The organism is Halomonas sp. DQ26W (assembly GCF_003339685.1).
Classification (GTDB): Bacteria; Pseudomonadota; Gammaproteobacteria; order Pseudomonadales; family Halomonadaceae; genus Halomonas.
The window spans coordinates 1-57,671 of the sequence record NZ_QPKI01000003.1; the positions used below are offsets into that span (position 1 = coordinate 1).

Here is a 57,671-nt window from a genome sequence, read left to right on the forward strand (position 1 = left end):
ACGACGTGGCACTGTCGGTGGAGAGGATCGTTGTTGGAGCGCTGGTCTCCATCGCGACTGGCGCCGGCAGGCGCCCGGCGGAGGCTGCCGACGCTGGCTATTACCGCGACCATGGCAACACTGCCGGGAGGCCTGCGGCCTCCAGTCGTGATCTGAAGATACTCCAACAGCGCGTGGCGCCGTTGGTGGAGAGGATCGTTGTTGGAGCGCTGGTCTCCATCGCGACTGGCGCCGCCAGGCGCCCCGGCGGAGGCTGCCGACGCTGGCTATTACCGCGATCATGGCAACACCGCCGGGAGTCCTTCGGCCTCCAGTCGTGATCTGAAGATACTCCAACAGCGGTGTGGTTTGCCTTAATGGAAAAAACAGCTGTTGGAGCGCTGGTTCCCATCGCGACTGGCGCCGTCAGGCGCCTTGGCGGAGGCCACGGCGTTGTCGATGGTCGCTGGCACTGGCAACCCCGCCGGGAGGCCTGCGGCCTCCAGTCGTGATCTGAAGATGCTCCAACAGCGGTGTGGTTTGCCTTAATGGAAAAAACAGCTGTTGGAGCGCTGGTCCCCATCGCGACTGGCGCCTTGGCGGAGGCCACGGCGTTGTCGATGGTCGCTGGCACTGGCAACCCCGCCGGGAGGCCTGCGGCCTCTTCACGCCAGTCTGCGTAGAACCAAAAAAATGACGCTGTCGGAAAGCGACAACTACCCGCCAGGACACAAGCTCCTGCCAGGTTAATGCCATACCTCTCGCCAAACGAACAGCTCAAACCAAGGCATCGAGTCCCCGCGCCAGGTCGGTGCGAATATCGTCGAGAGACTCCAGTCCCACCGCCACGCGAATCAAGCCCTCGGTGATACCGGCAGCGAGTTTCTGGTCGTCGGAGAGGCGGCCATGGGTTGTGGTGGCGGGATGAGTGATGGTGGTCTTGACGTCCCCCAGGTTGCCGGTGATGGAGAGCATGCGCGTGGCATCGATCACCGACCAGGCAACTTCACGCCCGCCCTTCACCTCGAAACCGAGCACCGCGCCGAAGCCCTGCTGTTGACGCGACGCCAGCGCATGCTGCGGATGGTGTTCCAAGCCACTGTAGTAGACCTTCTCCACGGCCGGATGACTCACCAGCCACTGCGCCAGCGTCAGGGCATTCTCGCAGTGTGCCCGCATGCGCAGACTCAGGGTTTCAAGCCCCTTGGTGAATATCCAGGCATTGAACGGGCTGAGACAGGGTCCGCATGTGCGCACAACACCGAAGATCTCCTCCAGCTCCTGGTTGCGCCCAACCACCGCGCCACCCACCGCCCTGCCCTGCCCATCCAGGTACTTGGTGGCCGAGTGGATGACCAAGTCGGCGCCCAGCGCCAGCGGCCGCTGGAGCGCCGGAGTCAGAAAACAGTTATCGATGGCCAACAGCGCGTCATGCCGATGGGCTATCTTGGCAAGGGCTTCGATGTCGACGAGCTCCGAGAGCGGATTGGAGGGCGTCTCGGCGAACAACAGGCGAGTGTTCGGCGTGATGGCTGCTTCCCAGGCCGCAAGGTCCGACAACGCCACATAGTGCGTGGTGATACCCAGCTTGCCGAAATACTTGTCGAAGAGGCTGACCGTCGAACCGAACAGCGAGCGTGAGGCGACTATCTCATCGCCGGCCGACAGCAGCGCCATGACCGTGGCCAGTATGGCTGACATACCGGAGCTGGTGGCTACGCAGCGCTCGCCCCCCTCCATTACCGCCAAGCGGCGTTCGAAGGTATGCACCGTAGGATTGGTGAAGCGCGAGTAGACGTTGCCAGCCTCCTCGCCACCAAACTTCCGTGCGGCTTCTGCCGCGCTACCATAGACGAAGCTCGACGTAGGAAAGATCGGCTCGCTGTGCTCCTGCTCGAAGGTGCGCTGGTGGCCGGCGCGAATCGCTTGGGTCTCCAGAGCCCAGGCTCCTTCCGGTGTCGGGTCGTCGTGCATGTTCGGTCCCTTGTTCTTGGCAGCGATCAGTCGTCGATGTCGTCGTCCTGATTGTGCATTCCCACCAGCGCATGGCCGCCCGTGCTCTGCTGCTGCTTGGCGGCGTCGTTGCGCGATGCCTCGAGCGCCGACAGATAGCCGTCATCGATATCGCCAGTGATGTAGCGACCATCGAAGACCGAACAATCGAAGGTAGCCAGTTCCGGATTCACCTCACGACAGGCTGCCTTGAGGTCCTCCAGATCCTGGTAGAAGATCCTGTCGGCACCAATGAGCTCGCCCACCTCGGTTTCACTGCGACCATGGGCAATCAGTTCGTTGGCGGCCGGCATGTCGATCCCGTAGACATTAGGATAGCGCACGGGGGGGGCCGCCGAGGCGAAGTAGACCTTGTTGGCACCGGCCTCACGTGCCATCTGGATGATCTGCTTGCAGGTGGTACCGCGCACGATAGAGTCATCCACCAGCAGCACATTCTTACCCTTGAACTCGATGTCGATGGCGTTGAGCTTCTGGCGCACCGACTTCTTGCGCTGGGTCTGGCCGGGCATGATGAAGGTCCGGCCGATATAGCGGTTCTTCATGAAACCTTCCCGATACGTCACACCCAGGTGCTGAGCCAGCTCCAGCGCCGAGGTGCGTGACGTATCGGGAATCGGGATAACCACGTCGATGTCGTGTTCCGGCCATTCGCTGCGAATGCGATCGCCGAGCTTGCGGCCCATCTGCATGCGGGTGCCATAGACATAGGCACCGTCGAGAATGGAGTCCGGGCGAGCCAGGTAGACGTGCTCGAAGATGCAAGGCGCAAGGTTGGGACGGTCGGCACAGGATTGCGTATGGATATTGCCCTCCATGTCGACGAAGATCGCCTCGCCGGGCGCTAGGTCGCGATGCAGTTCGAAACCGCCCACGTCGAGAGCCACCGACTCCGAGGCAATCATCACCTCCTGGCCGCTGCCCTCGTCGCGGGTGCCGAATACCACCGGACGAATGCCGTTGGGGTCGCGGAAGGCCACCAGGCCGAAGCCGTTGATGATTGCCACGGCCGCATAACCCCCACGGCAGCGCCGATAGACACGACGCACGGCATCGAAGATGTCGCCCGGTTCCAGGTGGGGACCTTGCTTGCCCAGCTCATGGGCGAAGACATTAAGCAGTACCTCGGAGTCGGAACTGGTGTTGATGTGGCGCAGGTCAGAGGAGAACAACTCCTGTTTGAGCTGATCCGAATTGGTCAGATTGCCGTTGTGCGCCAGCGAAATCCCATAGGGCGAGTTGACGTAGAAGGGCTGGGACTCCGCCTCGCTGGACGAGCCGGCCGTGGGGTAGCGCACGTGGCCGATGCCCACGTTACCCTTCAGCCGTGCCATGTGGCGAGTGTGGAAGACATCGCGTACCAGACCGTTGCTCTTGCGGAGAAGAAAGCGGCCTTCGCTCCATGTCATCATGCCGGCGGCATCCTGTCCGCGATGCTGTAGCACCGTCAGGGCGTCATAGATCGCCTGGTTGACGGTCTGCTTGGCCAGAAGGCCCACGATACCGCACATTCCACCTTACCTCGCTGCCATGGGGCCGGCCTGGAGGCCGGCATATCGTTCAATTGTCGTTCGCGTGTCGTGCGCTGGGTCAGGATGATCGTCAAGAACATAAAGCCGATGGCTCAGAGCGTGGTCTCGTTTGGGACGCTGGGCGCTTCGCGCTCGGTGGCTTCGCGGCTTTGCGGAAACGACAGGTTACGCCACGACTCGGGTGTCTCGGGCACCCGATCCTCCCAGGCTTCCAATTGGCTGACTGCCCAGTCACGCAACTGCTCGAAGGCGGGCCTCAGCTCAGCCTCCTGCCAGGCTTGAAGCTGGGCCAACGGGGTCAGCGTGATCAGGATGGTGGCGATGATCAGTATCGCCGCCCCACGCGCTACACCGAAGCAGGCGCCTGCCACGCGATTGAAAAATCCCATGCCGACCCACTCCACTGCCGCATGGACCATGCGGATGACGATGCCGCAGAGCAAGATGACCCCGAGGATCACCAGCACGAAGGCCAGCACCAGGCGGCCATCGGGATTGTCGATGAACCCTGACAACAGGTCGGCCACAGGCTCGGCCAGCAACCGCGCCGCCAGCAGGGCGATGATCCACGCCGCCAGCCCAAGCCCTTCCCGGATCAGACCGCGCATGAAGCCCGCCAGGGTCGATACCGCCAGTACGCCGAGAAATATCCAGTCAATCCAAGTCAGTAACATGGGTTCACTCTTTACGTCACTCCCTCACCCGTACCAGCAGTCCTTGAAGGTTGGCCTGCTCTTTCAGCTCAGCCATGGCGCGCTCGCCAGACTCGGAGGAGTCGTAGGGTCCGACGTATACCGTGGTCATGTTGTTGTCACGACGTTGGCTATAAGCCGAGAACCCCTGCTCCACCAGTTGGGCCTGGAGCCGCTCGGCGTTGCCCAGTTCGGCGAAGCTGCCCACCTGTACTGCCCACTCGCCGGCCGCAGTCGTGGACGTGGCACTCGGCTCAGCATCAGCCTGTCGGCTGTCGAGCCGCTCGGATGCTGCACGGGCCAGGTCAGCGATGGGGTCTTCGGCAGGCACATCCCGAACCAGCGGTTCGTCAGCCTCGGGCACCTGTTGCGCGAGGTCCGGCTGGAGCACCTCAGTTGGCGGCACCTCAACGACAAGCGCCTCTTCCGGTGCATCAATACCAAGTTCAACGACAGGTTCGATATCGGCGGGCTCAGACAGCGAGCTTGCCTCTCCTGGCGACGAGCCGGGGCCACGGATTTCCCCCAGGCTACTTGGCGGCTGTGGATCAGGGATATCGCGTCGCTCAACCGGCACCGGCTGCTCGATACTCATGATCGGTTGCGGTCGCTCGTCGCGGGGTGCCGGATCGTCGAACAGCATCGGCACGAAAATCACCGCCAGGGCGATCAGGATAATGGCCCCGCTGATACGCTCACGCATTCCGTACTTCATCTTGACCTCCTGCCCAGGCTAAGCCACAGCTATGCCTGCATCCATGCCAGAATGGCGCCTACGGTAAAGAAGGAGCCGCAGACCAGTACTCGGTCTTCAGGGGCGAGCCGGCTGCTCAGCCACTCGGCTCCTGCCTCCGGCGATGTCGCCTGGAAAGCCACCGCCGCGCCACTTGCGTGAACGTGTTCGGCCAGCTCCGACGCAGTGCGCGCACGCTCGCCCACCAGGGTCACTGTCACCCAGGCGTCCGCGACTGCTGCCAAGGCGCCTATCACGCCATCGGCATCCTTGTCGCCCAGCATGCCCAGCAGTATCCAGGTTCGACCCTTGCAGGGCATGGCCTGTAGCCGCCCTGCCAGATAGGCCGCCGCATGCGGGTTGTGCCCGACATCGAGACACCACTGCCCCAGCCACTGCATCCGCCCCGGCAACCTGACGTCGGCCAGTGCCCGCCGACAGGCGGCAGTATCCAGGGCCACATCGGCCAGAGTCAGGGCCTTGAGCGCCGTTGCTGCATTGTCCAGCGGTAGGCCAGGGTCAGGCAAGTCATCGAGAGAATCGCTGCCGGCAACGGATTCGCCACCCTGCCAGCGCCAGCCGGATGGACCCGCTTCCTGCCAATCAAAGGCTTCACCGATGGCCACAATAGTAGTCCCACGCTCAACTGCCGTCGTACGCACGCTGTCCGGGAGGTCGCGGCTGCCCAAAACCGCTGGCCTGCCCATGCGAAAGATACCCGCTTTTTCACGGCCGATACCATCGAGGTCGTCGCCCAGGTACGCTGCGTGGTCACGGGCGATGGTAGTGATTACCGCCACGTCGGCATCGATGATATTCACCGCGTCCAGCCGTCCGCCGAGGCCGACCTCCAGGATTGCCATATCCGGCTGCAACCCTTTTATAGTCCAGAGAGCCGCTAGCGTACCTACCTCAAAGTAACTCAGGCTGACAGGGCTGCCGTCAAGGCGTGCCGCCTCGACCACCTCGAACCCCGCAATCAGCATATCGTCGCTGGCCTCAACCCCATCCAGGCGAAGCCGCTCGTTGTAGCGGAGAAGATGTGGCGACGTATAGCTCGCGGTGGAAAGACCATGCGCTCGGGCCAGCGCCTCGAGCATGGCAACCGTGGAGCCTTTGCCGTTGGTTCCCGCGACGGTAATGACACGCCGAGCCAGGGTGGCGTCGAGTAGACACATGCGACGGCCGACCTCGGACACTCTGTCGAGGCCGAGGTCGATACCCATGGGATGCGCTGCTTCCAGCCGAGCCAACCAGGCATCGAGACGGTGGGATGTATCGGGTCGCGTCACGGCCGGGTCAACGCGCCGGCTCGGAGCGGTCGTCTTCACTGTCAGGCTCGCCCGGTTCCAAAGACTCATCCGCAGAGTCAGTCGGCTCGGAGGCAAGGGACTGTTCAACATCAGCCTCTTCGCCCTGCTCGGCCATATCGACCAGATCCGGCTCGCCCAGCAGCTCCTCGTCGAGACCGATTGCAGGCTGGTGGGTCAGCTTGCGCAGCACTCCACCCAGCCGGTTGCGCATATCGCCCCGCGACACGATCATGTCCACGGTACCGTGCTCAAGCAAGAATTCGCTGCGCTGGAAGCCCTCGGGTAACTTCTCGCGAACGGTCTGCTCGATGACCCGCGGGCCGGCAAAACCGATCAGCGCATTGGGCTCAGCTACGTTAAGGTCGCCAAGCATGGCCAGCGACGCGGAAACACCACCGAACACCGGGTCTGTCAGCACCGAAATGTAGGGCACGCCCGCCTCGCGCAACCGCTCCAGCGCCGCCGATGTCTTGGCCATCTGCATCAGCGAGAACAGCGCCTCTTGCATACGCGCACCACCCGAGGCTGAGAAGCAGATCAGTGGTATGCGCTCCTCCAGGGCCAGGGTGGCGGCACGCACGAACTTCTCGCCCACCACGGCCCCCATGGAACCACCCATGAAGGTGAACTCGAAGGCCACTATGACCACCGGCAGGCCGTCGAGACTGCCACGCACGGCAATCAGCGCATCCTTCTCGCCGGTTTCCTTCTGGGCAGCACTGAGGCGATCCTTGTACTTCTTCGAGTCGCGAAACTTGAGGCGATCCATGGGCTCGAGATCCGCCGATATCTCCTCGCGCCCCTCCTTGTCGAGGAACCAGTCGATGCGCTTGCGCGCAGTCAGCCGCATGTGATGGTCACACTTGGGGCAGACGTTGTGGTGCTTCTCCAGCTCAGGCAGGTAGAGCACCGCTTCGCATTTGGGACACTTGCGCCACAGGCCATCGGGCACGCTGGCCCGGCGATCCTTGCGTTGTATACGCCCCATGGAAGGGACGATCTTGTCAAGCCAGCTCATGAAAGGCTTCCGTATGCTGTCACGCCCGGCGTGGCCGGGCGTCGTGTATCGAATCGGTTGGCGACGTCAGCGACCGCTCAGGGCATCCAGGGCCGTGCGCATTTCACTCAGTACCGCCTTGAGTTCACCGGCTATAAGGCCAGGATTCTCGGCATTGGCAGCGATACGGCTGACCAATGCACTGCCGACAATCACGCCATCGGCCACCTTGCCGACCTCGGCTGCCGAGGCACCGTCGCGGATACCAAAGCCCACGCAGAGCGGAAGGTCAGTCAGTTCGCGCAGCGGTGCCAGATGGCTGGCCACATCCTCTGCATTGAGCGTTGCGGCACCGGTCACACCCTTGAGGGCCACATAGTAGAGGTAGCCTTCGCCATGGCCGCATATTGTAGCGGCCCGCTCATGGGAAGTGGTAGGGGCAACGAGAAAGATCGAGGCCAGCCCACGCGCCTTGAGGATAGGCCCGAGCACATCGGCTTCCTCGGGGGGCATATCGACGGTGAGCACCCCATCGACACCTGCGGCGGCGGCCTGGTCGGCGAAGGCGTCCAGGCCGATCCGCTCAACTGGATTCAGGTAGCCCATCAGGACCACCGGGGTATCGGTGTCGGTCTGGCGAAACTCGTGGACCATCTCGAACAGATGGGTCAGGCGTACGCCGTGCTTCAGCGCCCGCTCGCAGGCCTTCTGGATCACCGGGCCGTCGGCCATGGGGTCGGAGAATGGCACACCCAACTCGATGATATCGGCGCCCGCTTCCACCATCGCGTGCATGAAACCAACGGTATGCTCGGGCGCCGGGTCACCAGCGGTGATGAAGGGAATCAGCGCCCGACGGCCATCGGCCTTGAGCGCGGCGAAGCGTTGGTCGATACGGTTCATTTGAGCCCCTTAGAATTCGATGCCGTCGAGTTTGGCAACCGTCATGATGTCCTTGTCGCCGCGCCCGGAAAGGTTGACGACGATGTTCTGGTCGGGACGCATGGTCGGCGCCAGCACCTTGGCATAGGCCAGGGCGTGGGCGGACTCCAGTGCCGGCATGATGCCCTCGACCCGGGTCAGTTCACGAAACGCCTCGAGAACCGCATCGTCGTTGGCCGCCACGTAATTGACACGCCCGACATCCTTCCACAGCGCGTGCTCGGGGCCGACGCCGGGATAGTCCAGGCCCGCCGAGATCGAGTGGGTATCGGAAACTTGACCGCCTTCGTCCGACATCAGGTAGGTACGGTTGCCGTGCAACACGCCGCGGGGTGCATTGGAGGCGAGCGGCGCTGCGTGACGACCGGTCTCGACACCGTCACCGCCGGCCTCGACGCCGTACATGACCACGTCATCGTCTTCGACGAAGGGGTAGAACAGGCCCATGGCGTTGGAGCCGCCGCCGACACAGGCAACCAGCGCGTCGGGGAGTCGGCCAAATTCCTCCAGCGACTGGCGTCGTGCCTCGCGACCGACCACGGCATTGAAATCACGCACCAACATGGGATAGGGGTGCGGGCCGGCCACGGTGCCGATGATGTAGAAGGTGTCATCGACGTTGGTGACCCAGTCTCGCAGCGCCTCGTTCATCGCATCCTTCAGCGTGCGGGTTCCGGATTCCACCGGAATCACGTTGGCGCCCAGCAGGTGCATGCGATAGACATTGAGTTTCTGGCGCTGGACGTCCTCGGCGCCCATATAGACATCGCATTTCAGCCCGAGACGTGCCGCCACCGTGGCCGTGGCCACACCGTGCTGCCCGGCACCAGTCTCGGCGATCACCCGTGGCTTGCCGCTCTTCTTGGCCAGGAGCGCCTGGCCAATGGTGTTGTTCACCTTGTGGGCGCCGGTATGGTTGAGATCTTCCCGCTTGAGCCAGACCTGTGCCCCGCCCAGCTGCTTCGACCATCGCTCGGCGTGATAGAGCGGAGACGGACGGCCCACGTAATGGGCCAGGTCATAGTCGAATTCGGCCTGGAATTGGGGATCGTCGCGAAGGCTAAGGTAGGCCTTCTCCAGATCGTCCAGGGCGAAGCTCAGGGTCTCCGAGACGAACCGGCCGCCATACGCGCCAAAGTGGCCACGGGCATCCGGCAGTCGGGTCAGGTCACTGAACTTGCTCACGAAAGACACCTCATAGGGTCGCCAGTAGGAACAGGAGAAAATCAAGGAGATACGGTCGACGCACCACGGCTTAGCGAAACCGCTATCGGCACCCGCTATCGGCACCCTGCACCGCCGCCGCAAAGGCCAAAAGCCGTTCGGGGTCCTTGCAACCGCGAGCCACCTCAACGCCGCCGGAAACGTCTACCGCAAAGGGACGCACACGGACGATGGCTTGGGACACATTGGCCGGCGTCAAACCTCCCGCGAGAATAACAGGTTTTGCCAGGCTTGAGGGGATTCGCGACCAGTCGAAGGTCTCGCCGGTGCCGCCCGGCACCCCGGGACGATAGGCATCCAGCAGTAGCGCCTGGGCACCGGAATAGGCCTCTGCCGCAGCGTGCAGGTCGAGATCGCCGCGCATGCGCAGCGCCTTGATCCAGGGGCGCTCGAATCCAGTGCAATAATCCGCGGTTTCGTCACCGTGGAACTGCAGCAGGTCCAGATGCCGGCTGACGCTGGCGACCTGTTCAACCGATTGGTCGACGAAAAGTCCGACACGAGTGACGAAGGCGGGCACACGGGCGGCGAGCGACGCAAGGCGCTCCTCGTCGACATGCCGACGGCTGCCCGGCCAGAGCACGAAGCCAAGTGCGTCGGCACCGGCAGCCACGGCGGCATCCACGTCTTGCTCGCGGGTCAAGCCGCAGAACTTGATCCGGGTACGAAGAGGCGGCGGATGCGATTCGCTCATGACTCTTTCTCCCCGGCCAGCCTCTCCTCGGACAGCTTACCCTTCTGCAGCCCTGGTGCAGGGTGCGACTCAGCCAGCGGACGCTCTCGTCGGAATTCGACCATGGGGCAGTCGGGCAATTCGCGCTCGCCGGTCCATTCACCCAAGAACGCCAGCAAGTTGGGCCCGAGCGGCTCCCGTGGCAGCCCCCAGGCCTCGTCGTAGAGCGAATCGACGAAGTGCAGGCCACAGGCCGGGGCAGTGACATCGGAGAGGGTGCGGTCCTTGAGTGCCATCAATTCCGCCAGGTAGGTGTCGCCTCGTTGGCCACGACCAACGCCCACCAGCGCACCGACGATATTGCGTATCATGTGATGAAGGAAGGCGTTGCCCTGGACATCCACGACCACCAGGGGCCCATGCCGGTGCACCTCGATGAAGTGCAGCTTGCGCCACGGTGTCTTGGACTGACAGCCCGCCGCCCGGAAGCTGGAGAAATCATGCTCACCAATCAACACCTGAGCCGCACGATGCATCGCCTCGGCGTCCAGCGGGTCGCGACACCAGGTGACGTTGCTTCTCTCGAGTACCGGCCGACTCGGTTGGTTGAGGATGATATAGCGGTACCGCCTTGCCAGTGCCTTGAAGCGCGCATGAAAGTCGTCAGGCACCTCATGCACCCAACGCACCGCGATGTCTCGCGGCAGGTTGGCGTTCACGCCGAATACCCACGCTTTCTGCGAACGCGGTACCGAGGGATCGAAGTGAACGATCTGACGAGTAGCATGTACACCGGAATCGGTGCGCCCACTGGCGTGCACCGTAATCGGTTGGCTGGCGACCTTCGTCAGCGCCCGCTCCAGTTCGGCTTGTACCGAAGGGGAGTGCTTGAGGCGCTGCCAACCACAGTAGGCACTGCCGTCGTATTCCACCCCCAGGGCCAGGCGGCCGCTTAGGGGGTGGCGTTCATCGAGTCGTCGAAACAGGGTCATTCGGCCATCAGAGTCGGTAGTGGGTGAGCAGTTCCTGCGCCTGTGCCTGGAGCCTGGGATCAGCGCTGTCCCGCAGGCGCTGCAGCAAGGCATGCGCTTGTTCTGTCGCACCGGTTTCAAGCAATCGGCGCGCCTCGTCAAGGTCATCGACCCCGGCCACGGAGGCGTCAGGAGCCTCATTATCCCGGCCCAGAGGTGGAAAGGCCACCTCCTCAACTTCCCACTGCTCTTCTGGCGCCGGGCGCGCCTCGTTCTGGCGAGCAGCATCCTGCGGTGGAACGTCCTGCTCGCCGTCGGTTGCCACTTCAGCCAGCGTCTCGTTGCTCGATGCGGTGGTGGGAAAATCGATGCAGGGCTGCATCGGTGTTTCTTCGCGCCGGCCCGGTTCAGGATCGAGGGTGGGCGGCTGATAGTCGATCATATCGCTCGCCTGATCCGAGGCCCTGAGCGAGGGAAATTCCGGCAAGGGCTCGCCATTCTCCACCTCCTTATCCACCTCCTCATCCGCTCCCTCCTCCACTGCCTTCACTGCTCCCTTCTCCGTTCTCTGGTCCTCTTCGACCTCCAATGACGACAGCGATTCGGCGAAGTGGGACTGCTCAGGCATGGCGTGGAGTTGGGTATTTTCGTCGTGCGGACCGATCCGCGCTGAGCCGACTTGGCGACTGGTCTTGCCGTTGTCGTCTTCTACTTCATTGCTTCGACCGAATTTATTGCGTTTCTCGACCTCACTGCCATCGTCGATCTCGCGGCCATTTTCGCCATCACGGTTTGGAAGATCGAGCAGGGCGTCGAACTCCTGCGGCGGCAACTCCCTGGCGCCAGCAAACTCAGCCCGCGCCCGGTCACTGTGAATGTCGCTGTCGGACGCCGCCGCACGATGGGCAGCCATGATTCGGCTGGCTTCTGCCACCATGGATGGATCGCCCCCTTCGGCGAGCCGTTCTGCCTCCCGCTCGGCTGATGACCAGTCACCCTGCTCCACGTGGACAGCCAGCAGTTTTAGTCGCAGATCGTCCCGCCCGGGCTCACGAGCGAGTCCGGCCAAGAGGCTCTCCCTGGCCTGGTCGTAGCGGCCGTAGGCCATGAAGATATCCGCCTCACTGATCGCTTCAGCTTGCGGCATCGGCGCAGGCTGCTCGACAGTCGGCTCGGCGCTGGCGACAGACATGCCCGCGACGACCGGCGGCGTCACCTGGGAAGTTGGCGGCACAGCTACGGGTGCAGCCGGCGCCCCGTAGGTGACGTTGGGCATGGTGGCGAAGCCCTTGTTCGACTCCGATTCCCGGTAGCGACGACGGCGTATCAGCAACCAAAGGCCCAGCAGGGCCGCCAGCCCTGCCCCACCCAATATCAGCTGGTGGTCCAGGCCGTCCTGATAGACCGCCTCCCACCAGGCCGATTCCGACTCGAGCGCCTCACCGCCCGGTGGCAGCAGGCCACCAGCACCTGGGCCACCCACACCACGCCCGTCGGCAAGCAGGGCGGCCAACTGGTCGCGCATGGCAACGACCTCACTGCGCAGGCCACCCAGCTCACTCTGTAGTGCATCACGCTCAGCCTGAACCGCCTCGAGCGCACTCTGACTCTCCCGCCAGCGGCGCTCCAGGCTTGCCAGGCGCTGCGCTTCGCTCTGAGGAGCGAGCGCCCCGGCATCAAGGGATACCAGTACCTCGGGATCAAGCCGCGGGTCAGTCGATGCCTGGCCAGCCTCACTCGGTGTGCCTGCTGTCGTCTCCCCTCCACCTGCCCCGCCCTCAGCAGACGCCGGTCCCGCAGCGGCTTCGGCGGCCAGTTCGGCATCGCTGAGCAATGTGAGGCGGGGCTCTGCGGTCTCCTCAACGCCACCCACCAATTCATTGCCAGCCTCTTCGGCTCCGGATACCGGCTCTGACTCGCCGGCGGTGTCGACATGCTCGGTGGTCTCGGCTGGCACGGCTTCGACACTGGCAACCTCGGACGCACCGAAGGGGACAGGAGCAGGAGCGCCGCTGCCACGACTGGCCCAAGCCTGGTTCATGGCCTGCACCACGGCGCTTGCCTGCTGAGAAGAGCGGCCGGTAATCGCGTCGCGGGAAGGCACGACCAGGGTATGTCCTGCACGCATGGCGTTGATGTTGCCGGAGGGAAATATATCCGGATTAGCCTCTACCAGTGCCACCATCATCTGATCCATGCTGATACTGCTGTCGGGCCGCAACCGGCCAGCGACGACCCAAAGGGTATCGCCGCTGCGCACCCAGGCCGGATCGCCGGATGGCTCGTCTCGCGGTGGTGCGACGGCGCGCTGTGATGGCGCTTCCCGCACGAGCTCAGCGGCGGAAGGCTCAGCAGAGACGGCAGATCGTGCTGGCGCCCCCCCGACCAGTACTGGCAACTGGTCGTAATCGGGCGGGTCCAGCAACAGAGTGACCTCACGAAGCTGCCTTCCCCCAGGCCACTCGAAGCTGAGCATCAAGTCCAGCCAGGGCTCGCGCACTGCCCGCTCACTGAACAGGTCCACCACCAGTTGCCCCTCACGCACCTGAACCGCGGTACGCACGCTGGCGGCCAACGGCGAGCGGATCAGCCCGGCGGATTCGAACTCGCGGGGTTCGGCCACCGATACCCTCAACAAGTCTGTCTCGAGCCCCACGGTATCGGTCAATGGGATCGTGGCACGCAACGGCGCATTGAGCGAAGAGTGGACCGCCACCTCCCCGACCCCCAGTGCCAGCGCCTGAGGGCTTGTGGCCGACAGCGATAGCAGCATGGCAATTGTCAGCTTGCGTCTCATAGGTTCCCTTGCGTAGCCGTCGTCACCGACGTGCAGCAGTACGTTTGATTTTTTTCTAAGGCCAATAATCAAGCCAATAAGAAATTTGTATCACATTCTTATCAGCCTGTGTCTTTCCGGACGCATAGTTGCCCACCTTTCAACCCGCAAACCCTTACCTGGCCTCGAGCTTACATCAGGCAATATAAAAACGGGGCACTCCCAAGGAAGTGCCCCGCCATCGCTGGTTCAAGCGGTGGATCACTGCTCTCGCAGGATCTTCAACATACGCTTGAGCGGTTCGGCCGCCCCCCACAGGAGCTGGTCGCCGGCAGAGAAGGCGGATAGGTACTCGCCCCCCATGTTCAGCTTGCGCAAGCGACCCACCGGGACGCTCAAGGTGCCGGTAACGACTGAAGGAGTCAGACCCGCAATGGTGGCCTCCTTGTCGTTGGGGATCACCTTGACCCACTCGTTATGTTTGGCAATGCGCTCCTCTATCTCATCTATCGGCAGATCTTTCTTCAACTTGATAGTGAAAGCCTGGCTGTGCGAACGCATGGCACCGATGCGCACACAGATGCCGTCGATGGGCACCGGGTTGTCCTGCAGCCCGAGAATCTTGTTGGTCTCGACGCTGCCCTTCCACTCCTCTCGGCTCTGGCCATTGTCGAGCTTGGTGTCGATCCAGGGCAGCAGACTGCCGGCCAGCGGTGCGGTAAAATTCTCGACAGGAAAATCACCGCTGCGCATGGCTGCCGTGACCTTGCGGTCGATATCGAGGATCGCACTGCCCGGATCGTCCAATTGGCTGGCCACGCTATCTCGCAGGGCGCCCATCTGGTTGAGCAGTTCGCGCATGTGCTTGGCCCCGGAGCCGGAAGCAGCCTGGTAGGTCATGGAAGTCATCCACTCGATCAGGTCGGCCTCGAATAATCCGCCCAGGCCCATCAACATCAGGCTGACGGTGCAGTTGCCGCCGACAAAGGTCTTGGCGCCGCTCGCCAGCTGTTCGTCGATGACGCGCCGATTGACCGGGTCGAGCACGATGGTGGCTTCGTCCTTCATGCGCAGGGTGCTGGCGGCATCGATCCAGTAGCCCTTCCAACCGCCGCCGCGCAGGTCACCATAGACCTCCTCGGTATAATCGCCGCCCTGGCAGGTGATCACGACATCCAGTGCCTTGAGCTCATCAATGTCGGTGGCATCCTTGAGCGGAGGAACGTCGACGCCGATGTCCGGGCCGGGCTTACCGACCTGGGAAGTGGTGAAGAAGATCGGCTCGATGCCGTCAAAATCTCCATCTTCCTGCATGCGCTGCATGAGTACCGAGCCCACCATGCCGCGCCAACCGACGAAACCGACTTTCAACATGTGAAGTCCTCCAGAAATCGAATGGGCCATATAGTATATACGATGCAGCCCCGCTTCACAGGTGGGCCGGAAACCTCCGGGGCTAACCCGTCGCCAGGTCTACGGGGAGGCGCTGTAAACCCTTCCCTGGGCGCTACATTTGCCATCCCTGGCAAATGACCTCCCCTTCAACCTGTCCCCGGCGCCCCTTGCCTGCAATAACAGGTTAAGTGTGTGATCAAAGCGCCTCAAAGGCCGCCAGCACGGCGTCACCCATTTCGCGAGTGGAAACGTTGCGCGTTCCTTCGGAAGCAATATCCGCGGTTCGCAGGCCATCATCCAGCACCTTACCTACGGCATCTTCGATACGCCGGGCCAGCGCCGGCTCGTCCAGCGAGTAGCGCAGCATCATTGCCACCGAGAGTATGGTCGCTAGCGGATTCGCCACGTTCTGGCCAGCGATATCCGGTGCGCTGCCGTGGCAAGGCTCGTACATGCCCTGGCCAGTCTCGTTGAGCGAGGCCGAGGGCAGCATGCCGATGGAGCCGGTCAGCATGGCCGCGGCATCGGAAAGAATGTCGCCGAACATGTTGCCGGTGACCATCACGTCGAACTGCTTGGGCGCGCGCACCAACTGCATGGCGGCGTTATCAACGTACATGTGCGAGAGCTCGACGTCCAGGTACTCCGGCGCCAGACGCTCCATGACCTCGCGCCACAGTATGGTGACCTCGAGCACGTTGGCCTTGTCCACACTGCAGAGTTTCTTGCCGCGCTTCTGTGCCATCTCGAAGGCGACGCGCCCGATGCGCTCAATCTCGCTTTCGGAATAGACGTAGGTGTTGAAGCCGACCCGCTCGCCATCGCGCACCTCGATGCCACGTGGCTGGCCAAAGTAGATGCCGCCGGTGAGCTCGCGCACGATCATGATGTCGAGGCCGGCGACCAGCTCGGGCTTGAGGCTGGAGGCGGCGGCCAGCTGCGGGTAGGTGATGGCCGGGCGCAGGTTGCCGAACAGGCCAAGGTTCTTGCGAAGGCCCAGCAGCCCCTTCTCGGGCCGCTTGGCCAGGTCCTCCAGCTTGTCCCACTTGGGGCCACCCACGGCACCAAGCAGGATGGCATCGGCGGCCTTGGCCTTGTCCAGCGTAACGGCGGGCAGGGGGTCCCCGTGTTCGTCGTAGGCGCTGCCACCGACCAGGCCTTCTTCCACCTCGACGTCGAGGCCGCGGGCCTGGCAGGCGGCCAGGATGCGGCTGGCCTGGGCGGTAATTTCGGGGCCGATGCCGTCACCCGGCAGTACCAGAATCTTGCGTGTCATTCTTTCGTTTCCTTAAGTAGCTACTACCAGTCGCCAAGCGGGCCGCCGGGGGCAGGCCGAAGAGGAGGTCTTTTGCCATGGATGGCAAAAGTAGCGCCCAAGGATGGGTTCACAGCGCCTCCTCGCAGGCCTGCCGCCGGATCAGCCCCGCGGGGCGCCGGGGGCAGGCCGAAGAGGAGGTCTTTTGCCATGGATGGCAAAAGTAGCGCCCAAGGATGGGTTCACAGCGCCTCCTCGTAGGCCGCCCGCGGCGATTACGGCCCCACGGGCATGCGATCTGATGGACGTTGCGGACCTTCAGGCCTGGACAGAATCGCGGAACAGCCAGGGCCGTGCCTGCCGATGCTTCTCCTCGAAGGCGCGGATGGCATCCTCGTCCTTGAGAGTCAGGCCGATATCATCGAGCCCCTCGAGCAGGCAGTGCTTGCGGAAGCCATCGACCTCGAACTCGAGAATCTCACCGGAGGGCGTGATCACCCGCTGGTTCTCGAGATCCACGTCGAGCCGGTAGCCTTCGCTGGCTTCCAGCTCGGCGAAGAGGCGGTCGATCGTCTCCTCCGGCAGGGTGACCAGCAGCAAGCCATTCTTGAAGGCATTGTTGTAGAAGATGTCGGCGAAGCTCGGCGCGATCACCACGCGAAAGCCGAAGTCCTCCAGTGCCCAGGGGGCATGCTCGCGGGAGCTGCCGCAGCCGAAATTGCGCCGCGTCAGCAGAACGCTTGCCCCTTGGTAACGTGCCTGATTGAGCACGAAATCGGGGTTGAGCGAGCGCGCCGCGATATCCTGACCCGGGTAGCCCTCATCGAGATAGCGCAACTCGTCGAACAGGTTGACGCCGAAGCCGGTGCGCTTGATGGATTTCAAGAACTGCTTGGGGATGATCAGGTCGGTATCAACATTGGCCCGGTCCAGCGGTGCGACAAGGCCTTCGGTGCGTTCGAACTTGTTCATGGTTCAGGCCTCCTCTGCTACGGGCTGGACGTCCAATCGACGCACATCGACAAAGTGTCCGGCAATGGCGGCGGCGGCGGCCATGGCCGGGCTGACCAGGTGGGTGCGCCCGCCGTAGCCCTGGCGCCCCTCGAAGTTACGATTGGAGGTGGAGGCACAATGCTCACCGGCGCCGAGCTTGTCGGCATTCATCGCCAGGCACATGGAGCAGCCCGGCTCGCGCCACTCGAAGCCCGCCTCGATGAAGACCCGGTCGAGTCCTTCGGCCTCAGCCTGACGCTTCACCAGGCCCGAGCCCGGCACCACCATGGCCAGTTGAATGGACTCGGCCACCTTCTTGCCCCTGGCCACCTTGGCGGCCTCGCGCAGGTCCTCGATGCGCGAATTGGTGCATGAGCCGATAAAGACCTTGTCGAGCCGGATGTCGGTGATCTTCTGCTTCGGCGCAAGGCCCATGTACTCCAGCGCGCGGGCATAGCCACGCTGCACGGTTTCGTCCGGGGCATCGGACGGGTCGGGCACTTCACCGGAAATGCCAGTGACCATTTCGGGGCTGGTGCCCCAGCTGACCTGTGGCTCGATTTCAGTGGCATCGAGCTCAACGACCTTGTCGAAGGCGGCATCGGTATCGGAAACCAGGTTGCGCCAGTCGGCAACGGCTGCATCCCACAGCTCGCCGGTGGGGGCGAAAGGACGGTTACCGAGATAATCGATGGTGGTATCGTCCACCGCGATCAGGCCGACCCGGGCGCCGGCCTCGATGGCCATGTTGCACACGGTCATGCGCCCTTCCATGGAAAGCTCGCGAATCGCGCTGCCGGTGAATTCGATGGCGTAGCCTGTGCCGCCGGCGGTACCGATCCTGCCGATCACCGCCAATACGATGTCCTTGGCGGTGACACCCGTGCCGAGCTTGCCCTCGACACGTACCTGCATGTTCTTCATTTTCTGCGCCAGCAGGCACTGGGTGGCAAGTACATGCTCCACCTCGGAGGTGCCGATGCCATGCGCAAGGGCCGCAAAGGCGCCGTGGGTGGCGGTATGAGAGTCGCCACAGACCACGGTCATCCCCGGCAGGGTAGCGCCCTGCTCCGGCCCCACCACGTGGACGATGCCCTGGCGCGGGTCGTTGATCTTGAACTCCTCGATGCCGAACTCGACGCAGTTGTCATCGAGCGTCTGCACCTGGATCAGCGACACCGGATCCTTGATGCCAGCGTTGCCCTCGGCACGCTCCTTGAGCGTCGTCGGCACGTTGTGGTCAGGCGTTGCCAGGTTGGCGTCGAGCCGCCACGGCTTGCGCCCGGCCAGGCGCAGCCCCTCGAAGGCCTGCGGCGAAGTCACTTCGTGGAGCAACTGCCGGTCGATATAGATCAGTGCGGTGCCGTCGTCGCGCTCCTTCACCAGGTGCTGCGACCACAGCTTGTCGTAGAGTGTCTGGCCTGCCATATCGTTCTCCCGGGCTCTGGGGCCCTTTGCCTGTCCGGTCTGAAATCGTCGCTTGCACGCGGCTTGCCCGGCGACAGGCCTTCGCGGAGGCGCTGTGAACCCATCCCTGGGCGCTACATTCGCCATCCATGGCGAATGACCTCCGCTACGACCTGCCCCCGGCGCCGCTTGGCGCTTGGCGCTTGGCGCTTGGCGCTTCATTTGTGTCAATCAGTCTTGCGCGACTCGACCATAAAAGCAATTCATGTTATTTATTCATTGGATTCCATATTGGAATACCAGTTGGAAGACATCACTTCGACAAGGGAAGCCCGTGGATACCCAGAGCCTTCAGGCCTTTCTCGCCGTGGCCGACAGCGGCAGTTTCTCCCGGGCTGGCGAGCAACTGCACCTGACCCAGCCAGCAGTCTCCAAGCGCATCGCCACGCTGGAAGACCAGATCGACGCACGTCTATTCGACCGTATCGGCCGACGCGTCACGTTGACCGAAGCCGGACGGATCCTGCTGCCGCGTGCCCGGCAGATACTGGTGATGGTGGACGACAGCCGACGGGCGCTGGTCAACCTTGGCGGCAGCGTAGCCGGCAGCCTGACATTCGCCACCAGCCACCATATCGGCCTTCACCGCTTGCCGCCGCTGCTCAAGGCCTATACCTGCAATCATCCGGAAGTCCGCCTGGATTTGCAGTTTCTCGACTCCGAACAAGCCTACCAGGGGGTGCTCGACGGCGAACTGGAACTCGCCGTGGTGACGCTCGCGCCACACCCGGACCCGCAACTCGAAGTGGTGCCGGTGTGGCACGACCGGCTCTGCTTCGCCTGTGCCCATGACCACCCCCTGGCAGAACGGCGCAGACTGACGCTGCATGAGCTCTGCGCCTTCGACGCCGTGCTGCCGGGCCCCATGACCTTCACCCGCACGCTTATCGAGACACGCTTCGCCTCGGCCGGCCTCTCCCTGCCAGTTGCGCTCTCCACCAACTATCTGGAAACGTTGAAGATGATGACCGGCATCGGCCTGGGTTGGAGCCTGCTGCCGGAGAACCTGGTGGCCGGCGACCTGCATGAACTGGTGGTGGATCACCCGCCCATCCATCGCTCCCTGGGCTATCTGATGCACAAGAGCCGAACCCTCTCCAATGCGGCCAGGGCCATGCTTGGCCTGCTGGAAGCGGCTCGCGACGAGGCTAGCCGGGACTGATCCAGGAGTATCTTGTTAGACTGCTTATCAAACTGTTGACCAACCTTTCGAGACGGAGCCTATCGTTGACGTGACCTCGCCTTCATCGACAGCACCTTCATCTACAGCACCTTCATCACGCCACACCCTGGCCGGGGCGCTGATCCTGCTCGGTCTGCTGCTGCAGATCCTGGGCTTCGTCGGTTTGCTGCCGTTTTCACACCTGGTCGGCTACGTGTTCTGGCTGGCAACGGCACTGCTGTGGCGCGACACGCCCCGCCGAACGCGCTGGCAGGCCGGGGCCCTCACCGCCATAGGACTGGGGCTTTTGGTGCTGACCCGGCTGCGCTTCGATGCCACCGTTGCCTGGCCCGCCATCCTGGATGGCAACACCTATGTGGTAGCCATGCTGGTGGGGGTCAGCTTCATCGGGCTGATCGGCAATCGCAGCGGTTCGAAACGGCCGCTGGGCCGACCTGTCACCGGGAGGCGTGGCACCGGCGGAACCTGGCTGGGTGTCCATCTGCTCGGCACTATCCTGAATCTGTCGACCGTGTTCATGATCGGCGATCGACTCGCTCGACGCGGCCCCTTGACTACGCCGCAGCTGCTGGCACTCAACCGTGGGCTTTCCAGCGCCGCGCTGTGGTCACCCTTCTTCGCCTCCATGGGGGTAGTGATGACACTGGCACCGGGAATGGAGTACTCACATATTCTCGCGGTGGGGTTGCCACTGGCACTGCTCAGTGGCGCACTGACCACCTTGGAGCTATCGCGGCGCTTCGATCTCGCTGAGGTGGCGGGGTTCTCGCTCTCGCCCCGAAGCCTGCTGATGCCACTGGTCATGGCAGCCCTGGTGATGCTGTTTCACTACCGACTGACACCACAACTTGGCATTGTCAGCATCATCACCTTCCTGCTGCCCGCAGCGGCGCTGGCCAGCAACCTGCCCGCTGGCCCACGCTGGACACTCTATCGCGTTCGTCAGCATACCCTGGTGCGACTGCCCGCCATGCGCGGTGAAATTGCGCTGTTCCTGTCGGCCGGACTGCTGACACATGGCCTCTCCACCGCCATAGCCGCTGCGACCGGCAGCGAATGGACCCTGTTCGTCCACTTCGGCGCAGAGCAAGCGATCTTGAGTTTCCTGGCCATTGTTGCCAGCGCCATTGTCGGGCTGCATCCCATCATCGGTGTCTCGGTACTAGCCTCAATGCTCGACCTGGGCACAGACCGCCAGACCCTTTTCGCCTTCACGGCCCTGGCCTCCTGGGCGGTCGGCACCTCGGTAGGGCCGCTGTCTGGGATCAACCTCTCGTTGCAGGGGCGCTACGGTGTCAGCGGCTACCGCATGATGAAACACAACCTGCTCTATGCGCTGATCATGAGCAGTCTGGTGGTGGCCGCCCTTCTGCTACTGGATCGAATTTGGTAGACCACCCCGGCGCCCCTCGCACTCCAGGACACGATCACTCGGAAACGCGATAGAAATAGCGATGCCCGCACTGATGGCAAGGTTCGATGCGCGTCACGCCTTCCAGCTCTACTATAGCGTCGCAGTGAACACAGGCCATGCGCCCCGGGGCAGCCACCTCGCCCTCGCAATAATCGGCACGGGCGGCTTCCAGGTCATCCCTGAGTCGCTCATTGTCGACGATGCTGCGGTCAGCGATGGAGAGCAGAGACTCCACTACACGGCGCGACAACTGGTCGAGGTCGATCCCCAGCCAGGTGGCAACACTGCGGCCGCCGGCATTCAGGTAACGACGCATGTCGATCAGGTCACGCTCGACCCAGGCGCGCAGCAGACCAAGCTCATCCTTGGTGAACTCTTCGAGCTCGGCTTCGAACTCCACCGCCTCGTCGAGCTCATGCTGCAAGTTTTCCCAGGTCAGGTCACGGGCACCCTCCTGCATCCGGGCCAGCAAGCGCTCATAGCCTTCACGCAGGCGATGTTCACGATGGGGATCGGGGCGTTCGCTCATGTTCTTCTCCTCGAAGCGGCTCTCAGGCGGGGCCGGGCATGGCCGACCCTGCCCTACTGGGGTATCCTTGGTTACCATTTAGACGATATCTCGCCGTCAGTTCAACGTTTTATCGCCACGATGCGGTCAACGCCTGACGCCGGACAAGACTCTGCCGACCCGCACCGTGCCCGTCACAGTGCCCGACATTCAAGGTAAGCGCGAAAACCGATGGACGCACAGTACAAGCCCCAAGAGACCGAACGCGACGCCCAGCAGTACTGGGACGAAAATCACTGCTTCAAGGCGGTGGAAGATGCCAGCCGCGAGAAGTTCTACTGCCTGTCGATGTTCCCCTACCCCAGCGGCAAGCTGCACATGGGGCACGTGCGCAACTACACCATCGGTGACGTGGTTTCCCGCTATCAGCGCATGCAGGGCAGGAACGTCATGCAGCCCATGGGCTGGGACGCCTTCGGCATGCCGGCCGAGAATGCGGCGATCCAGAACCGGGTGCCGCCGGCCAAGTGGACCTACGACAACATCGACTACATGCGTAATCAGTTGAAGGCGCTGGGCTTCGCCTACGACTGGAGTCGGGAGTTCGCCACCTGCGATACCGACTATTACCGCTGGGAGCAGTGGTTCTTCACCAAGCTGGTGGAGAAAGGGCTGGTCTACAAGAAGATGTCGACGGTCAACTGGGACCCGGTGGACCAGACGGTGCTGGCCAACGAGCAGGTCATCGAGGGGCGCGGCTGGCGCTCCGGCGCCCTGGTCGAGCGCAAGGAGATACCCCTGTGGTTCCTCAAGATCACCGACTATGCCGAGGAGCTGCTTGCCGACCTCGACAAGATCGAGTGGCCCGAACAGGTCAAGACCATGCAGCGCAACTGGATCGGCAAGTCGCGAGGCGTGGAGCTCTCTTTTGATATCAAACGCGCCGACGGCGCAAGCGTCGAGCCGGTCAGTGTCTATACCACCCGTCCCGATACCCTGATGGGCGTGACCTACATGGCCGTGGCCGCCGGCCATCCGCTGGCCAAGACTGCCGCCGAAGGCAATGCCGAACTGGCCGCCTTCCGCGAGGAGTGCGCCCGTGGCGGCACCTCCGAAGCGGCGCTGGCAACCATGGAGAAGAAGGGCATGCCCACCGGGCATGTGGCGGTACACCCGCTCTCCGGACGTGAAGTTCCGGTCTACGTGGCCAACTTCGTGCTGATGGAATACGGCACCGGCGCGGTCATGGCGGTGCCCGGCCATGACCAGCGCGACTGGGAGTTTGCCACCAAGTACGACCTGCCAATCGAAGCGGTGATCGCTGACGACAACGGCCAGGCGCCGGACCTCTCCGAGGGCGCCTGGGAAGAGTACGGCATGGTGATCAACTCCGGCGAGTTCAACGGTCTCGACTTCACCCATGCCTTCGATGCCATCTCCGCCAGGCTCGAATCGCTCGGCCGCGGCGAGGTGAAGACCAATTTTCGCCTTCGCGACTGGGGCGTCGCCCGCCAGCGCTACTGGGGTGCGCCGATACCGGTCAAATATGGCCCCGAAGGCCAGACCGTGCCGCTCACCGACGAGGAACTGCCGGTGTCGTTGCCGATGAATGTCACCGTCGATGCTAGCGGCTCGCCGCTCAAGAAAATGCCCGAATTCTCGGACCTGGGCGAGGGCTGGACCCGTGAAACCGATACCTTCGATACCTTCATGGAATCGTCTTGGTATTTCGCACGCTTCTGCTGTGCCGACAACCATGACGCCATGCTCGATGAGCGTGCCGACCACTGGCTGCCGGTAGACCTCTATATCGGTGGCATCGAGCACGCCATCCTGCACCTGCTCTATGCGCGCTTCTTCACCAAGCTGATGCGCGACCTGGGCCTGGTCAAGGTCGACGAGCCCTTTCAGCGCCTGCTTACCCAGGGCATGGTGATCGCCGAGACGTTTTACCGCCCGACGCCGAACGGTGGCAAGGAGTGGTTCAACCCTGCCGACGTCGAGGTCAAGCGCGACGACAAGGGCCGCCCGGTCAGTGCATTATTGATCGGAGACGGCCAGCCGGTGGAAATGGGCGGCATCGAGAAGATGTCCAAGTCGAAGAACAACGGGGTCGATCCCCAGTCGATGATCGACCGTTTCGGTGCCGATACCGTGCGCCTGTTCATGATGTTCGCCGCCCCTCCCGAACAGTCGCTGGAGTGGTCCGACTCCGGCGTAGAGGGCGCAAGCCGCTTCCTCAAGCGCCTCTGGCGCATTGTTTTTGAACATCTTGAGGCCGAACACCTCGAGGCCGGGGAGCCGGGCACGCTGGATAGCGCATCGCTCAACGATGCCCAGCGTGAGCTTCGGCGCAAGACTCACGAGACGATCAAGAAGGCGAGCGACGACATCGGGCGGCGTACTACCTTCAATACCGCCATCGCCGCGGTCATGGAGCTGACCAATGCCCTTTCGAAATTCGACGACAACTCACCTCTGGGGCTGGCAGTGGCACGCGAGGCGATCGAGGCCAGTGTACTGCTGCTTTCCCCGATCACACCGCACGCCTGCCATGCCTTGTGGCACCACCTCGGCCACGACGAACCCGCCATCGACGCTCGCTGGCCTCGGCTGGATGAAGCTGCCCTGACGCGCGATACCCTGGAACTGGTGGTGCAGGTCAACGGCAAGCTGCGCGCACGTATCGATTCGCCGGCCGATGCCGACAAGGCCGCAATCGAAGCCCAGGCGCTCTCCGCCGAGAACGTGCAGCGCCACATCGAGGGCAAGGCGGTCCGCAAGGTGATCGTGGTGCCCGGCAAGCTGGTCAATATCGTAGTTGCATAAAGGAGCAGACCAATGCAGCGACGCACCTTTCTCGGGCTGTTGCTGACCGGTATCGCCAGCCTCGGCCTCTCAGGCTGCGGCTATCGCCTGCGCGGCCTGGATACGCCCGGCCTGGCCCTCGGCGAGTTCGCCATCGCCGGTAGCGACAGCGATTTTGCTCGGATGGTACGGGAAAGACTGGAGAGCAACGGCACCCGTGTCCATGCCCAGGCGCCTCTGGTTTTGAACCTGGGGTCCGAGGAATTCCGCGAACACCCCCTTGGTGTTCAGGATACGGGGCCACGTGAACTGGAAATGTCGCTTCGGGTACCCTTCTCGGTTCAGCGACGCTCCGATGCTGCCTATCGGCTGGCTCAGCAGTCACTCGAGGTCGTCACCCGCTTCACGGTCAACGATGACAACCTCTTGGCTCAGGAGGATCTCCGCGCGGAAGCACGCCAGGAACTGCGTCGCGAAGCGACCCGCCGGCTTCTGGACCGGCTGCGTTCACTGGAATGACGGATAGACGATGAAGGTCTTTGCCGACAAGCTTGCCGATGCGCTGGCCAAGAAACTGCCTCCGGTGGTTATCGTCGCCGGTGACGAGCCGCTGCAGCACATGGAAGCCTGCGATGCCGTGCGCAGTGCGGCTCGTGAACGCGGTATCGAAGAGCGAGACATTCTGCATGTGGAAGCCAACTTCGCCTGGGGCCGGCTGCGCGAAACCGCCGCCTGCATGTCGCTGTTCGCCTCCAGCAAGCTGATAGAACTGAGATTGGGCTCCAGCAGCCTGGGTCAGGAGGGTGCCAAGGCACTGAAGGAGTACGCCGGAGATCTCCAGGGCAATGATGACGTGCTGCTGGTTTCCATGGGCAAGCTTGACTATCGCCAACAGAAGAGTGCCTGGTTCCAGGCGCTCGACAAGGTCGGTCTGTTCGTGCCGGTATGGCCGGTCGACCCCTCTCGTCTCGGCTACTGGTTGCGCGACCGAGCCGAGCGTCACCAGTTGACACTCGACCTCGATGCCGCGCGTATGCTGGGTGAGCGCACAGAGGGTAATCTTCTGGCTGCCGATCAGGAGCTGCAGAAGCTCTCCCTGCTGCTGCCCAGAGGGACTCGTGTCGGCCCGACCGAGATCGCCGGTGGCGTTGAAAACAGCGCCCGCTATGATGTCTTCACCCTGATGGATGCCTGTCTGAAGGGAGAGCGCGAGCGGGTGTCACGAATCCTGCGTGGACTGCGGGGGGAAGGCGTCGAGTCGCCGATCGTGCTCTGGGCGCTGACGCGTGAGCTGCGCACCCTGCTCTCACTCCATCAGCACCTGGACCAGGGCCAGAGCTTCGAGCATGCCTGCAAGGCACAGAAACCCGCCATCTTCGACAAGCGTCGACCGGCCTACCAGCAAGCCATCGCTCGCCTGCCGATGAAACGACTACACAAGCTACTGCTCCTGGCTCAGCGCCTGGACCTGGCGATCAAGGGCGCCAGCCCGCTGCCACTGTGGGACGGCCTGCATGACCTTGCACTGACCCTGGCCGGCGGCCGTGGTGTACTGGCTGAGTTGCCGATTTCCTACCGGATTGGCTAGGTTCTTAAGCCACGGGTGGCCAATCGTCAGCCTCTTTCAACGCTCCCATACCCCCTTTACCTTCGCGACTTGAAATGAAAAGGCGCAACAGCATGAAATATCACGCCATTCCTGCTTATACTGAGAAGACATCGTTGGAGTGCAAGACGCACCAGCTCGCCGGGATGGCGACATGGATCATTCAAGAGCCGGAAGTCCAAGCCAAAAAAGAAGGAAGATCGCGATGAACAAACTCTACCGTTTCCTCAGTCCGCTGCTGATCCTCGCCCTGCTGCTGGGAAGTGTCTCCGTAGCGGCTGCGCCCGTGCCTACCAATGAGCTGGTTTCCACCCAGGCAGCCTTGAGCGCCGAACGTCCCGACGCCGATCGCGAGCGAATCAACGAGATCCTGTCCCGCGCCGACGTTCAGGAACAGCTCATCGCCCAGGGCGTGGACCTCGCTGAAGTGGAAGCCCGCGTGGCGGCGCTCTCCAATGAAGAAGCCCGGCAGATGGCCGAGCAACTCGAGCAGCTGCCCGCTGGCGCCAGTGTCGTGGGGGCACTGCTGTTCGTCTTTGTCGTGTTGCTGGTCACCGATATCCTCGGCCTGACCAACGTCTTCCCCTTTACGCGTTGACACAGGAGGCCTAATGACAACCCGCCGATTTCGGCCGCTTCTGAACGCCCGCTTTGCGGGCGTTCTGCTGTCGGCCATCTCGATGATGCTGGCCGGATGTGCTACGACGCCTCAACTGGCCGGTAGCACGGAAGCATCTTTGCCGATGCGGGCCATGATCGAAGGCGTGCCCTTCCATGCCCAGCGAGAGTACCAGTGCGGTCCGGCTTCGCTGGCCATGATGCTCAACAGCCAAGATGTCGAGGTGGCGGTGGACACCCTGATACCACAGGTCTTCATCCCGGAACGGGAAGGCAGTGTTCAGCCGGAAATGTTGGCGACCACCCGTCGTCATGGCCTCATCCCCTTCGTATTGAACGATACTTTCGATGCCCTACTCACCGAGATCGCGGCAGGTCACCCCGTGGCGGTGATGCAGAATCTATCACTTCCGGCCTGGCCAATGTGGCATTACGCAGTGGCCATCGGCTACGATCGAGAGGCCGAAGAGATGATCCTGCATAGTGGCGAGGAGGCAGAGCGCATCGAGTCCTTCCGACGCTTCGACGCCACCTGGGCTCGTAGCGACCGCTGGGCTTTCGTCGCTCTGCCACCGGGGCAAATGCCCGAGGCGATCGGCGCATACCGAGCACTCGATGCGATCGCTTCCTACGAGCAGGTTCAGGGTCCCCAGGCCACGCTACCCGCCTGGGAAACCTTTGCCGTTCACTTTCCGACAACGGCCATGGGCCACTTCGCCCTGGGCAATGCACGCCATGTGCTTGGCGATCGGGAAGGCGCCATCGAGGCCTTCCGCGAGGCCGTGCGGCATGATGGTGAGCTCGCCGTGGCCTGGCTGAACCTGGGGCTGTCGCTGCAGAACCGAGGCAACCACGAGGAAGCCGAGCAGGCATTAAAGAGAGCGGCGGAGCTACCCGGGCAGTGGCAGGCACAGGCCCTAGATGCATTGAAAAGGCATTGAAAAGGCATTGAAGAATGAGCTACGAGATTGTCCTCAAGCGTATTTATAGCCCTGCCGAGAGGGAGGATGGGGCGCGGGTGCTGGTTGATCGCCTGTGGCCTCGCGGCAAGCGCCGGGAGAGCCTTGCCCTGACGGAGTGGTATCGGGACGCGTCTCCCTCCACGCTGCTCAGGCGCCAGTATCATCAGGGCGAGATCAGCGAGGCCGTCTTCGCTGCACGATATCGCGGCGAACTGCGTGATGACCCGGATTGCCTCATACCGTTGATGCGCCATGCCCGGCGCGGACGCTTGACACTGCTCTCGGCCGCCCGGCACCTCGATAATTCCCATCTGCCACTACTGCAACTGGCCCTTATAGAGGCTTTGCAACAGGAAGATACGGAAGATGCCACTCCCGCTTCTCCCCCCTGCTATGCCCATTTAGGGCATGACGACTCTTCACCACAAGGCTGATGTTCATCAGGTAAGAAGCCCACGCTTAGCCGCAAGACGAGCTTAGATAAACCATAACGGCTTGCTATTGCCCATGAAAATGGCTCTGACTAGAGTGAAGATGCCTCCCGAAGTAACAGGAGGTAACTCGAAAGGAGAGCTACTTCATGGATAACAGTAATGAACAGAAACGTGGTTGGGTCACCCCCGAACTGACCCGTATGAGCATCGAAGAAACTCTCGGCGGCATGAAGCCCAACCCATCTGAGGTCCGTTCCGGCAACCCTAATGCCGCGGGCGATCCCAAGTACGGCATGAGCTGAGTTACAGTACTTCCTAGCCATCTGCTGTAATACTTCAAGTACAATAAAAGCAATTAAACGAAATCTCTCGGCGGATCGATAAATCTCGCCGGGAGTTTTTTATTGGAGGTGTTCGTTTTCCCGCTTTTCTTCTGGGCCGCAACCCTCGTCATTCGTTTCCCGATAATAGTGAGCCTGCTGACTGAATAAGCGCCAGTAATGGCCTCGTTGGAACATTAGGGCGTCATGATCGCCCACCTCACTGATTTTCCCGTCCTCCATGACATAGATAACATCCGCCATGCGTACCGTGGAGAGTCGATGGCTGATAATCAATGCAGCTCGATGTTCGATTCGCTCACGAAAATTCTCGAACAGCGTGAACTCGGCGCCAGGGTCCAAAGCACTGGTTGGTTCATCGAGTATGATGATGCTGGAACGACGCATGAATGCACGAGCCAGGGCGACCTTCTGCCACTGTCCAATGCTTAGCTCCTGGCCTTCATCGAATATGCGCGTCAAAGGCGTGTCGTAGCCTGCGGGCAACGCCTCAATCAAGGGGGCAGCCCCAGATAGCGAAGCCGCCTCCTCGACACGAGGCGAACCTTCGGGCTCGTGGATATCCCCATAGCGAATGTTGTCGCGTGCCGTCGCGGCATAATGGGAATAATCCTGGAAAATCACACTGAATAAACAGCGGTAATCGTCCAAGCCAAACTCGCGAATATCCACGCCATCCAAGGTGATGCGACCTCGTGACGGATCGTAAAGCCGACACAGGAGCTTGATCAATGATGTCTTGCCAGAACCATTAGCTCCTACCAAGGCGACCACCTGACCAGGTCGTATTGCCAGGCTCACGTCGCTCAGCACCTCGCCCTCGCAGCCAGGATAGTGAAAGCTCACCCTTTCGAAGCGAACTCCCTCTTGCAAGGGTTCTGGTAGTACCCTGGGCGAGACCGGGTCCAACAGCACGGGCTCCAGATCCAGAAAATCGAACAGCAGCCCCAGGTAGAGGTGATCCTCATACAGCTTTGCCAACTGCTGAACGAGTTCCTGGCCCATGGCCTGCACTCGCTGGAAAATAAGCAGAAACAGCACTAGGTCGCCGACACTGTTGTAACCCTCCGACGTGCGCCAGGCCAGCAAGCCCATGGCACTGAAGAATGCCAGGGTTGCCATCCAGCTTACCAGCAGCTCGATACGGGTTCTGCGGGCAGTAATGGCAAGACGCTCGCGACGCAGTTCAGCACGGAGACGGGCATATTGATGCCGGAAGAAATCGCCGAGCTGGTTGAGACGCAGTTCCTTGGCATTGATTTCGGACGTCATCAGCCAGTCGAGATATCCCGAACGTCGCTCCATCTGGGTCCGCTTTCGCTGCCATACAAACAGCTCGCGATTGAAGCGAAGTCGCGCCACCAATGCCGGCAGGATGGCGACCAGAAGCAGGGGCAGCAGCAAGGGGCTCAGGGTGACGATCAACCCGCTGACGGCAGCAAGCAACAGAATGTTCTTGGCAAGCATCATCAGGTTGCTAATCACCTGTACAGGCCGCTGGTTGCCCGCCGCACGCGCCCGCTCCAGCGTGTCGTGATAGCGAGGACTCTCATAAAACGCGAGATCCACCCTCACTGCGGCGGCATGTATTTCCCGATCAATGTGTTCGGCTACGTACAGCCCCTGGGCTTCCCTCGCCAGGGCAGACAGGGACCTGGCCGTCAAGTACGCAAGGCTGACTATCCCTGTCAACGCCACATAGCCCAGCACGATGGTTGCCGACCCCTCCATTGCGGCGGGCCCCAACCTCTGGGTGACCACATCGACCAATTGCTTCAGCAGGTAGAGCACGGCCAGGCCGCAGCCGACTTCAAGCAGCATCAAGCCACTTCCCCACAGGGTCCAGCGGCGGCTGCTTAGCCAAAGAATCGGCAGGATTCGGCGCAAGGACAGCAGCGGAGAAAACAGGCGAGTCAGACCAATCATGGAGACGCGGCCTCCCTATGGCTCATTGCCGCCACCGACCCGTTGTGATACGTGAATAGGTCTTCTGGAAGGGAGTGGTCAGATGATAGATCCACTGCCAACGCGGCGGCAGCGGGTGATGTCGGTAGTCGGCGTAATCGGGGAGAAAGAACTTCACCACGTTATGCAAGCGACGGCCACGTAGCCTGTGCCGCAGGCTGGCCTGCCAACCGTAGGCAAGGTCGGGTGAGGCTAGGGTCCTGCTAAGGGCGAATTCGGTATCACGCCCACCCTGCAGTGCCAGCAGGCTATCCCTGACCAGGTCGTGCCCATTGGCGGATAGCTCATCCTGCCACGGCTCGGGCGACTTCAAGGCACGATGCAGCTCCAGGCAGGCTGCCAAGGTAGCGCTCAGCCCGCGCCTTTCGGCGCACTGCTCCACGGCAGCCAGATCGAAATCAGGGTGTCGCTGCAACGCATCAAGATCCACCAGCCAGTGAAGGTGTGACCAATGGTGACGGCAATGGTGCAGGCAGAGATAGACAAACAGTTCAGCGATCGGCATTACGGCAAGATCCATACCATCCAGACGAAACACCTCCTTCCCATCGATGAGTTGCCATGTGTTATAGAAGTTTCCCGATCTATCGATCTGACGATGCACTTCCACCGGAATTCCCAGCGGGCTGATGAGCGAGATAACTTGGTGGGTTCGGCAGGCGAAAGCGAGCCCGGCTCGCTCACGGCTCAGCCCCTTTGGCATCCAGGATACATAGCCCTCGGCCAGCATGGCATCGAGCAGATCGAAGACATGCTCAGCAGGTACCAGCAAATCGATGTCCCGGCAGAAACGCACAGCCGGGTCATCGTAATAGCGACCCGCGAGACTCGGCCCCTTGAAGAACAGGTGCGGAACACTGCTCGGATTCAAGAAGTGCTCCACCAGCCGGCGCTGTTCGGCAGCAATCAACAAATTGTGCCGAATCACATCTAGACTCCCCCGCCGCATCACTTCCCACTGCGCTTCAGGTACCTCTCCTTGCGTCGCGAGGGATCGCAGATGGCGGTGGGCCAGGGGCAGGATAAAACGCCGCCGCGCTTCATCGGCAAGAAGCGCCCAGTCCGGAATCCGTTCGATCAGGTCGCGCACTTGCTGTGCCTGGCTCTCGGATAGCTCGAGGCGAGAGAGCAGCAGTAGCAGTTTGAGTTCCAGCGTCAGAGACATATGCCGTTGGGCCAGGGACATGTAGCGTTCTTCCATGATTGAGAATGACCCCGTTAATCGAACCTGGCAGGCTGCCAGAACTCTACTAATGTAATTTCATGTTAGCAGCGCCACCGGAAAGCAACCATATTGAATCAAATGCCAAGGCAAGGCTGCACACTGAAGTGCAAATCGCCGGATCGGAGGATCTTAGCCATGCATCGGTTTCGACGTCTCACGCCTGATCGACGACGCCTTGTACTGGAAGCGGCCAGATGGCTCTTACTTTCCTGGATGTTTGTGAGGGGCTTGCCGTTTCGGTACTGGTGCTCGTTGCTTGGGGAGCCTGCCCCCGGTGAAATCGATATCGAATCTCTGCACTCGGACTCGTGGGCGGTACGCGAGATCTGCTGGGCCGTCGCGGCCGTGAACCGAGCCATGGGAAACCGCTTTACCTGTCTTATGCTTGCCATGGCAGCACAGCGTATGCTGACCCGGAGAGGTATATCGAGCAGCCTGGTCCTCGGCACTCTCACCAAACGAAACGAGGTCGGCAAGCTGATCATCAAGGCCCACGCCTGGCTGAGAGTCGACGGCGAACTGGTGATGGGCAAGCATGATAGTCGCTTTGCTGCCATATCGAGTTACCTACGCCGGCCAACTCCGAGCGTACGAGACAAGACGTCATGAGCGCTATCGCCGGACGCCTTAATCTCTGCGGTACCTCCGTGTCGCCCCATGCCCTCGCCCAGGCCTGTAGCGCACTGGCCGATTACGGGCCGGAAGGTAGCGACATCTGGGTCGAAGGCCACCTCGGCCTCGGTTATCGGCATCTTGTGGTAACCCCCGAGTCCCGCTACGAAGCCCAACCCTTGCGGAGTGGCTGGCTCGCGCTGGTAGCAGACGCCATCCTCGACAATCGCGACGAGCTGTGTGAGATGCTGAACATTCCTGCACATCAGCGACCTTCGCTTCCCGACAGTGAACTGCTACTCGGCGCCTACCGCCGCTGGGGAACGGAGTGCGTCACTCGCTTGCGCGGTGATTTCGCTTTCGCCCTCTGGGATGGGCATGCTCAATGCCTCTTCGCCGCTCGCGACCCGGTGGGTGCACGCCCCTTTTTCTACGCCCAGCGCGGCCAATGCCTGTCGTTTGCCAGCGATGTCCGAGGCCTGCAGGCCCTGTCAGACGAACCCTTTGCACTGGATGAGTCACGGATCGCCAACTATCTCATCTGGCCACTCAACCCGGTGGAAACAAGCTTCTTCACGGGCATCAGCCCATTGGCGCCGGGGCATAGCCTAATAGCCACTCCCGACGGCCTGAACGTCCAACGCTGGTGGGATCCACGCAATGTGCCTGACGTGCGCTTTACTCGGCGGGAAGATTATGCCGAGCGTTGTCGCGAACTGCTTGAGTGTGCAGTGAATGATCGCCTGAGAACCGATCATCCCGTGGGTACGCACATCAGCGGCGGCCTTGACTCCACCGGGGTGACGATCCTGGCCAACCGCCTGCTCAGGAGGCAAGGTCGCGCTCTGGACATGAGCTACACCTGGGCGCCGCCGATCGATGCCCGCTACCCCTTGAGCGATAGCCAGTGGGATGAGCGGCGTACCATTCTCGAGGTGTGTCATCGCGAAGAGATCACCTGCCACCATGGTATCGCCGATGGCTCGGACTACGCGGAGTACTGTTCACGGGATCTGGCGGTGGAAGGCCAATGCGACCTGTTCGAGGAGTTGCCGGTCATGGCGGCTGCAGCCAGCCGCGGCACGCGAGTGATGCTATCCGGCTGGGGGGGAGATGAAGCGGTTACCTTCACGACGCGCGGAGTGGCCGCCTACCTGTTGCGAAGCGGCCGGTGGACAGCCCTTTTTGATATGACACGACGACAGGCCGGCGGGCTGCGCCGCTGGCGGCGCTGGAGCCGGTTTCTGTGGCAGGAGGGGTGCCTACCGCTAATGCCGGATTCGATCTACGCCCGCTTCTCTCCCTTTCTGAATACCAAGAAGCTCCCCCAGGCCGCGAGTTCATCCTTTTTGTCGCAATACTCTTCCGTCGAAGCCGGCCACGGCGCCATCTGGCGGGTCTACGCCGATCCGCGACGAATTCAGCATGCATTGCTCGACAATGGCCACCTCGCCGCTCGCATGAGCACCTGGTCGAACTGGGCGGCGCCGCACCGGCTGATCTATCGCTACCCGCTAACAGACCGCCGAATCCTGGAATTCGCCCTGGGCCTGCCGCGCGAACTGCTGTGGCAGGAGGGCACCAGCCGCTGGGTCTATCGACAGGCAATGCACGACCTGCTGCCGGCTCGCCTCGGCAAGTACGACGAAGCCAACGAACGCAAGCGCCTCGATCAGTTGGTGGAATGCCGCCAACTGCTGGCCAGACAGGCCAGGCAAGGTACCTTCGTTGCATCTTGCCCATGGCTCGACATGAACTTACTCAACGAGCGCCTGATGGCCGCGCCCGATAATGACCCCGGCCGAGCCATACAGGAATTTGTCCCCCTGGAAGCGGCGCTGCGAACCTGGCACCTGTGGCAGCGTTACGGCGCGATGGAAGGGCACGCTGCTGGCGCCTCCTGAGATCGTTAGTACCCGCCTCTCAACACCAAGGAGTGACCATCATGAATACCCAGTCTAGAATCGTGCGCAGCCAGGAACCCCTCGCCTCTCGGATAGATGACGATCTGGTGCTTTTCAGCGCCCGCAACGGGATGTATTACGGTACCCAGAGTATCGGACAGACAATCTGGGGTCTGCTTGAGTCGGAAATACAGTTCAGCGAACTCTGCGACCGCCTCCAGGCATCCTACGAGGTTGAGAGGGACACCTGCGAACGGGAAGTTGAGGCGTTTCTTCTCCAACTCGAACAGGATGGCCTGATTAACGTTCGTTGACCGCCGCCACGGCAGGGGATGCGGAGCGCGATGCTTCGATCTCCTGCATCAAAGGGCCCAGGCCCACATCCATTCGCTCGAGTGACCAGGGTCGGCGGAAGCGATAGACCTGAATCTGAGACGCCAACGCCGACACTGTCGTCAGCAGTCGTGCCGGTGGATTGAACAACTGGCCGAGTTCTGCACGATAGAGCGCCCGCAGCAGGACCCGAAAGGCCTCAACCCCACTCAATGGTACCAGGCTGGGAGCCTCGTCTGGCTCGGCGCGCTCAAGTTCCACCAGCACCTTGAGCGGCTTAGGTTCAGCTCGAAAACCAGCTTGCGCATTAAGGTGATACTTGTCGGCTCGCGTCAGGTCACGCATCAGCCCGCTCGTGTCGATGGCCATGGCCGCCAGGGCATCCTGCCACAGCTTGAGGCGAGGCGGCCCGGGATGCAGCACCGGCTCCGACGCATCCGGTTCGATTACTGCAACGTCGTCACTCACCAAGGGCCAACCATGTTGCTTGTGAAGCCACGCTGCCATGGTGGACTTACCCGCCCCCGATTCGCCAGTGAAGGCCCAGACCCCCGCCGGGGTATGCACGGCACTAACATGTAAAGGAAGGCACTGGCGCTGGTGCAGTAAAATCCCCAGTGCAGCCCCGAGAAGATAGAGGCGTACGTCACCCGTGGCTACCTGATGTCCCGGATCTCTTGGCACCCGCCGGTCCACCATGATGCGACGCCCCTGCTCGATGCGATAGCGCCCGATCCCCTGCACAAGAATCTGGCAGCGCTCGCCGCTAAGTTCCAGGCAAGGCCACGTCTCCGACTCTTCCTCGAGCGGGCCGAGCTGGCCTGGTGTGAGAATCTCGATATCAGGTTCGACGCAGGTTTGAGCCGGTGTCAGTTCCGGTAGCTCCAGCTCCGACACCAAGCTCAGGCCGTAACTTAGATAATGGTATTTCGCACTACCGCAGGATTCACGTCCGCGGCGTTCCTGCCCATACGGGGGATTCAAAGCATTCGCCGGTAAGTCACAGTGAGTCATGGCCGAATACACTCCGCTAGGTGGCGCTGCACTCGCAGCGCATTGACATGAGTGTAGACGCTTTTCACTGATGCACGGGCCGAACACGTCGACGCCGCCATTAGGCCCCATCGGTTGGTCATGTCACCTAGGGAGAGAAGTGTCAGAAGACCCGATTCAACCCATTCTGTGCCGCCACCCGATAGGCCTCGGCCATGGTCGGGTAATTGAAGGTGGTGTTGACGAAATACTTCAACGTATTGGCTTCGCCCTTCTGCTGCATGATTGCCTGGCCGATATGAACGATTTCCGAGGCCTGGTCGCCGAAGCAGTGGATGCCATAGATCTCCAGGGTGTCCTGGTGAAAGAGGATCTTGAGCATTCCCACGGTATCACCGGTGATCTGGGCACGGGCAGTATCCTTGAAGAAGGCCTGCGCCACTTCATAGGGCACTTTGTCCTCGGTCAGTTCACGCTCGGTACGGCCGAAAGAACTGATCTCGGGAATGGTGTAGATCCCCGTGGGCACTTCGCTGACGTAACGGTAGTCACGGTCGAGCAGTTCGTCACAGGCGTTGAGGCCCTGATCGTAGGCGGCACTAGCAAGGCTTGGCCAACCAATCACGTCGCCGGCGGCGTAGATGTGCGGGATCACGGTGCGGTAATGGTCGTCAACCTGCAACTGTCCGCGGCCATTGGCCTCCAGACCTATATTCTCGAGCCCCAACTCATCGGTATTGCCGGTACGACCGTTGGCCCAGAGGAAAGCGTCGGCGCGCAACCGCTTGCCCGACTTGAGGTGCACCTCGACGCCCGACTCATCGCCTTCTACACGCTCGTGCTCCTCGTTATGGCGTATCAGAACACCATGCTTGCGCAGATGGTAGGAGAGCGCATCGGAGATTTCGTCGTCGAGGAAAGAGAGCAGGCTGTCACGGTTATTGATCAGGTCAACCTTGACGCCCAGACCGGAGAAGATCGAGGCATATTCACAGCCGATGACACCAGCGCCAAAAATGATCAGCGTGCGCGGGGTATGCGACAGGCTCAGGATGGTGTCGGAATCGTAGATTCGCGGGTGACGGAAATTGATATCCGCCGGCCGGTAGGGGCGTGAGCCAGTGGCGACAATCACCTTCTGGGCGACAAGCTCTTCCAGGGCTTCCTGGCGATCACGAATCAGTACCGTATGCTCATCCTTGAAGCGTGCCACACCGCTGTACAGGTCGATACGATTGCGGGCATAGAAGCGGGTGCGCATCTCGACCTGCTGGTCGATGGTGACACGCGAGCGCTCCATCACGCGGGGAAAGGAGAACCAGCGTGGCTCACCGATATCGCGAAACATGCGATTGGTATTAAAGGCCATGATCTGCTTGACCTGGTGGCGCAACGCCTTGGAGGGAATCGTACCCCAGTGCGTACAGTTGCCGCCTACCGCCGGTTGCTTCTCCACAACCGCAACCCGCTTGCCATGCTTGGCGGCATTGATCGCCGCACTCTCCCCGGCGGGGCCAGTCCCGATCACCACAACATCATAGTTATGAACAGCCATGGGCTCTCGCTTCTCCTTTTCCCTTGATCGTTGGTTGAGGATGGCTATCAGCGCCGAGTTGCGTCGTATCCCAGGTCGGCACCCCGACTCTCGTCACTACGCCGCCGCTGGCTCGTATTGCGCTTGCGGTTCTCCTCCTCGCAAACCTCATCCTTGCCACCGCAGATATCGCAACCCTCCTTGAGGCCCAGATTGTTGAGGCCCCCGCAGGAGCCGGCGATGGGCTTGCGCCCCATGATTACGCCAATCGCCATGGCGGCCATGACGAGTAGCATGAAGCCTAGAACGAGAAAAAAGATGTTCATGTAGCGCTCCTCCATTAGGACTCGATCCACAGCTCCATCGCCGTGGTATACAGTATTTCGATGCCTTGTGGTGTCTTGACAACAATTCGGGCGGCACTATCCATATCCAGGGCCTGGCTTGGCGCAATACCCTGTCTGTCAGCCGCTATCAGCAACAGCGCCTGGCGCGACGCCTCGCTGGCGGTGGCCGCCACCACACTGATACCAAGAGTCCTGGGCAGGGCGGGTATTGCCACGGGACTCGGCCTGACCAGCCGGTGCACCAGTGCCGCATCGGTCAGGCTGATACGACGTCCGACGCCCTGTTCGGGAAGCCCCGCATGCTCCAGGGATAACCACCAGGCGTCACCGGGCGGCAGGCCACGGGTGCGAATCACACCACCAACCTCGACCATCATGTGTTCTATCTGACCTTCGACCAGCCATTCCGTGAGGCGATCGACGGCAAGTGCGTGCATGAGACGCTCCAGTTCGTCGCCAAGCGAGGCAGGGGGCGCTGTCAGTATCCGCGGGGTGACGGAAAAAGCGGCGACCAGCGTACCCAGGAGGGCTGCTCGCTGCTGCTGGAGTTGTGCCAGTTCACCTTGTATGCCGATCGATATACGTTCGCTATCATCAGCATCGAGATCGGCATACAGGGTGATATGGTAACCCGTACCCAGGGCAGTACCCTGGTAAAGCTGTTCCTGAAGCTGGCTGCGACAGGCGCTTAACAGTGCCATGGGCAGCATCACCAGCAGGAACATGAACAGGGCTGGCCCACCTTGGGCCAGCCCTGCAAGTCGCCGTGAGGCGAGTGATATCATCCGCCAAAGTCGTCCAGCAGGATGTTCTCGGGCTCCACCCCCAGATCAAGCAGCAGCTTGATCACAGAGGCATTCATCATGGGCGGCCCGCACATGTAGTACTCGCAGTCCTCGGGCGCCGGATGGTCCTTGAGGTAGTTCTCGTAGAGGACGTTGTGAATGAAGCCGGTGGGGCCTTCCCAGTTGTCCTCGGGCAACGCATCGGAGAGCGCCAGGTGCCAATTGAAGTTGGGGAACTCCTCGGCCAGCTGGTCGTACTCTTCGTTGTAGAACGTTTCACGCCATGAGCGCGCGCCGTACCAGAACGAGATCTTGCGGTCTGTTTTCAGACGCTTGAGCTGGTCGAAGATGTGGCTACGCATGGGTGCCATGCCGGCACCACCGCCGATGAAGATCATTTCCGCGTCGGTGTCCTTGGCGAAGAACTCACCGAAGGGCCCCATCACCGTGACCTTGTCACCCGGCTTCAGGCTGAAGACATAGGTCGACATCAGTCCGGGCGGATGATTGGTATTGGGCGGCGGTGTGGCGATACGGATGTTGAACTTGAGCATCCCCACTTCTTCGGGATAGTTCGCCATGGAGTAGGCGCGGATGACCTCCTCGTCGTTTTTGTGGGAGAGCTTGAACAGGTCAAACTTCTCCCAGTCGCCACGGTAATCCTCCTCGATATCGAAATCGGAAAACTTGATGTTGTAGGGCGGCGCCACCAGCTGAACGTAGCCGCCGGCACGAAAATCCACGTTCTCGCCTTCGGGCAGCTTGAGGTTGAGTTCCTTGATGAAGGTGGCGACGTTGGGATTGGAGATGACCTCGCACTCCCACTTCTTGACGCCGAAGACCTCCTCGGGAACCTCCACCTTCATGTCCTGCTTCACCGGCACCTGACAGGAGAGACGCCAGCCCTCCTTCTTCTCACGCATGGTGAAGTGGGACTCTTCGGTGGGCAGGATGGCGCCGCCACCCTCCTCTACACGACACTTGCACTGGGCGCAGGAACCGCCGCCGCCGCAGGCGGACGACAGGAAAATGCCGTTGGCAGCCAGAGTATTCAACAGTTTTCCACCCGCTTGGGTGGTCAAGGTGTGTTCGGGATCGCCGTTGACCTCGATGGTCACGTCCCCGCTGCTGACGAGCTTGCTGCGAGCCGCCAGGATCACCAGGGTCAGACCGATGACGATCAAGGTGAACATGAACACACCGAGCAAGATGACATTTGTTGCAACCATGTCGGTTTCCTATTTGCTGTGAGTAACCGGATTCCTGGCGGTGCCTTGCACCGCCGGAAACAAGCCCTGGCTCAGAGCTGAATGCCCGAGAAGGACATGAAGCCCAGCGACATCAGACCCACGGTGATGAAGGTGATGCCCAGGCCCTGCAGGCCAGCAGGCACGTCGCTGTACTTGAGCTTCTCGCGCAGGCCGGCAAGCGCGGTGATCGCCAACGCCCAGCCGACTCCGGAACCGAAGCCGTAGACCACGGACTCGCCGAAGTTGTAGTTACGCTCAACCATGAACAGCACGCCACCGAGGATGGCGCAGTTTACGGTGATCAACGGCAGGAAGACGCCCAGGGCGTTGTAGAGCACCGGCACGTACTTGTCGAGGAACATCTCGAGGATCTGCACCAGGGCAGCGATGACGCCGATATAGGAGAGCAGACCCAGGAACGACAGATCGACGTTTTCGGTGCCGCTGATCCCGGTCCAGGTCAGCGCCCCTTCCGCCAGCAGGCCATTGTAGATGATGTTATTGACCGGCACGGAGATGGTCAGCACCACGATGACCGCGACACCCAGACCAAACGCCGCAGAGACCTTCTTGGAAACCGCCAGGAAGGTACACATGCCCAGGAAGAACGCCAGGGCCAGGTTCTCGACGAAGACAGAGGCGACGAACAGGCTAATATAGTGATCCATGTTACACAGCCTCCTTCGGCTCGGTGTTGTGCTTCATCTTGAACTCGTTCTCCTCGACCTGCTCGGGATGCGTCTCGCGAATGATCCAGATCAGCAGGCCGATGATGAAGAACGCCGAGGGCGGCAGCAGCAGCAGGCCGTTGGGCACGTACCAGCCGCCATCCTGTACCGGCTGCAGAACGGTGAAGCCGAACACGCTGCCGGAACCGAACAGCTCACGCACGAAGCCGACGAACATCAGCACCAGACCATAGCCGAGGCCGTTGCCGATGCCGTCCAGGAAAGAGAGCTTCGGGCTGTTCTGCATGGCGAAGCCTTCGGCACGGCCCATGATGATGCAGTTGGTGATGATCAACCCCACAAACACCGAGAGCTGCTTGGACATCTCGTAAGCAAACGCCTTGAGCACCTGGTCGACCACTATGACCAGCGAGGCGATGATGGTCATCTGCACGATGATACGGATCGCCGAGGGAATATGATGGCGGATCAGCGACACGAACAGGTTAGAGAAGGCACAGACGAAAATCACCGCCAGGGTCATGACCAGCGACACGCTCATGCTGGTCGTTACCGCCAGTGCGGAGCAGATACCGAGCACCTGCAGGGCGATGGGGTTGTTCTTCGTCAAAGGCGTCGTAAGGATGCTTTTGGGACTGGCTTCAGCCATGATCAGGCTCCTTCCGCTTCGAATTCGACATCGGCTTCCTGAGCGTCTTCCGGATCGATACCACTGCGGAACTTCGCCAGGTACTCACCGAAACCTTCCGGGCTCAGCCAGAACTGCACCATATTGGTGACGCCGTTGGCCGTCAGGGTGGCACCAGCCAGGCCATCGACCTGATGCTCACCGGTGCCGCTGCCACGCGCCACGCGAATGGCCGGCTGTACACTCTCTTCGTCGGCATAGATTTCCTTGCCCTCCCACTGAGCCTGCCAGCGCGGATTGTTGACCTCGGCGCCAAGCCCCGGTGTCTCACTGTGCTCGTAGTAGGTAATGCCGACAATGGTGTTGCCGTCGCCCTCGATGGACATGTAGCCCCGCATCAGACCCCACAGACCCTGGCCACGGATCGGCACGATGATCTGTTCGGGATCGTCGGGATCACCGACCAGATAGACGGTGGCAAAGTTCTCGACGCGGGACAGGCCGGCGATGTCGCGCTCCCCGGAGAGGGTACGGCCGGTGGCCGGATCCCGCGACGCCTTGAAGTGATCGAAGGTCTCCGGATCGAACTGGTCGGTGTACTCGCCGGTACGCATGTCGACTACCCGCGGGTTGATCTCGGCGAAGGTGGCCTCCACGTCGATGCCACGCTCATAGAGGTTGGCGACGCGCAGGATATTGGTCTTGCGGTCGAGTTCCACGTTGAGCTGCTGCATGGGTCGTAGTGCCACCGCGGCGGTGGAGACGATGACCGAACACACGATGCAGAGTGCGAACGCCACCCCCAAGATCTTCTTGATGGAGTTATTGCTCTGTGCCATCAGGCAGTCTCCTCGGCCGGAACACCGGTGCGCTGCAGGCGGCGCTTGATGTTGGCCTGAACAAAGAAGTGATCGATCAACGGCGCGAACAGGTTGGCAAACAGGATCGCCAACATGATGCCCTCGGGAAACGCCGGATTGACCACACGGATCAACACGGTCATGACACCGATGAGTGCGCCGAAGATCAGCCTTCCCTGGTTGGTCATGGAGGCGGACACCGGGTCGGTGGCCATGAAGACCATGCCGAAGGCGAAGCCACCGACCACCAGGTGCCAATACCAGGGCATGGCAAACATCGGGTTGGTGTCGGAACCGATCAGGTTGAACAGCGCGCTGGTCGCCACCATGCCGAGGAACACCCCGAGCATGATTCGCCACGAAGCGATCTTGGTCCATAGCAGCACGGCAGCACCCAGCAGGATCGCCAGCGTGGAGGTCTCACCGATCGAACCGGGCATGAAGCCGAGGAAGGCGTCCCACCAGGTAAATTCGCTGGTCAGTGCGGCCATGCCCTCCTGAAAGGCCAGGGAAAGGGCCGTCGCCCCGGTGTAGCCGTCGGCTGCTACCCAGACCGCGTCACCCGAGATCTGCGCCGGGTAGGCGAAGTAGAGGAAGGCACGGCCGGTCAGTGCCGGGTTGAGGAAGTTCTTGCCGGTACCGCCAAAGATTTCCTTGCCGATCACGATACCGAAGGTGATACCCAGGGCAACCTGCCACAGCGGGATGTCCACCGGCAGGATCAGCGCGTAGAGCACCGAGGAGACGAAGAAGCCTTCGTTGACCTCGTGGCCACGCTTGACGGCGAAGACCACCTCCCAGAACCCCCCGACCACGAAGGTCACGAGATAGATCGGCAGGAAGTAGGTCGCTCCGAGCACGATATTGGACCAGAAGCTGCCCGGATCGTGGCCGGCGGTCAGCGTCAGCATGATGGCCTCGCGCCAGCCCGCCATGGAAGCGTAGTCTTCGGCAATCGCCATGTTGGACTGCCAGCCGGCATTCCACATGCCGAAGAGCATCGCCGGGAAGGTGCAGGCCCAGACCGTGATCATGATGCGCTTGAGGTCGACCCCGTCTCGCACGTGGGCGGTGGTCTTGGCCACGCTTGGCGGCGCATAGAAGATGGTGTCGACCGCTTCAAACAGCGGATACATCTTCTCGTACTTGCCACCCTTGTGGAAGTGCGGTTCGAGATTGTCGAGTGTCTGTCGGATACCCATCATCAGGCCTCTTTCTCGATCAAGGTGAGGTTGTCACGCAGGATGGGACCGTATTCGTACTTGCCGGGGCACGCATAGGTGCACAGCGCCAGGTCCTCTTCATCCAGCTCCAGGCATCCGAGCTGCATGGCCACCTCGATGTCGCCGACGATCAAGGAGCGCAGCAGCTGGGTGGGCATGATATCCAGTGGCATCAGTTCCTCGTACATGCCGACCGGCACCATGGCGCGCTCGGAGCCATTCGTCGAAGTGGTGGGAGCGTAGTTGCGCAGCCCCATAAACTTCGACAGATAGATGCCCATGACCGAGTGCCGGTTGGTACCCGGCGACAGCCATCCCATGAACTGTCGCTTGTTACCCTCTTCCAGCATGCTGAACTGGTTGTGGAAGCGACCCAGGTAGCGTAGCGCCCCTTCACAGGAAAAGCCGGAGAATACCGAACCGGAAATCACCCGCGTCTCATCGGGTTCGATGACTTCACCGGCCAGCAGCTCTTGGGTACTCGCCCCAATACGGGTCCGCAGCAACCGCGGGTTCTCGGCCCGGGGGCCGCCCACGGCGACGACGCGGCTCACGTCGAGCTTGCCCTCGGCGAACAGCTTGCCGAAGGCGATCACATCCTGATAGCCGATGTGCCATACGCGCTTGTGCAGGGCGACGGGCGACAGGAAATGGATGTGGGTCCCTACCAGCCCGGCAGGATGCGGCCCGGAGAAGGTCTCGACCTGCACGCCGGAGACATCGGCCCCGGGGATCTGTGCCCCGGGGGCGGTACAGAGGTAGACCTTGCCCTCGGTCAGGCGCGCCAGCACCTTGAGACCGTCTTCGAATGCTTCCGGCTGTTCGTTGATGATCCCGGCAGGGTCAGGACACAGCGGGTGGGTATCGACGGCGGTGACGAAGATATCGGACGGCACGCTGTCGATGGCCGGGCTGCGCGAGTAGGGGCGGGTCCGCAGAGCGGTCCACATCCCCGACTCGACCAGCTGGTCGACCACAGCCTGGCGCTCCAGGCTATCGAGCTTGTCGCGACCATGAGCGGTGAATGACAGCGCCTCCTCGGTCTCGTCGACCTTGATGACAACGGAGAGCAGCTTACGCTTCTCGCCGCGGTTGATGGCAATGACTTCCCCGGCACCCGGTGCCGTGAAGCGCACGCCCTCGTTTTTCTTGTCGGTGAAGAGCAGCTGGCCCAGTTTCACCTTGTCCCCTTCCTGGACCTCCATGGTCGGCTTCATGCCAACGTAGTCGGTACCCAGGATTGCCACGTGGCGCACAGGCCGCGCATCGTCGATACGCGACTCGGGCGCCCCCATGATGGGGAGATCCAGGCCTTTCTTGACTTCGATCATAGTCTCGCCCAGTTGATGGATCGGATATACGAAGAAAAGGGGTTCGAATGGATTCGAATTCTTATTGGCGTCAGTACGTTACCAGTCAAGTCCGAGGCATGCTCGGACTACCCCAAAAAATCCACGGTATTATAAAGATAAGCGTGCGCAAAGACCACACGACCTATGGTTGCAAACCGCCAGATGAGGTCCGCCATAGGATACTGACTGAGAGCCCAGAAGACGTTGAAAGACGCTGACAGCGAGCCGCCGCGCGCCCTTGAGGACAATGGGTCGGCACACTGAGGGTGCCGACGCAGATGAAGCAAGAATGACCTGGATCATGGCATTCCCGACCCCGGGGGTCGGGAATGGGCGGTGCGTCACCATCACCGGCTCACTCAGCCCAGGGCGCGGGGCAACTTGAGAAAATGCACATTGGACATGTGCTGTAGGATACGCACCACCTGGCAGCTGTAGCCGAACTCGTTGTCGTACCAGACGTAGAGCACCGCCTGCCTGCCATTGGCGATGGTCGCCTTGGCATCGACGATACCGGCATGCCGGTTGCCGACGAAGTCGGACGACACCACCTCCGGCGAATCGACGAAGTCGATCTGCTTCTGGAACGGCGAATCCAGCGACATACGGCGCAGGAAGTCGTTGAGGGCCTCGGCGTCGGTGTCCTTCTCCAGGCGCAGGTTGAGGATCGCCATGGAGACGTTGGGCGTCGGCACGCGGATGGCGTTGCCGGTCAGCTTGCCGGCGAACTCCGGCAGCGCCTTGGCCACCGCGCTGGCGGCACCGGTCTCGGTCAGCACCATGTTCAGCGGCGCGCTGCGGCCCCGACGGTCGCCCTTGTGGTAGTTGTCGATCAGGTTCTGGTCGTTGGTGTAGGCATGCACCGTCTCCACGTGGCCGTGCTCGACGCCGAACTCATCGTTGAGCACCTTGAGCACCGGCACGATGGCGTTGGTGGTACAGGAAGCCGCCGAGAGAATACGGTCCTCCTCGCTGAAATCGCCGTGGTTGATGCCATACACGATGTTCTTGATATCACCCTTGCCCGGTGCGGTGAGCAGCGCCTTCGCCACGCCCTTGCACTGCAGGTGCTGGCCGAGGCCGGCCTCGTCACGCCAGATCCCGGTGTTGTCCACCACCACGGCGTTGTCGATGCCATAGACGGTGTAGTCGACATCGGTGGGAGAGTCGGCGTAGATCACTTGAATCACGTTGCCGTTGGCGGTGATGGTGCGTGCTTCGTAGTCGACGCTGATGGTGCCGTTGAATGGGCCATGCACGGAGTCGCGACGCAGCAGGCTGGCGCGCTTCTCGAGGTCCTTGGCGATGTCACCGCGGCCGCGCACGACGATGGCACGCAGGCGCAGCAGGTTGCCACCACCGGCCTTGTCCACCAGCACCCGGGCCAGGATGCGGCCGATGCGGCCGAAACCGTAGAGCACCACGTCCTTTGGCTCGCCGTTGTTGCCGTTGGCATCGCGGCGATCGACGATCTCGGCGAGCTCTTCACGCAGGAAGGCCACGGCGTCGCCGCCGCCCTGCTTCTTGAAGGCCACGCCCAGCTTGCCGATGTCGACGTGGGCCGGCCCCAGGTTGAGCTCGGCCATGGCCTGCACCAGCGGGAACGTATCCTGAACGGAGAGCTCCGTCCCCTCAACCTTTCTGACGAAGCGATGGTCCTTCAGGATGCGGATCACCGAGCGGTTGAACAGCGACCGTCCATAGAGGGTGGTGACCACATTGTTGTGACGGTATAGGCTGCCGATCAGAGGGATCATCTGCTCGGCAAGGGCCTGGTTATCGTGCCAATCCTGAAAAACGGTGTCGAGGGGTTGCTGACTCACGTGAAGCCTCTCTGATGATCTGGAATTCATACGCATTATCAGGCCAGCCATCGGGCGGAGCAATCGCAGGATGGTCGCAGGTGCTGTAGGGGGATTACAGAAATGGCGGGTTGACTACAAGGAATTCCTCGGGCTGGTATGATTCCTCCTTGATTGCGACGCCGAGGCCGCGCTCGAGCTCGAGCTCGACAACTGCACCCAGCCTGACCCATCGGCCTGACGAGAGAGCCTAACGATAGTGCCTGACGATAACCCCATGTCCCATTTCTCACTGCTCGATCCGCCACGCCCCCAGGGTCTTCGTAACACCCTCTTCTGGCATACGCCTCCCGGTAGTGGCACCGCCCTGGCCCTGGCGTATCTTGCCGAAGATGCCCCCTTGCTGGTGGTAACGGCCGATACCGCCGGAGCCCAGCGCCTCGAGAACGACCTGCGCTTCTTCTCGACCACGCCGATACTGCCATTCCCCGACTGGGAAACCCTGCCCTACGACAGCTTTTCACCCCACCAGGACATCGTCTCGGCACGGCTGCGCACCCTGCGCCGTCTCCAGGACGGCATGCACGGTATCGTGCTGGTGGCAATCAACACCTTGATGCAGCGCCTGCCGCCGGTGGAGTACATCGCCGGGCGCGTACTGACGCTGGAAGTGGGCATGCGCCTGGACCGCGAGAACTTCCGTGAAAGCCTATCCCGGGCCGGCTACCGGGCGGTCGAGACCGTCTACGAACCCGGGGAGTACGCCCTGCGTGGCGCCCTGATCGACCTCTACCCCATGGGCAGCGAGTCTCCCCTGCGCATCGACCTATTCGATGATGAGATCGATACCCTGAGGCACTTTGACCCTGACACCCAGCGCAGCCGTGAAAAGGTCGATAGAGTGGAGCTACTGCCGGCGCATGAGTACTCGCTGGCCCGCTCGTCCATCACCTGTTTCCGCGAAGGGTTCGAGACCCTGTTCGACGTAGACCCGCGCCAGTGTCCGCTCTATGTCGATGCGCTCAAGGGCATCCCTTCACCTGGCCTTGAGCAGTACCTGCCGCTATTCTTCGAGGAAACCGCGACCCTGTTCGAACACCTGGCCGAAGGCACCCGGGTGGCGCTGCTTCCGGGAGCGTTCGACGCCGCGGAACATCACTGGGCGGCCATCCAGAGCCGCTATGGGAGCCTGGGCGTTGACCCGACACGCCCCCTGCTGCCACCCCATCGCGCCTTCGTTCCTGTCGCTGAGGTATTTGCGGCCATCAAGCGCCATCCGCGGGTAGAATTGATCGACGACCCGGACCATCGCCACGCCCTGCAGCCAGAGGCCAAGGCGCCACCATCGGTACCCATCAATGCACGGGCGAAGCAGCCGCTGGCCGCCCTCGAGGGTTTTCTGGCCCGGCATCCGAACACCCGCACCCTGTTCGTCGCCGAATCCCGAGGTCGTCGCGAAGCCCTGGAAGAGACCCTGGCCCCACTTCATCTCCAACTGCCCCACGTGGCCAACTTCCGTCGATTTCTTGCCGACGACAGTCGACTGGCGATTACCGAGGGCGAGATCGACGCCGGCCTATGGCTGGAACACCCCGACCTCGCCGTGATCAGCGAGACAGAGCTTCTCGGCGACGTGGTCCGACAGAGCCGCCGTCGGGAAAAGGCCACGGATGCCAATGAGCTGGCAGTGCGCCATCTCGCCGAGTTGCGTCCCGGCGCACCCGTCGTCCACCAGACCCACGGTGTCGGCCGCTATCGTGGCCTGGAAACCCTTGAAGCCGGCGGCCAGGCAGCCGAGTTCGTCTCGTTGGAATACGCCGAGGGCGCCAAGCTGTATGTGCCTGTGGACAGCCTGCATCTGATATCACGCTATGCCGGAGCCGACGATGAACTGGCCCCCCTGCATCGGCTCGGCTCCGACCATTGGGACAGGGCGCGGCGAAAGGCTGCCGAAAAGATCCGTGACACGGCCGCCGAGCTGCTGGATGTCTATGCTCGCCGCGAGGCCCGCGAAGGGTTTGCCTGCGCCCCCCCGGACGAGGAATACAGCCGCTTCGCCGCCAGCTTCCCCTTCGAGGAGACCCCGGACCAGCGTGCTGCCATCGACGCGGTCATCGGCGACATGACGGCACCTCGCCCAATGGATCGCGTGGTCTGCGGCGACGTCGGCTTCGGCAAGACCGAAGTTGCCATGCGTGCCGCCTTCCTCGCCGTACAGTCGGACCGACAGGTAGTGGTACTGGTGCCCACCACCCTGCTCGCCCGCCAGCACTATGAGAACTTCCGCGATCGCTTCGCCGATACCGCCGTACAGATCGAGCTGATCTCTCGCTTCACCGCCGGCAAGGGCCAGGCCGAGTCTCTGAAGCGTATCGAGTCTGGCAAGGCCGATATCGTCATCGGCACCCACAAGTTGCTGTCGAAGTCGATGAAGCTACCCAACATGGGACTGCTGGTCATCGACGAGGAGCACCGCTTTGGCGTCACGCAGAAAGAGCGTCTGAAGAACCTGCGCGCCGAGGTCGACATCCTGACGCTAACCGCCACCCCCATCCCGCGCACCCTGAACATGGCCATGAGTGGTATCCGCGATCTCTCGATCATCGCCACACCACCCGCCCGCCGGCTGTCGGTGAAGACCTTCGTCCAGCAGCGCGACGAATCGGTGATCAAGGAGGCGATCCTGCGCGAGATACTGCGTGGCGGACAGGTCTACTTCCTGCACAACGAGGTCAAGTCCATCGAGATCGCCGCCGAAAAGGTGCGCGAGCTGGTGCCCGAGGCCCGGGTGGCCGTGGCGCACGGACAGCTGCCCGAGCGCGCGCTCGAGCGGGTGATGTCCGATTTCTACCACAAGCGATTCAACGTACTGGTCTGCTCCACGATCATCGAGACCGGCATCGACGTTCCCAGCGCCAACACCATCGTCATCGAGCGTGCCGACCGCTTCGGCCTGGCCCAGCTGCACCAGTTGCGTGGCCGGGTCGGACGCAGCCACCACCAGGCCTATGCCTATCTGCTCGCCCCGCCACCGCGAACCATGACTCGTGATGCAGCCAAGCGCCTGGAGGCGATCGCCGGCGCCGAGGACCTCGGAGCCGGATTCACCCTGGCCAGCCACGACATGGAGATCCGCGGCGCCGGGGAGCTGCTTGGCGAGGAGCAGAGTGGCCAGATGGAAGCGATCGGCTATGGGCTGTACATGCAAATGCTCGACCGCGCCGTGGCCGCCATTCGCGCCGGCAAGACGCCCAATATCGACGCCCCTCTGGACGAAGGCGTGGAAGTGAGCCTCAACCTTCCGGCACTAATCCCCAATGACTATCTGCCCGATGTCCAGCAGCGGCTGGTCATGTACAAGCGCATCGCCAGTGCAGAGACCGAGGCGGACCTCAAGGAGCTGCAGGTAGAGATGATCGACCGTTTCGGCCTGCTTCCGGCGCCGGTGAAAACCCTGGTGCGTCAGACCAAGCTGCGCCAGCGGGCCGAGCGCCTGGGTATCGTGCGACTCGAGGCCGGTGCCGCGAAAGGACGACTGATCTTTGGCTCACAGCCCCTGGTCGACCCAATGGTTTTGGTGCAGCTGATCCAGAAGTCCCCGGAGTGTTATCGGCTCGACGGTGCTGACACGCTGCGCTTCGAGCTGGAAATGGAAACGGAGGAGGCTCGCTTTCGCGTCCTCGAACAACTGCTAGAGGTACTCAACCGCAAGGCGGATGCCGCCTGAGGCAGCGCGCCAGCCCAGGTTTGGTTTATGGGGTGCTCCCTGTGACCGCCCTGAGGGCTATAATGGCGATACGTGTTGTCAACATCGCAACAATAGACACGCACCGGCATCACTGGCACCCAGCCAGGACGCCTGAACCGTCGCCCTGCAGTGTACCGGCCATTTGATACCCGGCTGTAGCCGACTCTCCGACGAGATCATGACGTTGATGACTATCCCGACACTGGCCAGATGTACATTGCGCTGTGCCGCGCTCTTCGCCTTAGCTGCCATGCTTGCGGCTCCGGCGCTTTCCGATGAGCTTGATGACCAAAACACGCTGCCCCGTGGCCACTTCCTGTTGCCCGAGGAAGGCAACATGATCGGTGAGGCCTACACCGTTACCGTCGAGGAAGGCCAGACCCTGATCGATATCGGGCGCCAGCACAATGTGGGCTATGACGAGATACGCATGGCGAATCCGGATGTCAGCATCTGGGCGCCCTTTGCCGGCACCGAGGTGGTGATTCCTTCCCAACACATCCTGCCCGACGCACCGCGCGAAGGAATCATCATCAACCTCTCCGAACTACGGCTCTATTACTACTCCCGTGACGGTGTGGTCGAGACCTATCCCATCAGCGTAGGCCGTGACGGCTTTGCAACGCCGGTAGGTGTGACGAGAACCACCGTCAAAGTCAAGGATCCGCACTGGTCACCACCTCGCTCGATGCGCGAGGAAGCCGCCGCTAGGGGTGAGCCGCCACCGGCAGTCGTGCCACCCGGACCCGACAACCCGTTGGGCCGACACGCCATCCTGTTGGGATTGCCTAGCTACCTGATCCATGGCACCAACATGCCCGATGGGGTCGGCATGCGTGCCAGCCGAGGCTGTATCCGGATGTTCCCGGAGGATATCGAGTCGCTCTACGATCGAGTGCCCAGCGGTACCAAAGTGAACATCATCGACCAGCCCTTCAAGGCCGCCTGGTCTTCCGATGGCATTCTTTACGCCCAGTCATTCCCGCAGCTCGAGGAAAATCTGGGCAACTTCGAGCCGATTCTCAACGCCATCGAGGTGGTCGCCAATACCTTTGGTGACCAGAACCCCCCGGTGGACTATGCCCAATTGCGTCGCGTCGTCGAGAACCCGAACGGCCAGATGGTGTCGCTGTTGAAGGTCGCCGAAGAAGAGCCGACCCCGGGTGGCCCCCACCTGGATGGCCAGGAAGAAGGCCTGTTCTCCGAGTTGGAGCTCACCCAGCGGGAAGGGCTCTTTTCCGAGCTGGAAATCGGCCAGCGATAACCCATCCGGCCGCTTACATGACAATGAGAAAACCCCGCCGAAGCGGGGTTTTCTCGTACTACAGAACCGCCATCACCCTAGCGGGCGATGCCAGTACTCCGACAGAATTACTTCTGCATGGAGCGCTGGAACATACGGTTCATTTCTTCACGGTTCTGCTCAGACATCTGCAGAGCCGCCTGGGCGTCACGCTGTGCCTGGTTGGCAGTGTTCTGAGCCTGGGTCGCGATGCTGCGAGCTTCGGCAGCATCAGCCTGGGCGGATTCAGCAGTCTGGCGAACTTCATCCAGAGCAGCGTTGGTAGCACAACCGGCCAGAATGGCCATGGATGCAGCAGCGGCGGTGAGCTTCAGGGTGGTCTTCAGGGTCATGGTGTTCTCCTTGAGTCTTCCTTGGTACTGCACGGTTAGTACAGCGGTGTTAATGTAGCCTGAGATCAGGCAATCCTGCAAATTGCAGGATTCTTGCAGCGACTGCTGCCAAGCACAGGTGTCAAACGCTGTTTTATAATAACTTACACCGCTTGTCCATAGCTCGAAACGTCCCTTACGTATCTTGAGCCTAGCGGATCACAACGCGAGTGCCAATTTCGATTAGCTCGGAAAGCCTTTCGATCTGGTCGTTCGTGACCGCCACACACCCCTGGGTCCAGTGGTAACTGGCATGCACATCAGGGTCTGCCCCACCGAGGCCATGGATGCCGATAAACCCACCCAGCACGGTCTGCTGCGGAGGATAGCCATGGCGACGATAGTACGCGAAATAGTCTTCGTAATCGCGTTCGGTGTAAAGCCCTGATTCGAGAGCCATGCGCGCATGGGCTGGCGTCGGGTAGTCAAGCCCAACGAAGATGTGCCAATCGCTCTCGTTATTGAAGCGATTGACGCGAAACTCACCCATTGGCGTCACATTGCCACCACGTAACCGCTCAGGACTGGCGCCAGACCTGCCCAGCGAGACCGGAGAGAAGCGCTCGACGAGAGTATTGCCTCGATAGACACTGAGCGCGGCCTGCTCGTCTTCGACCAGCACCCAGAGCTCGCCGTCGTGACGAGGAATCTGTGCACGCACCAGAAGGGTTTCGATCAGGTTGGCTCGGGCGCTATTGGCCATCAGCAAAGCGAAAGGCGCTGACAGGGCAAGCAGGCCGAAGCGGCGTCGAGATACTGAGGTCATCGGCACCTCACAGGAGAAGAAGAAAGCAGGATATTGGGTATTATGGCGTTGTTATAGCCTATCCATTGAATGGCCGTCAGTCGAAATAGAACTGCAAGAAAACGTAGCCGCACCGTTGAACCTCACTTCCGCTTCCGGCGTGAAGGCTGAGCATCGCGATGCGCTGATGACAAACAGCCCCTCACCACAAAAAATCGGTTCATCACACAGCTTTCTTGTGCACCAACTAATTGTGGAAGCACCGACTACAGGATCTTGTAGACCCTCGCCCCCAGGAAAGCTCTCATGACTTTCAGAGGGGCGGCGCCGTGTCGTGAATACTCCTACAGCGATTCATGACCGCCCCCTATCTGGATTCCCAGTAGAGACTTTCCCGTGCAACCGCGGCCAGCGTCGGCAGGCTGACATGCAGCTCAGCCGGGCAAGCCTTGGCTCCTCAGGTAATCGTCATAGCTTCCCGTGAAATCGACGATGCCAGTGTCGCACATGTCGAGGATACGGGTGGCCAGCGAGGAGACGAACTCGCGGTCGTGGCTGACGAAGATCAGCGTGCCGGGGTAGTGCTCCAGGGCCAGGTTGAGTGCCTCGATGGACTCCATGTCCAGGTGGTTGGTGGGCTCATCCATCAACAGCACGTTGGGTCGGGTCAGCGTGAGCTTGCCGAACAGCATGCGGCCCTGCTCGCCACCGGAGATAACCTTCACCGACTTGTCAATGTCGTCACTCGAGAACAGCATTCGACCCAGCGCTCCCCGGATCACCTGTTCGCCGCCATCGCTCCATTGGGCCATCCACTCAAAAAGCGTCGCATCGTTGGAAAAATCATCGGTATGATCCTGCGCAAAAATGCCCAGCTCCGCACTGTCGGTCCAGCGCACCGCGCCGGCCTGCGGGTGCAACTCACCGGCCAGGGTACGCAGCAGCGTGGTCTTGCCGATACCGTTGGGGCCGATGATGGCGATACGCTCCCCGGCCTCCACGGTCATGGAGAGCCCTTCGAAGAGCAAGGGCTCTCCGGCGTAGCCCTGGCTTAGTGCCTCCACATTGACCGCGTTGCGATGAATCTTCTTGCCCTGCTCGAAGCGGATGAAGGGGCTCACACGACTGGAGGGCTTGATATCCTCGAGTTTGATCTTTTCGATCTGCCGCGCCCGGGAGGTGGCCTGCTTGGCTTTGGAGGCATTGGCCGAAAAGCGGCTGACGAAAGTCTGGAGTTCAGCGATCTGCGCCTTCTTCTTGGCGTTGTCGGCGTACTGCCGCTCGCGGACCGCCGTGGCAACGGTCATGTAGTCGTCATAATTGCCGGGGAACAGCTTGATCTCACCATAGTCCAGGTCCGCCATGTGCGTGCAGACGCTATTCAGGAAGTGCCGATCGTGGGAAATGATGATCATGGTGCTGCTGCGAGCCGTAAGGACACTTTCTAGCCAACGAATGGTATTGATATCCAGGTGGTTGGTGGGCTCGTCGAGCAGCAGCACATCGGGGTCTGAGAAGAGCGCCTGAGCCAGCAATACGCGTAACTTCCAACCCGGCGCCACCTCGCTCATGGGGCCGAAATGCTGGGCCATGGGTATACCGAGCCCCATCAACAGCTCACCGGCCCGAGATTCTGCGGTATAGCCGTCGAGTTCGGCGAAACGCACTTCCAGGTCGGCCACAGCCATGCCATCCTCTTCACTCATCTCCGGCAATGAGTAGATCCGCTCTCGCTCTGCTGCCACCTCCCACAGTTCGCGATTGCCCATGATGACGGCATCGATGACTCGCTCGGCCTCGAAGGCGAACTGGTCCTGGCGCAACTTGCCGAGACGGGAGCCCGAGTCGATCATTACCTGACCTGACGAGGGCTCCAGGTCGCCACCGAGTATTTTCATGAAGGTGGACTTGCCGCAGCCATTGGCCCCGATCAAGCCATAACGGTGACCGTTGCCGAATTTGATGGAAACGTTCTCGAACAGGGGCTTGGCCCCGAACTGCATGGTAATATTGGCTGTGGAGATCACTTAGGAAGATCCAATCGTAGGGAAACGCAGAACAAATCACCGAGCGAGATGAAGCGCGCGGAGCACAGGAACCGCAGCATATGGGGTAGATGTGAGGATTCCGACCGGGCTGGCGCACCAGCACCGCGCAATGCAGCGATTCGCTCGTCTAGGCATTTGGGTAGTGTTTCCGTAGTGCAAAAGACTGCAATTGTACCGCTTATGGCCGCCTATCACATGGCGATTGTCACCCACCTACCAAACTATCGCCCCGTCGGGCGCAATCCGGCGGGGCGACAGCTAGGGCCGAGTGGATTGACTTGGGGTCGGATCAATCCTGACGCTCTACGGTAAAGATGCTCTGTAGCTTTTGCTTCTTGCCGTAGATATGGACGGTGGTCTCGTCGAAGGGGAAGCGGTCCAGGTACTCACTATGGTTATTGAAACGCGGCTTGTGGGCGTTGATCAGGGCCGCCGCCAGGCGCTCGCGATTGGCGTGCCCGGCAAGACCAACGGCATACCAGACCTCCTCGCCCGGCTTCAGGAAGGCCTCCAATCTGTCGAGATCCTCGTGGTGTTCCAGACCGTAGCGGGCACTCCGATGCTCTCCCACATGGAGCAGTTCCTGCACTTCCATCTCGTCGGTTTCGGGGTCTCTGGCAGCACGAAATACGCAATAGATCCCGGATTCGTCCGGCGCGTCATGCAGTTGGCCTCGAGTCCAGTAGCCCAGCATCTTGGGGGATAAAAGCTGTTCCGACATAAGGTCTTCCTCCTGGTTGCTCAGTAATCCTCGAGTCGCTGCATGTCACGGACGATACGGCGCACCTCCGCTTCATGCCCAGCAGCAAGGGCATCGAAGAACGCTCTCTCGTCGCTGCCCCCGGCCAGCTCACTGCGATGTACATAGAGATCCTGCAGCGTCCGGTGAGCGGTCAGTGCCGTCGCCAGTACGCTTTGCACACTCTCACTGTCGACCCCTTCGGGCAGACGTTCAAGCACCGGCGCATGAGGAAAGTCGTTAGGATCGTCGAACCATGTCTCCAGCACGCTGGAATGATCGGAGCCATCATCCAGGTAGCTGGAGAGATCGGACTGCTGCTTGATCTCGCGCTCCGCCAGATAGTCCAATGCCATGCGCACCCGGTCGTCGACACCGCTGCCAGCCAGTTGCGAATAATGATTGGCAAGTCGAGCGTGATAGTCAGCCGCCCAATGCACCAGCTCCTTTACTTGATGAAAGCGCATACGCCCCCCAGTATCGTCATCGCCAGCCTGTATCAGCTCGCCCTAGCTTAATCTTAGTCATCGCCCGGAGATAACAGCTTGATGCATATCAACGAGAAGCGATATGCACTAGCGAAGCAGCAAGGAATCGATGGCAATGAAGTCGCTGGCCGCGCGTATCAGTGAGTCGGCCGTCAAGCGCTCCACCCCGACCACGTCCACGGGAATGTTGTAGCGCTGACGGATTCGCTCGACCAACAGGTCGAAATCACCGTCACCGGAAACGAGTATCAGCCGCTGCACGGCCGCTGCGGCCTCCATGGCATCCAGAGCGATTCCCACGTCCCAGTCGCCCTTTGCCGAGCCGTCGCTACGCTGGATGTAGGGCTTGAGTTTCACGCTGAAGCCGATGCCACGCAGGATGTTCTGAAACTGGCGCTGCCTGGGATCGCCCCGTTCTATGGCGTAGGCATTGGCCAAGACCACGTCATGGCCGACCGCAAATCGGGCCCAGAAGGCGTGATAGTCGAAATGCCGACCGAAGGCCTGGCGAGTGGTGTAGTAGACGTTCTGCACATCGACAAAGATGGCGACGCGTTGCATGGTGACACCCCGGTCGCTGAAATAGAGTCAGCCTGACACACTCGCACCCTCAGAGCGCTAGGCTTTGCCAGAAAGTCGACGAGCGAAAAGCAGAGCCTCTACCACTCTTCGCTGGTCTCGCGCAGGGCGGCAACTTCACGCTTGGCCTCGCTCAGACAGGCACGCAGTTCGTCGCCCAACGCCGCCGCACTTCCCACGGCAATCAGCCCTGGCGCAGCCGGGCCGGTGCGGCGCGCCACCCCATCGCTTGCATGCAGCGCGTCAATACGACTGAGCAGCCACGCCAGCCAGCTCTCCGGTCGGGCGGCCAGCTCTCGCAACCGGTGGAGCTCTGCCACCGACTCACCCCGGGGGTCAAGCAGTTCACGCCAGTCATGAAGCGCCAAGCCAGCATGCTCGGTGACCTCACGCAGCAGCGACGCCAGCGCCAACTCCGTCAAGGCCAGCGCCCCCTCCTCCGCTGCCATGCGACGCGCTTCAGCATGCTCGTCGCTGCCCGGTGAAGTATCGAGCAGGAGTTCGGCCTGATAGAGCAGCTGATTGGTGCGGGCTCGCGGGGTCACTTGCGCTTGTCCTCCACCTGCCACCTGCCATTGTCGAAGAAGGCCTTCCAGCCGGTGGCCTTGCCCTCCTCCTCGGTCATCACGAACTGCTCCTTGGTCTTGCGCGAGAAGCGGATCTGACTCGGCCGGCCATCGGGATCCTCGCTGGGAGCATCGAGCAGGAAATGGTATTTGTCAGGCAGCGCCTCGGCATGGGCCTTGAGTTCGCGGACCAGCGGTGGACGCGTCTCCCGGTTCTTGGGGAACTTGCTGGCGGCCAGGAACAGTCCACTGGCTCCATCACGCAGAACGTAGTGGTCATCGACCTTCTGGCACTCAAGTTCTGGCATGGGAATCGGGTCTATCTTGGGCGGCGCCACCTCTCCGCTCTTGAGCAGTTTGCGGGTGTTCTTGCACTCGCTGCTGGTACAACCGAAGTACTTGCCGAAGCGGCCGGACTTGAGCTGCATTTCGCTACCGCACTTGTCGCACTCGATGGTGGGACCGTCGTAGCCCTTGATGCGAAACTTGCCCTCCTCCACCTCGTAGCCGTCACAGTCGGGGCTGTTGCCGCAGATATGCAGTTTGCGTTGTTCGTCGATCAGGTAGCTGTCCATGGCTGTACCGCACTTGGAGCAGCGATGCTTGGCTCGCAAGGCCTCGGTCTCGGCCTCCTCATCGGCATCAGCGGCTACCGCCTCCTCACCGGGCAGCAGGTCGATGGTCGTCTTGCAGCGCTCCTTGGGCGGCAGGTTGTAACCGCTGCAGCCCAGGAAGACACCGGTGGAAGCGGTG

At 61.6% G+C, this 57,671-nt stretch carries 52 protein-coding genes (1 of these 52 running past the window's edge); 15 read left to right on the forward strand and 37 right to left on the reverse strand.

Annotated elements, in window-relative coordinates; translation table 11 throughout:
* A partial coding sequence (locus DU490_RS17285; RefSeq protein WP_220270437.1) for a hypothetical protein occupies positions 1-320 on the forward strand: 320 nt, incomplete at its 5' end.
* A 436-nt stretch (positions 321-756) separates the two neighbouring features.
* Here the strand turns inward: DU490_RS17285 and DU490_RS02005 are convergent.
* The 15 genes from DU490_RS02005 to leuC all read right to left on the reverse strand — a co-directional run bounded on the left by DU490_RS02005 (position 757) and on the right by leuC (position 18,916).
* Positions 757-1,953, reverse strand: coding sequence for an O-succinylhomoserine sulfhydrylase (locus DU490_RS02005; protein WP_114572674.1), 1,197 nt, complete (start codon positions 1,951-1,953; stop codon positions 757-759).
* Positions 1,954-1,979: 26 nt separating this feature from the next.
* Positions 1,980-3,503 carry an amidophosphoribosyltransferase gene (gene purF, locus DU490_RS02010; protein ID WP_114572675.1) on the reverse strand — a complete coding sequence of 508 codons (1,524 nt, stop codon included), beginning with the start codon at positions 3,501-3,503 and terminating at the stop codon, positions 1,980-1,982.
* A gap of 113 nt (positions 3,504-3,616) precedes the next feature.
* On the reverse strand, positions 3,617-4,198 hold the full coding sequence (locus tag DU490_RS02015) for a CvpA family protein (RefSeq protein WP_114572676.1): 582 nt from the start codon (positions 4,196-4,198) through the stop codon (positions 3,617-3,619).
* Between the two features lie 16 nt (positions 4,199-4,214).
* Complete coding sequence (locus tag DU490_RS02020) at positions 4,215-4,931, reverse strand: SPOR domain-containing protein (protein WP_181869927.1); 717 nt, start codon at positions 4,929-4,931, stop codon at positions 4,215-4,217.
* A 29-nt stretch (positions 4,932-4,960) separates the two neighbouring features.
* The gene (gene folC / locus DU490_RS02025) at positions 4,961-6,280 is read right to left on the reverse strand and encodes a bifunctional tetrahydrofolate synthase/dihydrofolate synthase (protein WP_404872824.1); all 1,320 of its coding nucleotides are present in this window, start codon (positions 6,278-6,280) and stop codon (positions 4,961-4,963) included.
* Entirely contained in the window at positions 6,249-7,280 is a 1,032-nt protein-coding gene (accD, locus tag DU490_RS02030; protein ID WP_114572678.1) for an acetyl-CoA carboxylase, carboxyltransferase subunit beta, read from the reverse strand. The genes folC and accD overlap by 32 nt, the downstream gene beginning before the upstream one ends.
* Before the next feature lie 66 nt (positions 7,281-7,346).
* The gene (gene trpA, locus DU490_RS02035; RefSeq protein ID WP_114572679.1) at positions 7,347-8,162 is read right to left on the reverse strand and encodes a tryptophan synthase subunit alpha; all 816 of its coding nucleotides are present in this window, start codon (positions 8,160-8,162) and stop codon (positions 7,347-7,349) included.
* A gap of 9 nt (positions 8,163-8,171) precedes the next feature.
* A complete protein-coding gene (trpB, locus tag DU490_RS02040; RefSeq protein ID WP_114572680.1) occupies positions 8,172-9,386 on the reverse strand; it encodes a tryptophan synthase subunit beta in 1,215 nt (404 codons plus the stop codon).
* An 82-nt stretch (positions 9,387-9,468) separates the two neighbouring features.
* Positions 9,469-10,119 carry a phosphoribosylanthranilate isomerase gene (locus DU490_RS02045; RefSeq protein ID WP_114572681.1) on the reverse strand — a complete coding sequence of 217 codons (651 nt, stop codon included), beginning with the start codon at positions 10,117-10,119 and terminating at the stop codon, positions 9,469-9,471.
* Positions 10,116-11,090, reverse strand: coding sequence for a tRNA pseudouridine(38-40) synthase TruA (truA, locus tag DU490_RS02050; RefSeq protein ID WP_114572682.1), 975 nt, complete (start codon positions 11,088-11,090; stop codon positions 10,116-10,118). The genes DU490_RS02045 and truA overlap by 4 nt, the downstream gene beginning before the upstream one ends.
* A gap of 7 nt (positions 11,091-11,097) precedes the next feature.
* The gene (locus DU490_RS02055; RefSeq protein WP_114572683.1) at positions 11,098-13,866 is read right to left on the reverse strand and encodes a FimV/HubP family polar landmark protein; all 2,769 of its coding nucleotides are present in this window, start codon (positions 13,864-13,866) and stop codon (positions 11,098-11,100) included.
* 240 nt (positions 13,867-14,106) lie between these two features.
* Complete coding sequence (gene asd / locus DU490_RS02060; RefSeq protein WP_114572684.1) at positions 14,107-15,219, reverse strand: aspartate-semialdehyde dehydrogenase; 1,113 nt, start codon at positions 15,217-15,219, stop codon at positions 14,107-14,109.
* A 217-nt stretch (positions 15,220-15,436) separates the two neighbouring features.
* Entirely contained in the window at positions 15,437-16,516 is a 1,080-nt protein-coding gene (gene leuB, locus DU490_RS02065; RefSeq protein WP_114572685.1) for a 3-isopropylmalate dehydrogenase, read from the reverse strand.
* 297 nt (positions 16,517-16,813) lie between these two features.
* A complete protein-coding gene (leuD, locus tag DU490_RS02070) occupies positions 16,814-17,467 on the reverse strand; it encodes a 3-isopropylmalate dehydratase small subunit (RefSeq protein ID WP_114572686.1) in 654 nt (217 codons plus the stop codon).
* A 3-nt stretch (positions 17,468-17,470) separates the two neighbouring features.
* Positions 17,471-18,916 (reverse strand): 3-isopropylmalate dehydratase large subunit, encoded by a 1,446-nt coding sequence (gene leuC / locus DU490_RS02075; RefSeq protein WP_114572687.1) that lies wholly within the window; start codon positions 18,914-18,916, stop codon positions 17,471-17,473.
* 313 nt (positions 18,917-19,229) lie between these two features.
* Here leuC and DU490_RS02080 point away from each other — a divergent pair, with 313 nt between their 5' ends.
* Both DU490_RS02080 and DU490_RS02085 read left to right on the forward strand, forming a co-directional pair.
* The gene (locus tag DU490_RS02080) at positions 19,230-20,117 is read left to right on the forward strand and encodes a LysR family transcriptional regulator (RefSeq protein ID WP_114572688.1); all 888 of its coding nucleotides are present in this window, start codon (positions 19,230-19,232) and stop codon (positions 20,115-20,117) included.
* A gap of 70 nt (positions 20,118-20,187) precedes the next feature.
* Positions 20,188-21,531, forward strand: a complete 1,344-nt coding sequence (locus tag DU490_RS02085; protein WP_258801139.1) for a hypothetical protein — start codon at positions 20,188-20,190, stop codon at positions 21,529-21,531.
* Positions 21,532-21,565: 34 nt separating this feature from the next.
* On the opposite strand, the gene DU490_RS02090 is transcribed toward DU490_RS02085, so the two are convergent.
* Positions 21,566-22,081, reverse strand: a complete 516-nt coding sequence (locus DU490_RS02090) for a zinc ribbon-containing protein (RefSeq protein ID WP_114572689.1) — start codon at positions 22,079-22,081, stop codon at positions 21,566-21,568.
* Positions 22,082-22,291: 210 nt separating this feature from the next.
* Between DU490_RS02090 and leuS the strand changes: the two genes are divergently transcribed.
* The 7 genes from leuS (at position 22,292) to DU490_RS17080 (ending at position 28,790) form a co-directional block, all read left to right on the forward strand.
* Positions 22,292-24,889, forward strand: coding sequence for a leucine--tRNA ligase (leuS, locus tag DU490_RS02095; protein ID WP_114572690.1), 2,598 nt, complete (start codon positions 22,292-22,294; stop codon positions 24,887-24,889).
* A gap of 12 nt (positions 24,890-24,901) precedes the next feature.
* Positions 24,902-25,387, forward strand: coding sequence for an LPS assembly lipoprotein LptE (gene lptE / locus DU490_RS02100; protein ID WP_114572691.1), 486 nt, complete (start codon positions 24,902-24,904; stop codon positions 25,385-25,387).
* 10 nt (positions 25,388-25,397) lie between these two features.
* Positions 25,398-26,456, forward strand: a complete 1,059-nt coding sequence (holA, locus tag DU490_RS02105; RefSeq protein ID WP_114572692.1) for a DNA polymerase III subunit delta — start codon at positions 25,398-25,400, stop codon at positions 26,454-26,456.
* Positions 26,457-26,679: 223 nt separating this feature from the next.
* A complete protein-coding gene (locus tag DU490_RS02110) occupies positions 26,680-27,072 on the forward strand; it encodes a PA2779 family protein (protein ID WP_114572693.1) in 393 nt (130 codons plus the stop codon).
* A 13-nt stretch (positions 27,073-27,085) separates the two neighbouring features.
* Complete coding sequence (locus DU490_RS02115) at positions 27,086-28,033, forward strand: PA2778 family cysteine peptidase (protein ID WP_114572694.1); 948 nt, start codon at positions 27,086-27,088, stop codon at positions 28,031-28,033.
* A gap of 14 nt (positions 28,034-28,047) precedes the next feature.
* Complete coding sequence (locus tag DU490_RS02120; RefSeq protein WP_114572695.1) at positions 28,048-28,488, forward strand: DUF488 domain-containing protein; 441 nt, start codon at positions 28,048-28,050, stop codon at positions 28,486-28,488.
* Positions 28,489-28,634: 146 nt separating this feature from the next.
* Positions 28,635-28,790, forward strand: a complete 156-nt coding sequence (locus DU490_RS17080; RefSeq protein WP_181869928.1) for a hypothetical protein — start codon at positions 28,635-28,637, stop codon at positions 28,788-28,790.
* Positions 28,791-28,889: 99 nt separating this feature from the next.
* Here the strand turns inward: DU490_RS17080 and DU490_RS02125 are convergent, their stop codons facing one another.
* Both DU490_RS02125 and DU490_RS02130 read right to left on the reverse strand, forming a co-directional pair.
* Positions 28,890-30,755 carry an ABC transporter ATP-binding protein gene (locus DU490_RS02125; protein WP_114572696.1) on the reverse strand — a complete coding sequence of 622 codons (1,866 nt, stop codon included), beginning with the start codon at positions 30,753-30,755 and terminating at the stop codon, positions 28,890-28,892.
* A 22-nt stretch (positions 30,756-30,777) separates the two neighbouring features.
* Positions 30,778-31,995 (reverse strand): nucleotidyltransferase family protein, encoded by a 1,218-nt coding sequence (locus tag DU490_RS02130; protein WP_114572697.1) that lies wholly within the window; start codon positions 31,993-31,995, stop codon positions 30,778-30,780.
* Between the two features lie 159 nt (positions 31,996-32,154).
* Here DU490_RS02130 and DU490_RS17615 point away from each other — a divergent pair, with 159 nt between their 5' ends.
* The 3 genes from DU490_RS17615 to DU490_RS02145 are packed head-to-tail and all read left to right on the forward strand — an operon-like array spanning position 32,155 to position 34,849.
* Positions 32,155-32,628: a lasso peptide biosynthesis B2 protein gene (locus DU490_RS17615; protein WP_181869929.1), complete on the forward strand. Its 474-nt coding sequence runs from the start codon at positions 32,155-32,157 to the stop codon at positions 32,626-32,628.
* Positions 32,625-34,535 (forward strand): asparagine synthase-related protein, encoded by a 1,911-nt coding sequence (locus tag DU490_RS02140; RefSeq protein ID WP_114572699.1) that lies wholly within the window; start codon positions 32,625-32,627, stop codon positions 34,533-34,535. Before DU490_RS17615 ends, DU490_RS02140 begins: the two co-directional genes overlap by 4 nt.
* A 41-nt stretch (positions 34,536-34,576) precedes the next feature.
* Entirely contained in the window at positions 34,577-34,849 is a 273-nt protein-coding gene (locus DU490_RS02145; RefSeq protein WP_114572700.1) for a PqqD family peptide modification chaperone, read from the forward strand.
* On the opposite strand, the gene DU490_RS02150 is transcribed toward DU490_RS02145, so the two are convergent.
* The 11 genes from DU490_RS02150 to DU490_RS02200 form a co-directional block, all read right to left on the reverse strand.
* The gene (locus DU490_RS02150; protein ID WP_147270437.1) at positions 34,836-35,852 is read right to left on the reverse strand and encodes an ATP-binding protein; all 1,017 of its coding nucleotides are present in this window, start codon (positions 35,850-35,852) and stop codon (positions 34,836-34,838) included. The genes DU490_RS02145 and DU490_RS02150 overlap by 14 nt on opposite strands.
* A 172-nt stretch (positions 35,853-36,024) precedes the next feature.
* Positions 36,025-37,416 (reverse strand): Si-specific NAD(P)(+) transhydrogenase, encoded by a 1,392-nt coding sequence (gene sthA, locus DU490_RS02155; protein ID WP_114572702.1) that lies wholly within the window; start codon positions 37,414-37,416, stop codon positions 36,025-36,027.
* A 47-nt stretch (positions 37,417-37,463) separates the two neighbouring features.
* Positions 37,464-37,721 (reverse strand): (Na+)-NQR maturation NqrM, encoded by a 258-nt coding sequence (gene nqrM / locus DU490_RS02160; RefSeq protein WP_114572835.1) that lies wholly within the window; start codon positions 37,719-37,721, stop codon positions 37,464-37,466.
* 14 nt (positions 37,722-37,735) lie between these two features.
* Entirely contained in the window at positions 37,736-38,527 is a 792-nt protein-coding gene (locus DU490_RS02165; RefSeq protein ID WP_114572703.1) for an FAD:protein FMN transferase, read from the reverse strand.
* The gene (gene nqrF / locus DU490_RS02170) at positions 38,524-39,756 is read right to left on the reverse strand and encodes an NADH:ubiquinone reductase (Na(+)-transporting) subunit F (protein WP_114572704.1); all 1,233 of its coding nucleotides are present in this window, start codon (positions 39,754-39,756) and stop codon (positions 38,524-38,526) included. Before nqrF ends, DU490_RS02165 begins: the two co-directional genes overlap by 4 nt.
* A gap of 71 nt (positions 39,757-39,827) precedes the next feature.
* The gene (gene nqrE, locus DU490_RS02175; RefSeq protein ID WP_114572705.1) at positions 39,828-40,445 is read right to left on the reverse strand and encodes an NADH:ubiquinone reductase (Na(+)-transporting) subunit E; all 618 of its coding nucleotides are present in this window, start codon (positions 40,443-40,445) and stop codon (positions 39,828-39,830) included.
* A gap of 1 nt (position 40,446) precedes the next feature.
* The gene (locus DU490_RS02180) at positions 40,447-41,115 is read right to left on the reverse strand and encodes an NADH:ubiquinone reductase (Na(+)-transporting) subunit D (protein ID WP_114572706.1); all 669 of its coding nucleotides are present in this window, start codon (positions 41,113-41,115) and stop codon (positions 40,447-40,449) included.
* A gap of 2 nt (positions 41,116-41,117) precedes the next feature.
* Positions 41,118-41,933, reverse strand: a complete 816-nt coding sequence (locus tag DU490_RS02185) for a Na(+)-translocating NADH-quinone reductase subunit C (RefSeq protein ID WP_114572707.1) — start codon at positions 41,931-41,933, stop codon at positions 41,118-41,120.
* Positions 41,933-43,159: an NADH:ubiquinone reductase (Na(+)-transporting) subunit B gene (locus DU490_RS02190; RefSeq protein ID WP_114572708.1), complete on the reverse strand. Its 1,227-nt coding sequence runs from the start codon at positions 43,157-43,159 to the stop codon at positions 41,933-41,935. The genes DU490_RS02185 and DU490_RS02190 overlap by 1 nt, the downstream gene beginning before the upstream one ends.
* Positions 43,159-44,508, reverse strand: coding sequence for a Na(+)-translocating NADH-quinone reductase subunit A (locus tag DU490_RS02195; protein ID WP_114572709.1), 1,350 nt, complete (start codon positions 44,506-44,508; stop codon positions 43,159-43,161). The genes DU490_RS02190 and DU490_RS02195 overlap by 1 nt, the downstream gene beginning before the upstream one ends.
* A 380-nt stretch (positions 44,509-44,888) precedes the next feature.
* Complete coding sequence (locus DU490_RS02200) at positions 44,889-46,352, reverse strand: glyceraldehyde-3-phosphate dehydrogenase (protein ID WP_114572710.1); 1,464 nt, start codon at positions 46,350-46,352, stop codon at positions 44,889-44,891.
* 256 nt (positions 46,353-46,608) lie between these two features.
* Between DU490_RS02200 and mfd the strand changes: the two genes are divergently transcribed.
* Positions 46,609-50,058, forward strand: a complete 3,450-nt coding sequence (gene mfd / locus DU490_RS02205; RefSeq protein WP_114572711.1) for a transcription-repair coupling factor — start codon at positions 46,609-46,611, stop codon at positions 50,056-50,058.
* Between the two features lie 208 nt (positions 50,059-50,266).
* Entirely contained in the window at positions 50,267-51,343 is a 1,077-nt protein-coding gene (locus DU490_RS02210; protein WP_114572712.1) for a L,D-transpeptidase family protein, read from the forward strand.
* 107 nt (positions 51,344-51,450) lie between these two features.
* On the opposite strand, the gene DU490_RS02215 is transcribed toward DU490_RS02210, so the two are convergent.
* From DU490_RS02215 to topA, 8 genes are all read right to left on the reverse strand, one after another.
* A complete protein-coding gene (locus DU490_RS02215) occupies positions 51,451-51,714 on the reverse strand; it encodes an Lpp/OprI family alanine-zipper lipoprotein (RefSeq protein ID WP_043518089.1) in 264 nt (87 codons plus the stop codon).
* Positions 51,715-51,904: 190 nt separating this feature from the next.
* Positions 51,905-52,519, reverse strand: a complete 615-nt coding sequence (locus tag DU490_RS02220) for a murein L,D-transpeptidase family protein (RefSeq protein ID WP_114572713.1) — start codon at positions 52,517-52,519, stop codon at positions 51,905-51,907.
* Positions 52,520-52,932: 413 nt separating this feature from the next.
* The gene (locus tag DU490_RS02225; RefSeq protein ID WP_114572714.1) at positions 52,933-54,525 is read right to left on the reverse strand and encodes an ABC-F family ATPase; all 1,593 of its coding nucleotides are present in this window, start codon (positions 54,523-54,525) and stop codon (positions 52,933-52,935) included.
* A gap of 310 nt (positions 54,526-54,835) precedes the next feature.
* The gene (locus tag DU490_RS02230) at positions 54,836-55,267 is read right to left on the reverse strand and encodes a hypothetical protein (RefSeq protein WP_114572715.1); all 432 of its coding nucleotides are present in this window, start codon (positions 55,265-55,267) and stop codon (positions 54,836-54,838) included.
* Positions 55,268-55,287: 20 nt separating this feature from the next.
* Positions 55,288-55,752, reverse strand: a complete 465-nt coding sequence (locus DU490_RS02235; RefSeq protein WP_114572716.1) for a 2-hydroxyacyl-CoA dehydratase — start codon at positions 55,750-55,752, stop codon at positions 55,288-55,290.
* Between the two features lie 108 nt (positions 55,753-55,860).
* Positions 55,861-56,334, reverse strand: a complete 474-nt coding sequence (locus tag DU490_RS02240) for an NYN domain-containing protein (RefSeq protein ID WP_114572717.1) — start codon at positions 56,332-56,334, stop codon at positions 55,861-55,863.
* A gap of 98 nt (positions 56,335-56,432) precedes the next feature.
* Positions 56,433-56,897, reverse strand: coding sequence for a DUF6586 family protein (locus DU490_RS02245; RefSeq protein ID WP_114572718.1), 465 nt, complete (start codon positions 56,895-56,897; stop codon positions 56,433-56,435).
* A protein-coding gene (gene topA, locus DU490_RS02250; protein WP_114572719.1) for a type I DNA topoisomerase crosses the window boundary here: on the reverse strand, positions 56,894-57,671 show its end. Its footprint extends 1,850 nt past the window's final position; the window shows 778 of its 2,628 coding nt (coding positions 1,851-2,628); the start codon falls outside the window, past its right edge; its stop codon occupies positions 56,894-56,896. Before topA ends, DU490_RS02245 begins: the two co-directional genes overlap by 4 nt.

Coding starts and splice junctions, on each gene's coding strand:
- DU490_RS02005 (WP_114572674.1), bottom strand. CDS start 1,953: ATGCACGACGACCCGACACCGGAAGGAGCCTGGGCTCTGGAGACCCAA.
- purF (WP_114572675.1), bottom strand. CDS start 3,503: ATGTGCGGTATCGTGGGCCTTCTGGCCAAGCAGACCGTCAACCAGGCG.
- DU490_RS02015 (WP_114572676.1), bottom strand. CDS start 4,198: ATGTTACTGACTTGGATTGACTGGATATTTCTCGGCGTACTGGCGGTA.
- DU490_RS02020 (WP_181869927.1), bottom strand. CDS start 4,931: ATGAAGTACGGAATGCGTGAGCGTATCAGCGGGGCCATTATCCTGATC.
- accD (WP_114572678.1), bottom strand. CDS start 7,280: ATGAGCTGGCTTGACAAGATCGTCCCTTCCATGGGGCGTATACAACGC.
- trpA (WP_114572679.1), bottom strand. CDS start 8,162: ATGAACCGTATCGACCAACGCTTCGCCGCGCTCAAGGCCGATGGCCGT.
- DU490_RS02045 (WP_114572681.1), bottom strand. CDS start 10,119: ATGAGCGAATCGCATCCGCCGCCTCTTCGTACCCGGATCAAGTTCTGC.
- truA (WP_114572682.1), bottom strand. CDS start 11,090: ATGACCCTGTTTCGACGACTCGATGAACGCCACCCCCTAAGCGGCCGC.
- DU490_RS02055 (WP_114572683.1), bottom strand. CDS start 13,866: ATGAGACGCAAGCTGACAATTGCCATGCTGCTATCGCTGTCGGCCACA.
- asd (WP_114572684.1), bottom strand. CDS start 15,219: ATGTTGAAAGTCGGTTTCGTCGGTTGGCGCGGCATGGTGGGCTCGGTA.
- leuB (WP_114572685.1), bottom strand. CDS start 16,516: ATGACACGCAAGATTCTGGTACTGCCGGGTGACGGCATCGGCCCCGAA.
- leuD (WP_114572686.1), bottom strand. CDS start 17,467: ATGAACAAGTTCGAACGCACCGAAGGCCTTGTCGCACCGCTGGACCGG.
- leuC (WP_114572687.1), bottom strand. CDS start 18,916: ATGGCAGGCCAGACACTCTACGACAAGCTGTGGTCGCAGCACCTGGTG.
- DU490_RS02090 (WP_114572689.1), bottom strand. CDS start 22,081: ATGAGCGAACGCCCCGATCCCCATCGTGAACATCGCCTGCGTGAAGGC.
- leuS (WP_114572690.1), top strand. CDS start 22,292: ATGGACGCACAGTACAAGCCCCAAGAGACCGAACGCGACGCCCAGCAG.
- lptE (WP_114572691.1), top strand. CDS start 24,902: ATGCAGCGACGCACCTTTCTCGGGCTGTTGCTGACCGGTATCGCCAGC.
- holA (WP_114572692.1), top strand. CDS start 25,398: ATGAAGGTCTTTGCCGACAAGCTTGCCGATGCGCTGGCCAAGAAACTG.
- DU490_RS02110 (WP_114572693.1), top strand. CDS start 26,680: ATGAACAAACTCTACCGTTTCCTCAGTCCGCTGCTGATCCTCGCCCTG.
- DU490_RS02115 (WP_114572694.1), top strand. CDS start 27,086: ATGACAACCCGCCGATTTCGGCCGCTTCTGAACGCCCGCTTTGCGGGC.
- DU490_RS02120 (WP_114572695.1), top strand. CDS start 28,048: ATGAGCTACGAGATTGTCCTCAAGCGTATTTATAGCCCTGCCGAGAGG.
- DU490_RS17080 (WP_181869928.1), top strand. CDS start 28,635: ATGGATAACAGTAATGAACAGAAACGTGGTTGGGTCACCCCCGAACTG.
- DU490_RS02125 (WP_114572696.1), bottom strand. CDS start 30,755: ATGATTGGTCTGACTCGCCTGTTTTCTCCGCTGCTGTCCTTGCGCCGA.
- DU490_RS02130 (WP_114572697.1), bottom strand. CDS start 31,995: ATGGAAGAACGCTACATGTCCCTGGCCCAACGGCATATGTCTCTGACG.
- DU490_RS17615 (WP_181869929.1), top strand. CDS start 32,155: ATGCATCGGTTTCGACGTCTCACGCCTGATCGACGACGCCTTGTACTG.
- DU490_RS02140 (WP_114572699.1), top strand. CDS start 32,625: ATGAGCGCTATCGCCGGACGCCTTAATCTCTGCGGTACCTCCGTGTCG.
- DU490_RS02145 (WP_114572700.1), top strand. CDS start 34,577: ATGAATACCCAGTCTAGAATCGTGCGCAGCCAGGAACCCCTCGCCTCT.
- sthA (WP_114572702.1), bottom strand. CDS start 37,416: ATGGCTGTTCATAACTATGATGTTGTGGTGATCGGGACTGGCCCCGCC.
- nqrM (WP_114572835.1), bottom strand. CDS start 37,721: ATGAACATCTTTTTTCTCGTTCTAGGCTTCATGCTACTCGTCATGGCC.
- DU490_RS02165 (WP_114572703.1), bottom strand. CDS start 38,527: ATGATATCACTCGCCTCACGGCGACTTGCAGGGCTGGCCCAAGGTGGG.
- nqrF (WP_114572704.1), bottom strand. CDS start 39,756: ATGGTTGCAACAAATGTCATCTTGCTCGGTGTGTTCATGTTCACCTTG.
- nqrE (WP_114572705.1), bottom strand. CDS start 40,445: ATGGATCACTATATTAGCCTGTTCGTCGCCTCTGTCTTCGTCGAGAAC.
- DU490_RS02180 (WP_114572706.1), bottom strand. CDS start 41,115: ATGGCTGAAGCCAGTCCCAAAAGCATCCTTACGACGCCTTTGACGAAG.
- DU490_RS02185 (WP_114572707.1), bottom strand. CDS start 41,933: ATGGCACAGAGCAATAACTCCATCAAGAAGATCTTGGGGGTGGCGTTC.
- DU490_RS02190 (WP_114572708.1), bottom strand. CDS start 43,159: ATGATGGGTATCCGACAGACACTCGACAATCTCGAACCGCACTTCCAC.
- DU490_RS02195 (WP_114572709.1), bottom strand. CDS start 44,508: ATGATCGAAGTCAAGAAAGGCCTGGATCTCCCCATCATGGGGGCGCCC.
- mfd (WP_114572711.1), top strand. CDS start 46,609: ATGTCCCATTTCTCACTGCTCGATCCGCCACGCCCCCAGGGTCTTCGT.
- DU490_RS02210 (WP_114572712.1), top strand. CDS start 50,267: ATGACTATCCCGACACTGGCCAGATGTACATTGCGCTGTGCCGCGCTC.
- DU490_RS02215 (WP_043518089.1), bottom strand. CDS start 51,714: ATGACCCTGAAGACCACCCTGAAGCTCACCGCCGCTGCTGCATCCATG.
- DU490_RS02220 (WP_114572713.1), bottom strand. CDS start 52,519: ATGACCTCAGTATCTCGACGCCGCTTCGGCCTGCTTGCCCTGTCAGCG.
- DU490_RS02230 (WP_114572715.1), bottom strand. CDS start 55,267: ATGTCGGAACAGCTTTTATCCCCCAAGATGCTGGGCTACTGGACTCGA.
- DU490_RS02235 (WP_114572716.1), bottom strand. CDS start 55,752: ATGCGCTTTCATCAAGTAAAGGAGCTGGTGCATTGGGCGGCTGACTAT.
- DU490_RS02240 (WP_114572717.1), bottom strand. CDS start 56,334: ATGCAACGCGTCGCCATCTTTGTCGATGTGCAGAACGTCTACTACACC.